The 57,671-nt window shown below is 66.7% G+C and carries 49 protein-coding genes and 1 pseudogene (1 of these 50 running past the window's edge); 33 read left to right on the top strand and 17 right to left on the bottom strand.

Annotation, left to right across the window (positions count from 1 at the left end; translation table 11 throughout):
• Positions 1 to 287 precede the first annotated feature (287 nt).
• A complete protein-coding gene (locus LSI54_RS07245) occupies positions 288 to 782 on the bottom strand; it encodes a hypothetical protein (protein WP_241471078.1) in 495 nt (164 codons plus the stop codon).
• A gap of 471 nt (positions 783 to 1,253) precedes the next feature.
• On the opposite strand from LSI54_RS07245, the gene LSI54_RS07250 reads away from it, so the two are divergent.
• From LSI54_RS07250 to LSI54_RS07285, 9 genes are all read left to right on the top strand, one after another.
• Positions 1,254 to 1,592 (top strand): hypothetical protein, encoded by a 339-nt coding sequence (locus LSI54_RS07250; RefSeq protein ID WP_241478050.1) that lies wholly within the window; start codon positions 1,254 to 1,256, stop codon positions 1,590 to 1,592.
• Positions 1,593 to 1,724: 132 nt separating this feature from the next.
• On the top strand, positions 1,725 to 1,928 hold the full coding sequence (locus LSI54_RS07255) for a hypothetical protein (protein ID WP_241478051.1): 204 nt from the start codon (positions 1,725 to 1,727) through the stop codon (positions 1,926 to 1,928).
• A gap of 168 nt (positions 1,929 to 2,096) precedes the next feature.
• The gene (locus LSI54_RS13265; protein ID WP_446740423.1) at positions 2,097 to 2,219 is read left to right on the top strand and encodes a hypothetical protein; all 123 of its coding nucleotides are present in this window, start codon (positions 2,097 to 2,099) and stop codon (positions 2,217 to 2,219) included.
• A 91-nt stretch (positions 2,220 to 2,310) separates the two neighbouring features.
• Positions 2,311 to 2,619 carry a hypothetical protein gene (locus LSI54_RS13175; RefSeq protein ID WP_342357806.1) on the top strand — a complete coding sequence of 103 codons (309 nt, stop codon included), beginning with the start codon at positions 2,311 to 2,313 and terminating at the stop codon, positions 2,617 to 2,619.
• A 201-nt stretch (positions 2,620 to 2,820) separates the two neighbouring features.
• On the top strand, positions 2,821 to 3,531 hold the full coding sequence (locus LSI54_RS07265; RefSeq protein ID WP_241471074.1) for a Crp/Fnr family transcriptional regulator: 711 nt from the start codon (positions 2,821 to 2,823) through the stop codon (positions 3,529 to 3,531).
• A 60-nt stretch (positions 3,532 to 3,591) separates the two neighbouring features.
• Entirely contained in the window at positions 3,592 to 4,134 is a 543-nt protein-coding gene (locus tag LSI54_RS07270; protein WP_241471073.1) for a carboxymuconolactone decarboxylase family protein, read from the top strand.
• An 865-nt stretch (positions 4,135 to 4,999) separates the two neighbouring features.
• On the top strand, positions 5,000 to 5,278 hold the full coding sequence (locus tag LSI54_RS07275; protein WP_241478052.1) for a hypothetical protein: 279 nt from the start codon (positions 5,000 to 5,002) through the stop codon (positions 5,276 to 5,278).
• A gap of 425 nt (positions 5,279 to 5,703) precedes the next feature.
• Positions 5,704 to 6,426, top strand: coding sequence for a response regulator transcription factor (locus tag LSI54_RS07280; protein WP_241464770.1), 723 nt, complete (start codon positions 5,704 to 5,706; stop codon positions 6,424 to 6,426).
• Entirely contained in the window at positions 6,423 to 7,559 is a 1,137-nt protein-coding gene (locus tag LSI54_RS07285) for a sensor histidine kinase (RefSeq protein WP_241478053.1), read from the top strand. The genes LSI54_RS07280 and LSI54_RS07285 overlap by 4 nt, the downstream gene beginning before the upstream one ends.
• A gap of 92 nt (positions 7,560 to 7,651) precedes the next feature.
• On the opposite strand, the gene LSI54_RS07290 is transcribed toward LSI54_RS07285, so the two are convergent.
• Entirely contained in the window at positions 7,652 to 8,890 is a 1,239-nt protein-coding gene (locus LSI54_RS07290) for a heparan-alpha-glucosaminide N-acetyltransferase domain-containing protein (protein WP_274617564.1), read from the bottom strand.
• Between the two features lie 326 nt (positions 8,891 to 9,216).
• Here LSI54_RS07290 and LSI54_RS13270 point away from each other — a divergent pair.
• The 5 genes and pseudogenes from LSI54_RS13270 to LSI54_RS07310 all read left to right on the top strand — a co-directional run.
• Positions 9,217 to 9,333: pseudogene (locus tag LSI54_RS13270) on the top strand (putative RNA methyltransferase); the annotation flags it as partial.
• A gap of 51 nt (positions 9,334 to 9,384) precedes the next feature.
• Complete coding sequence (locus tag LSI54_RS07295; RefSeq protein ID WP_241478055.1) at positions 9,385 to 10,059, top strand: methyltransferase domain-containing protein; 675 nt, start codon at positions 9,385 to 9,387, stop codon at positions 10,057 to 10,059.
• Positions 10,060 to 10,097: 38 nt separating this feature from the next.
• Positions 10,098 to 10,613, top strand: a complete 516-nt coding sequence (locus LSI54_RS07300; RefSeq protein WP_241471068.1) for an NfeD family protein — start codon at positions 10,098 to 10,100, stop codon at positions 10,611 to 10,613.
• Between the two features lie 38 nt (positions 10,614 to 10,651).
• Entirely contained in the window at positions 10,652 to 11,884 is a 1,233-nt protein-coding gene (locus LSI54_RS07305; protein WP_241464775.1) for an SPFH domain-containing protein, read from the top strand.
• Positions 11,885 to 11,961: 77 nt separating this feature from the next.
• Positions 11,962 to 12,303: an RNA polymerase-binding protein RbpA gene (locus LSI54_RS07310; RefSeq protein WP_058889192.1), complete on the top strand. Its 342-nt coding sequence runs from the start codon at positions 11,962 to 11,964 to the stop codon at positions 12,301 to 12,303.
• Positions 12,304 to 12,411: 108 nt separating this feature from the next.
• On the opposite strand, the gene LSI54_RS07315 is transcribed toward LSI54_RS07310, so the two are convergent.
• The 3 genes from LSI54_RS07315 to LSI54_RS07325 all read right to left on the bottom strand — a co-directional run bounded on the left by LSI54_RS07315 (position 12,412) and on the right by LSI54_RS07325 (position 17,551).
• A complete protein-coding gene (locus tag LSI54_RS07315) occupies positions 12,412 to 13,146 on the bottom strand; it encodes a polyprenol monophosphomannose synthase (RefSeq protein ID WP_241464776.1) in 735 nt (244 codons plus the stop codon).
• A 78-nt stretch (positions 13,147 to 13,224) separates the two neighbouring features.
• Positions 13,225 to 14,508 carry a hypothetical protein gene (locus LSI54_RS07320; protein WP_241478056.1) on the bottom strand — a complete coding sequence of 428 codons (1,284 nt, stop codon included), beginning with the start codon at positions 14,506 to 14,508 and terminating at the stop codon, positions 13,225 to 13,227.
• Positions 14,501 to 17,551 carry a DEAD/DEAH box helicase gene (locus tag LSI54_RS07325; protein WP_241475840.1) on the bottom strand — a complete coding sequence of 1,017 codons (3,051 nt, stop codon included), beginning with the start codon at positions 17,549 to 17,551 and terminating at the stop codon, positions 14,501 to 14,503. The genes LSI54_RS07320 and LSI54_RS07325 overlap by 8 nt, the downstream gene beginning before the upstream one ends.
• A gap of 96 nt (positions 17,552 to 17,647) precedes the next feature.
• Here LSI54_RS07325 and LSI54_RS07330 point away from each other — a divergent pair, with 96 nt between their 5' ends.
• Positions 17,648 to 18,862, top strand: coding sequence for an MFS transporter (locus tag LSI54_RS07330; RefSeq protein ID WP_241471065.1), 1,215 nt, complete (start codon positions 17,648 to 17,650; stop codon positions 18,860 to 18,862).
• A 73-nt stretch (positions 18,863 to 18,935) separates the two neighbouring features.
• Here LSI54_RS07330 and LSI54_RS07335 read toward each other — a convergent pair whose 3' ends face one another.
• Both LSI54_RS07335 and LSI54_RS07340 read right to left on the bottom strand, forming a co-directional pair.
• On the bottom strand, positions 18,936 to 19,982 hold the full coding sequence (locus LSI54_RS07335) for a LacI family DNA-binding transcriptional regulator (RefSeq protein ID WP_241464780.1): 1,047 nt from the start codon (positions 19,980 to 19,982) through the stop codon (positions 18,936 to 18,938).
• Positions 19,958 to 21,685 (bottom strand): glycoside hydrolase family 13 protein, encoded by a 1,728-nt coding sequence (locus LSI54_RS07340; RefSeq protein WP_241464781.1) that lies wholly within the window; start codon positions 21,683 to 21,685, stop codon positions 19,958 to 19,960. Before LSI54_RS07340 ends, LSI54_RS07335 begins: the two co-directional genes overlap by 25 nt.
• A 284-nt stretch (positions 21,686 to 21,969) precedes the next feature.
• On the opposite strand from LSI54_RS07340, the gene LSI54_RS07345 reads away from it, so the two are divergent.
• From LSI54_RS07345 to gdhA, 4 genes are all read left to right on the top strand, one after another.
• Complete coding sequence (locus tag LSI54_RS07345) at positions 21,970 to 23,268, top strand: sugar ABC transporter substrate-binding protein (protein ID WP_241478057.1); 1,299 nt, start codon at positions 21,970 to 21,972, stop codon at positions 23,266 to 23,268.
• A 3-nt stretch (positions 23,269 to 23,271) separates the two neighbouring features.
• Positions 23,272 to 24,879, top strand: coding sequence for an ABC transporter permease subunit (locus LSI54_RS07350; protein WP_241475845.1), 1,608 nt, complete (start codon positions 23,272 to 23,274; stop codon positions 24,877 to 24,879).
• A gap of 1 nt (position 24,880) precedes the next feature.
• Positions 24,881 to 25,828: a sugar ABC transporter permease gene (locus tag LSI54_RS07355; protein ID WP_241464784.1), complete on the top strand. Its 948-nt coding sequence runs from the start codon at positions 24,881 to 24,883 to the stop codon at positions 25,826 to 25,828.
• A 69-nt stretch (positions 25,829 to 25,897) separates the two neighbouring features.
• Positions 25,898 to 27,256 (top strand): NADP-specific glutamate dehydrogenase, encoded by a 1,359-nt coding sequence (gdhA, locus tag LSI54_RS07360; protein ID WP_241464785.1) that lies wholly within the window; start codon positions 25,898 to 25,900, stop codon positions 27,254 to 27,256.
• Positions 27,257 to 27,278: 22 nt separating this feature from the next.
• On the opposite strand, the gene LSI54_RS07365 is transcribed toward gdhA, so the two are convergent.
• The gene (locus LSI54_RS07365; RefSeq protein ID WP_241464786.1) at positions 27,279 to 27,668 is read right to left on the bottom strand and encodes a DUF779 domain-containing protein; all 390 of its coding nucleotides are present in this window, start codon (positions 27,666 to 27,668) and stop codon (positions 27,279 to 27,281) included.
• A gap of 36 nt (positions 27,669 to 27,704) precedes the next feature.
• Positions 27,705 to 29,228 (bottom strand): aldehyde dehydrogenase, encoded by a 1,524-nt coding sequence (adh, locus tag LSI54_RS07370; RefSeq protein ID WP_241464787.1) that lies wholly within the window; start codon positions 29,226 to 29,228, stop codon positions 27,705 to 27,707.
• Between the two features lie 215 nt (positions 29,229 to 29,443).
• Here adh and LSI54_RS07375 point away from each other — a divergent pair, with 215 nt between their 5' ends.
• The gene (locus LSI54_RS07375) at positions 29,444 to 30,634 is read left to right on the top strand and encodes a transcriptional regulator (RefSeq protein WP_241464788.1); all 1,191 of its coding nucleotides are present in this window, start codon (positions 29,444 to 29,446) and stop codon (positions 30,632 to 30,634) included.
• A 51-nt stretch (positions 30,635 to 30,685) separates the two neighbouring features.
• On the top strand, positions 30,686 to 31,423 hold the full coding sequence (locus LSI54_RS07380; protein WP_241464789.1) for an IMPACT family protein: 738 nt from the start codon (positions 30,686 to 30,688) through the stop codon (positions 31,421 to 31,423).
• Between the two features lie 71 nt (positions 31,424 to 31,494).
• On the opposite strand, the gene LSI54_RS07385 is transcribed toward LSI54_RS07380, so the two are convergent.
• Positions 31,495 to 32,298 (bottom strand): GAF and ANTAR domain-containing protein, encoded by an 804-nt coding sequence (locus tag LSI54_RS07385; RefSeq protein ID WP_241464790.1) that lies wholly within the window; start codon positions 32,296 to 32,298, stop codon positions 31,495 to 31,497.
• A gap of 299 nt (positions 32,299 to 32,597) precedes the next feature.
• On the opposite strand from LSI54_RS07385, the gene LSI54_RS07390 reads away from it, so the two are divergent.
• Positions 32,598 to 33,017: a hypothetical protein gene (locus tag LSI54_RS07390; protein WP_241464791.1), complete on the top strand. Its 420-nt coding sequence runs from the start codon at positions 32,598 to 32,600 to the stop codon at positions 33,015 to 33,017.
• On the opposite strand, the gene LSI54_RS07395 is transcribed toward LSI54_RS07390, so the two are convergent.
• Together LSI54_RS07395 and LSI54_RS07400 are read right to left on the bottom strand one after the other, a co-directional pair.
• Positions 32,992 to 33,975, bottom strand: a complete 984-nt coding sequence (locus tag LSI54_RS07395; protein WP_241464792.1) for a heme o synthase — start codon at positions 33,973 to 33,975, stop codon at positions 32,992 to 32,994. The genes LSI54_RS07390 and LSI54_RS07395 overlap by 26 nt on opposite strands.
• Before the next feature lie 173 nt (positions 33,976 to 34,148).
• Complete coding sequence (locus LSI54_RS07400; RefSeq protein ID WP_241471057.1) at positions 34,149 to 36,230, bottom strand: DNA gyrase/topoisomerase IV subunit B; 2,082 nt, start codon at positions 36,228 to 36,230, stop codon at positions 34,149 to 34,151.
• Between the two features lie 230 nt (positions 36,231 to 36,460).
• On the opposite strand from LSI54_RS07400, the gene LSI54_RS07405 reads away from it, so the two are divergent.
• Positions 36,461 to 36,676, top strand: coding sequence for a DUF7455 domain-containing protein (locus LSI54_RS07405; RefSeq protein ID WP_241464794.1), 216 nt, complete (start codon positions 36,461 to 36,463; stop codon positions 36,674 to 36,676).
• Positions 36,677 to 36,751: 75 nt separating this feature from the next.
• On the opposite strand, the gene LSI54_RS07410 is transcribed toward LSI54_RS07405, so the two are convergent.
• The 3 genes from LSI54_RS07410 to LSI54_RS07420 form a co-directional block, all read right to left on the bottom strand.
• On the bottom strand, positions 36,752 to 38,248 hold the full coding sequence (locus LSI54_RS07410) for an RNA polymerase sigma factor (protein ID WP_370644413.1): 1,497 nt from the start codon (positions 38,246 to 38,248) through the stop codon (positions 36,752 to 36,754).
• A gap of 180 nt (positions 38,249 to 38,428) precedes the next feature.
• On the bottom strand, positions 38,429 to 39,727 hold the full coding sequence (locus tag LSI54_RS07415; RefSeq protein ID WP_241478058.1) for a DUF4192 family protein: 1,299 nt from the start codon (positions 39,725 to 39,727) through the stop codon (positions 38,429 to 38,431).
• Between the two features lie 135 nt (positions 39,728 to 39,862).
• Positions 39,863 to 41,074 carry a PAC2 family protein gene (locus tag LSI54_RS07420; RefSeq protein WP_241464797.1) on the bottom strand — a complete coding sequence of 404 codons (1,212 nt, stop codon included), beginning with the start codon at positions 41,072 to 41,074 and terminating at the stop codon, positions 39,863 to 39,865.
• 199 nt (positions 41,075 to 41,273) lie between these two features.
• On the opposite strand from LSI54_RS07420, the gene LSI54_RS07425 reads away from it, so the two are divergent.
• From LSI54_RS07425 to sucB, 3 genes are all read left to right on the top strand, one after another.
• Positions 41,274 to 42,863 carry a leucyl aminopeptidase gene (locus LSI54_RS07425; RefSeq protein WP_241464798.1) on the top strand — a complete coding sequence of 530 codons (1,590 nt, stop codon included), beginning with the start codon at positions 41,274 to 41,276 and terminating at the stop codon, positions 42,861 to 42,863.
• Between the two features lie 143 nt (positions 42,864 to 43,006).
• Positions 43,007 to 44,386, top strand: a complete 1,380-nt coding sequence (lpdA, locus tag LSI54_RS07430; protein WP_255727545.1) for a dihydrolipoyl dehydrogenase — start codon at positions 43,007 to 43,009, stop codon at positions 44,384 to 44,386.
• A 103-nt stretch (positions 44,387 to 44,489) separates the two neighbouring features.
• Positions 44,490 to 46,373 carry a 2-oxoglutarate dehydrogenase, E2 component, dihydrolipoamide succinyltransferase gene (gene sucB, locus LSI54_RS07435; protein ID WP_241478059.1) on the top strand — a complete coding sequence of 628 codons (1,884 nt, stop codon included), beginning with the start codon at positions 44,490 to 44,492 and terminating at the stop codon, positions 46,371 to 46,373.
• A gap of 167 nt (positions 46,374 to 46,540) precedes the next feature.
• Here sucB and LSI54_RS07440 read toward each other — a convergent pair whose 3' ends face one another.
• Entirely contained in the window at positions 46,541 to 48,184 is a 1,644-nt protein-coding gene (locus tag LSI54_RS07440) for a protein kinase domain-containing protein (RefSeq protein WP_241478060.1), read from the bottom strand.
• A 102-nt stretch (positions 48,185 to 48,286) separates the two neighbouring features.
• Here LSI54_RS07440 and lipB point away from each other — a divergent pair, with 102 nt between their 5' ends.
• The 7 genes from lipB to LSI54_RS07475 all read left to right on the top strand — a co-directional run bounded on the left by lipB (position 48,287) and on the right by LSI54_RS07475 (position 56,046).
• Positions 48,287 to 49,030, top strand: a complete 744-nt coding sequence (gene lipB / locus LSI54_RS07445; RefSeq protein WP_241475856.1) for a lipoyl(octanoyl) transferase LipB — start codon at positions 48,287 to 48,289, stop codon at positions 49,028 to 49,030.
• Positions 49,027 to 50,034: a lipoyl synthase gene (lipA, locus tag LSI54_RS07450; RefSeq protein ID WP_241478061.1), complete on the top strand. Its 1,008-nt coding sequence runs from the start codon at positions 49,027 to 49,029 to the stop codon at positions 50,032 to 50,034. The genes lipB and lipA overlap by 4 nt, the downstream gene beginning before the upstream one ends.
• A gap of 23 nt (positions 50,035 to 50,057) precedes the next feature.
• Positions 50,058 to 50,858: a DUF4191 domain-containing protein gene (locus tag LSI54_RS07455; protein WP_241464804.1), complete on the top strand. Its 801-nt coding sequence runs from the start codon at positions 50,058 to 50,060 to the stop codon at positions 50,856 to 50,858.
• A gap of 302 nt (positions 50,859 to 51,160) precedes the next feature.
• Positions 51,161 to 51,793, top strand: a complete 633-nt coding sequence (rpsD, locus tag LSI54_RS07460) for a 30S ribosomal protein S4 (RefSeq protein WP_133726351.1) — start codon at positions 51,161 to 51,163, stop codon at positions 51,791 to 51,793.
• A 185-nt stretch (positions 51,794 to 51,978) separates the two neighbouring features.
• On the top strand, positions 51,979 to 54,678 hold the full coding sequence (gene alaS, locus LSI54_RS07465; RefSeq protein WP_241478062.1) for an alanine--tRNA ligase: 2,700 nt from the start codon (positions 51,979 to 51,981) through the stop codon (positions 54,676 to 54,678).
• Entirely contained in the window at positions 54,671 to 55,198 is a 528-nt protein-coding gene (gene ruvX / locus LSI54_RS07470; protein ID WP_241464806.1) for a Holliday junction resolvase RuvX, read from the top strand. The genes alaS and ruvX overlap by 8 nt, the downstream gene beginning before the upstream one ends.
• Positions 55,199 to 55,320: 122 nt before the next feature.
• Positions 55,321 to 56,046, top strand: a complete 726-nt coding sequence (locus tag LSI54_RS07475) for a hypothetical protein (RefSeq protein WP_241478063.1) — start codon at positions 55,321 to 55,323, stop codon at positions 56,044 to 56,046.
• Positions 56,047 to 56,079: 33 nt separating this feature from the next.
• On the opposite strand, the gene LSI54_RS07480 is transcribed toward LSI54_RS07475, so the two are convergent.
• Positions 56,080 to 57,671 carry the 3' portion of a RelA/SpoT family protein gene (locus LSI54_RS07480; protein ID WP_241465095.1) on the bottom strand. It continues 700 nt past the right edge of the window, so 1,592 of the gene's 2,292 nt are visible here — the last part of the coding sequence; its start codon lies off the right edge, out of view; it ends in the stop codon at positions 56,080 to 56,082.

Genomic DNA, 57,671 nt, shown 5'->3' on the forward strand with positions numbered 1-57,671 from the left:
GAGGGCATGCCGAGCCTCGAGGAGCTCGACGCGCCGGACATCGATCTCAACCGTCTCGATGACCTGGAGACCTCTGTGGAGATGATCGTCGAATCGGGTCTGGTGGGCTGACCCATCACCGCCCCGGAGGATAGGGGCGTGGCATGGTGAACAACCTTCCATGGAGGCCATCGGCTAGCGAGGTGTCGGGGAAACCAGCCTGTAGGTCAGGTCAAACTGTCATCTATTGGTGCGGCAGATCCGTCTTGGGCGACGGTCCTGACCGCGGAAGAGCGGGATGCGGCTAGCTAACAAGCCTCGGCGGGCGTGGGGGATGTGGGACGGGCCCAGGGTGGTGTGCTGAGGAGTAAGAGTACTGCGGCGATCATCACGCCAGCGATGAAGATCGTGGCAAGGTGAATTGAAAGAGTGCTGCCGTCATACATAGTCACGCCCACAGCCAGCAGCGAGGCGGCCAGAAGCACGAGTCCAATCCAGTGCTGGCGGCGCAGGCCTATCATCACCAGCAGCGCAGGAACGGCGTACCAGACCATGCTCGCAACACCCATCGAGTTGATCTGGTTGATCACCCCGCCGGTGCCGGGCACTGCCGCGACCCATGATCGGAAGAACATCGCAGCACAGTGCAGGATCAGGCCCAGGACTCCAAGGACTATAAGCAAGAGGTCCAGCACCGTCAGGCGTCTGGTCACCCGCTCAAGGGGTAAGCCTGGGGCCACCCATCGGAAGACCAGCAAGGCAAGAACGACCGCGATGAGCATCACGACAAAAGATGTGGACATGAAACTTACCCTACGGCCAGGCAACCCCATCACTTTGTCCCGGGGGCACAGGTAACTGCCACCTCAGTAGTTCAGGTCAAGCTCTCACCTATCCGTGCGACGGAACCGTCTGTAAGTCTCTCGGTGGGAAGGCGAATAGCGTAGCTCTTTGGGCCATGAGTAGACATGGCGCCTCCCTCGTAAATCTCCAGACGCCTTCAGTCGTCGTGCCAGCACGACCTGGAGCCGCGTTCAGCGTCCTGCAACCGCTGGAGATCATCTCTCGTTGTGTGTCCTGGGTCGCAGAACCAGTGTGACGGTCGCCCTAGATTTAAGTCACAGGTTCTCACCTCCAGAAAGGACAGTCCGATGTCTGTTCCTACCACAGCACACGGAACACCACGAACCACCGCGCCCACCACAACGATGAGGCACAAGATCTCCGCTGGGGCCATAGGAGGAATAATCGGCGGACTCGTCTTCGGAGCGCTCATGGCGATGATGGACATGCTGCCGATGATCGCCATGATGGTCGGAAGTACCTCTGCTGGTGTCGGCCTCGTTGTACACCTCGTCATCTCCATCCTCATTGGCCTGGGTCTGACAAGTCTGCTGAGCGGCGCGCTCTCGAGCTACGGTCGAGGCGCGATCCTCGGCCTGCTCTACGGTGGTCTCTGGTGGGTCTTGGGCCCTTTGCTGATCATGCCCCTGATGATGGGGATGCCCGTGTTCGTTGTAGACGCGGCGGGACTGTGGAGCTTGATGGGGCACCTCATCTACGGCCTGGTCCTCGGTTTGACCGCCGTCGCGGTCCTGAACCGACGCAGGTAGAGACCTGATCCCCGGCCACACTCAATTCGACGTGCTCACGCCTCGGTCTCCCACGGTCCCCGAAGGTCAGGTACACACCGTATTCAACGTCAGCGCCATAAGCTCCGCGGCTCAGGACACTGCGGAGGACATATGCATTTCGACCCCACAGACACCGCCCTGGTCGTCACCGGCGCACAGATCGATTTCCCGAGCTCCTCCGGTGTCGCCTGGGAACTGGTGGGGCGCAACGTCGAGGAGAACAACACCGTCGAGCACCTCCTCGCAGGAGCCAAACCTGCCAACTGCCAGGTCTTCGTCTCCCCGCACTATTACCACCCTCACGATCACCAATAGGATTTCGGCGGCACTCTTGAGCAGTAGATGCAAGAGATCGGCATGTTCGACCGACTCGGACCCCTGAACATGGAGGGACTCCAAGGACCCGGGGCCGACTGGATGCCTCAGTACAGGCCCTACGGCCCCCAGACCAATGACCTAATCCTTTAACCGCGCAAACGTGAGATCAACAAGATCCTGCTGGCTGGAATGTCCGCGAACCTCTGCGTGGAAAGCCACCTCCGGAAACTCCTCGAACAGGGCTTGGAGGTGCCTGCGGGAGATCCCACGCTGGCCCTCCAGCAGTGAAGAATTCCGATGCCATTGGCCCAGCAGTTGCCGAGGCCAGATGAACGAGGACTATATGAGCACCGCAGCGTCAATGATTTCAGCTCACCGTGTGAACCCATCGATCCCGGACGTTCTGGCCGGGTGCATCCAAGCTTGCACAGACGCGGCTCTGGCCTGCACCTCCTGCGCCGATGCCTGCCTGGCCGAAGATGCGGTCGCTGAGCTGCGCACCACCATCCGCCTCGCCCAGGACACCGCAGAGATGTGCACGACCACGGCACCCATGGAACTTGAATCCGACCCGGGCCAACAACCAACCAATGCGGCCGTGGAAGTCACGGGAACCCCCGCCGTAGGCCGAAGGTACATCACCGGGGTCACTATGCACGGCATCACCGGATGGGCGACTCCGCTCTAAACGCTCGGCAGTTCTTCGAGTGTGTGCTGGATTGCAGACCCGCCCCCGGTGCACCCATACGGTGGACAGAGCCGTCGAAGTTGGAGAGGAGGCAATGAGATGTCCATCATGGAGACACACAGAGCGTGTGCACACAGCCTCGCCCATGCTTCAACGTGCGGGAATCAACCATGGTCTCCGCAGAGACGGGAGAAAGACCCATTGAACTCCACAACCGAGGGCTTCACCTGCCTTGACGAAGTGGACCTCTTCGCTGACCTCAGCCCCGCTGAGGTAGAGGCCATGCACCTGATGGTCCCTGAGCGCCGGTTCGGCCCCGGCGAACTGGTGTTCTCACAGTCTGAACCCGTCAGTGCCCTTTTCGTGCTGAGATCAGGCCGAGTGCGGGTCTTCAGAGTCGCCGAGGATGGAAAGACACTGACACTTGCCATCCTGGAACCTGGGGCAGTCTTCGGCGAAATGCTGCTCGTGGGTCAGCGCATGTATGAGAACTACGCCGAGGCCATCGAAGATTCAGTGATCTGCCAGCTCACCGTCGAGGACGTCGAGCGACACCTGATCGGGGACCCGCGGATCGCACTGCGCATCGCGAAGCTCCTCGGTGACCAGGTGGCTCATCTGGAAGAACGACTCACCGACCTCGCTCTGCGCCCCCTGGCTGCCCGCACAGCCAAGACCCTGCTCACCCTGGCCCAATCTGCCCCCACCAACGCCCTCAGCGCTCGACTGGGACACGGCGGCGCGATCCGGATCACTCACGAACAGCTCGCTGGGCTGCTCGGAGCCACCCGGGAGGCAACCAGCAAGATCTTGTCTGATTTTGCCACCAAAGGGTACATCCGGCAGACCCGCGGACGCATCACGGTCAAAGATCCTGAGCGCCTGCAATCCACAGCCAGGACCACATCCTGAATTCTTCCGCCTCTCACACCTATCGGAGTGGCGGAGCCGATACAAACGAAAGGCACCACATTGAGCAGAATCACCGTAGAAACCGTCGAGTCCGCACCAGAGAACGCGCAGGCTGAGCTGAAGGACCTGGAGCAGAAGTTCGGCAAGGTCCTGAACATCCACGGGGCGATGGCATCATCGCCCGTGGTCCTCCAGGCCTACATCGCCATCCAGCAGGTCATCGAGGACTACGGGACCTTCGACGCCCAGACGCGGGAAGCCATCGCTTTGGCCGTCGGGAACGTCGACGAGTGCACCTACTGCCAGTCCGCCCACACCCAGGGCGCCAAGGCTGCCGGCCTCAGCGAGGATCAGACCGTGGCGATCCGCCGCGGCGATGTCGACTTCGACCCGAAGCTGGCTGCTCTGCTGCAGGTGGCCCGCGAGGCGACTGCCGAGAAGGGAAACGTCAAGGACGCCACCTGGCAGGCAGGACTCGACGCCGGATGGAGTACGAAGGAACTGACTGAGCTCACCACCCATGTGGCGTTGAACCTCTACACCAACTACTTCAACCACATGGTCGAGACCGAGCTCGACGTGCCTGCGGCACCCGCCCTCTAGGCTTCTCCACGGAACTCCGGGAAACCCGGTGGCGCGCTGGCCGAAGTCCGTGATGGCTGCACCACGCAGGCATCGCGGGCCTCGGGGCGAATGTAGTCGGCCGTACTTCCAGAACGCTGCGCCCACCGCTCCCGAGCCTCCCTCTCTCCTGGACCGTGATACGGAGACCCGCATGACTCCCCGCCTTCGGTGGTGCTCTTCGACGTTAACGAGACCCTGTCTGGCATGCGCCCTCTCGCGGCAGCATTGGTCACCGCCGGCACTCCGGCGAGTTGATGTTGGTCATCGTGCACCCCTGAGATATCCACCGGGACTCCGCTGCCTGACTGGGATCAACGGAGCTCAGGTCTGCTGAGAGTTCTGACCAATGGATCCAGGGACACGTCCGCCACAACTTATGTCTTGCAACCCTTGCCTTTAGAGGCGGCTGGAGTAATTCGCGGTGGATGGGCCTCGTGGGCGCGATTCGCACCGGTGAGTGGCCGCGCTATCGCGGCGCCAATCGTCACCCCGGTGCCCAGAGAGAGACGGTCCGGCGATCTCTCGCTGACGCCCCAAGCGACGTACGAACTTCCACTGTGCATCGCAGCGGAAACCCTACGGAGTTTCGTGGCGCCTCTGCGGCCTTTTGGGTGGTTGAAGGAGCTGCCAGCTGCGCCGCCCAATTCGTCCGAGCCGTTTCCGCAACGGGGTGCCAGTCGTTGAAGCTTCTCCCCCTCCTCGTCGCGGCAGAGCTGCCAAGGGAGAGTCCGATGGGATCGATGGCTGTGATGTCGCCACTGCCCCGCCGACTCCCAGCACAGAATGGCTCAGGCATCGGCACACCGGGTGGCACCAGATATTGAACGCGCCCCTTCTAGAGGCGATGGACGGGCTGCGCTTGCGCCTCACCGAGGAGGATGTGCTCCTGGTCCTCGACGATGAACCTTACGCTGCGACCAAGGGTGCGCTCGAAGAACTCGGTTGGGAGCAGCAGGTCTGCCCCGACGGATGGGACAACTTCGGCTCGGTCCAGGTGCTGGAAGTCGACTGCGAGACCGGTAAGGGCACCGGCGCTGAAGATGACCGACGTGCGGGCAGCCACGCCGTGATCGACTATGCGATCCTAGGTGCCAAGACTCGGGGAAAGGCACGCGCGCTTTGAGAATGCTCCGTCGTCGGGCTCACTGCCCGGGCTAAGCAGCTCGCCCATCTGATCAGACACTCAGAACGACGCATCTGCCTCCGAGCGAAAGACCAGCGGCCCCGATGACGGTGTGGTTCGAGAGGTTGAACATCACAGACGCTGCGTGGCGGGTCGGTTCATCAGCGGCGGTGCGAGCAAGCAGGGTCAAGGGATTGCACTGACGCTGGGACATGTCGCTTAACGCGGGTGAACCAGGATAGATTCGTCGCAAAATCCATCCTTAAGCAAGTTCACGAGCCTCTTGACTTGTGACAACCACACGTTCAATTGGGAAGGGCCATTAAACCCGTCGCGAGATGCTGATGGGACGTGTGAGAAATGCCGATTATGTGACGCCCGAGTCCCTACCGAACGCGTGGCCCCGCCTCGATCAAGGAGCGCAGATGCACACAGCACAGACCGGCCGAATCCTCGTGGTCGACGACGAGGTCGATCTGGCCCGGCTGATCGAGGGGTACCTGCGCAAAGCCGGGCTGGAAGTCGCCGTGCGCCATGACGGAACTGAAGCCGTGGCCGCGGTGCGCGACTTCGACCCGGACGTGCTGGTACTGGATCTGGGACTGCCCGGCATCGACGGGATCGAGGTGTGTCGGCAGGTGCGGACCCTCTCCGACTGCCACGTGCTGATGCTCACCGCCCGGGACGACGAGATCGACAAGATCATTGGCCTGTCGGTGGGAGCTGATGACTATGTGACCAAACCTTTCAGCCCCCGCGAGCTCGTCGCCCGAGTCCAGGCCATGCTGCGCCGAGCCCGCACCAGCAACAGCGAGACTTCCGGAGGGCCAGACTCCCCCGGGCCGGCGCTGGTGATCGAAGACCTGGTGGTGGACGAGGCTGCCCGGAAAGTGCAACTGGGAAGAGAGCCAGTGGCCTTGACCCGGATCGAGTTCGATCTGCTGGCGTGTCTGGCCACTCACCCGCAACAGGTGTTGTCCAGGACACAGTTGGTGGAGTTGGTCTGGGACACACGCTGGACCGGGGATGATCATCTGGTGGATGTGCACATCGGGCGCATCCGTAAGAAGCTCAATGATGATGCCTCCAGTCCGAGGTTCATCCACACCATCCGCGGGATCGGGTACCGGATGGGAACTGGACGATGAGCTCCACCGCGACCGACCGCCGGTGGTCCTGGAGCCCCTTGACGGTGCGGTTGATGCTGGCCCAGACCGCGGTGCTGGTGGTGGGGCTGATCATCGTGGTGGTCACCGCGGTGCTGGTGGGACCCTCCATGTTTTACCAAGAGCTCATCGAGTCCGGTCACGCCTATGCAGCCTTCGGGTTGGTCCACTTGGAAGATGCCTTCCGATCGGTGATCCTGACCGCTCTGGTCATCGGCGGATTGCCGGCCCTCTTCATCGCCGGGATGCTCAGCTTCTACCTCTACCGCACCATCGGCCGTTCCCTGGCATCGTTCAGCACTGCGGCCGGGCAGGTGGCCGCTGGCAACTACGACGTGCACGTGACCTCCACGAAGCTGGGTCCGGAATTCGACTTGCTGGCCGACTCCTTCAACGACATGGCCGAGAAGCTGGCCGCGGTGGACACCACCCGACGCCAGCTGCTGGCGGATCTGGCCCACGAGATGCGCACGCCACTGGCCAGCCTCAAGGGCCATCTGGAGGGCATCGAGGACGGCGTCGTGGAGTGGGATGAGCGGACCATCGGAATCTTCGACGCTCAGATCGCCCGGATGGAACGCCTGGCCCGCGACATCCGCCAGCTCACCGCGGCCGAGGAGGCCACCGCCAGGTTGCAGCTCACCCTCCAGGACCCCGGTGTGTTGGCCTGCCAGGCGGCTGCGGCCATCGAGCCCGCCGCCGCGGTCAAGAACATCACGGTGACAACCAGCAGCGGCGGCCCGATGGCGACACCGGTGTTGCTGGATCAGGAACGGATGGGTCAGGTGCTGGGCAACCTGCTGGAGAACGCCTTGGGCCACACACCGCCCGGGGGTGCCATCACCGTCCACACCGATAACGCACCTGAAGCGGTCACCGTCACCGTCACCGACACCGGGGAAGGCATCAGTCCCGAGCACCTGGAACACGTCTTCGCGCGCTTCTACCGCGTCCACACCGGCCGTGAAGCTCACCGCGCAGGCTCAGGCCTGGGGCTGGCGATCAGCAGGTCTCTGGTCGAAGCCCAGGGCGGGACCCTGGAAGCTGCCAGCGACGGACTCGGTCACGGAGCCACTTTCCGGATTCGCCTGCCCCGCAACAGAGACCCGGAGTAACCCGCGCGCATCTCACGGACCACCCCGAGAACCTCCCGAAACGAGACGCACCTCCCCCAGGATCAGACGCCCCGTGCTGCGGACTCGGCCTCTCACTTGTTGCTCTTCTCGCTATCGGAGCCCCTTTCCGACAGATCTCCGAGCACCAGCCGACGGGTGCGCTTGACACTGGTGCTGACCAGCTTCTCCAGCGGCCCCTGCCCCAGAGCCCGCTGCCACACCACCGCGAACACGGCTGCCACCACCACGTGGACCACGAACCACACGTAGGGCAGCCCGTAGTGCGCCTCGACCGACAGGGTCACCAGGTGGACGGTGTACAGGGTAAAGGTCATCGCGCCCATCGCCGAGAGCGGCAGCAACCACTTGCCGATCTTCGGAGCGATCAGCAGAAACACACCCAACACTGTCAGGCTCACCCCGAGGCTGGCCGCGATCGCGAGCGGAGTGTTGGTGTGCGGGGTCGCGATCGCCAGCCACCATCCGGTGGAAGCCGGCAACGAGTCCGGACCAAAGATCAGGACCTGATCCAGCTCGTACCTACTCATCCAAGAGGTGTCCAGGAGTCGTTGGTAGCCGCCGAGCGCGTAGAGCAGGATGTACGAGGTTGTGTGGGCGAAGATCGTCAGCCCCACTCCCACGACCACCACTCGGATCTGAACGGCGGTCTTGCGCAGATTCAGTCGCCCCAGCCCCAGGCCGACCAGCAGATAGGCCATGTACGGCAGAGCCGGGTAGGTACCGGTCAGCAACAGCTGAGACGCGGTGGCCCCCGGCTCGCTCAACACGTCAGCGAACGTGGGGTTGTAGGAGCTCCACGCGGGCAGTTGGCTGAGCAGATTCTGCATGAGCATCGGGGACACGATCCCGAAGACCGCCGCAGAGATGAAGAGCGCCTTGGGGCCCAAGTGCAGGAATGGGATCGCCAGCAGGAAGAAGACTCCGTAGTAGAGCAGGATGCCGTAGGCCGGAGGGTCCTCCGGCATCAGGGTCCCGATCCACAGACCTACGACTGCGATCAACACCGCCCGCACTCCCAGTCCCAGCCTGTCAGCGGTCATCCTCCTGCCAGTGTGCGGGTTCCGCCCGCCGGAGGTCAGCGCCAGTCCCACCCCGGCCAGCAGGGCGAACAGCGCTGCTGAGTCCCCGGAGAAGATCCGCCACGACCAGCTGGCCTCCCCGGTCTCCTCGTTCCAAGCCGGAAGCAGGTGAATGGCCATCAGTCCAACCAGAGCCAGTCCTCGTGCCGCATCGATCCCCACCAACCGGCGCGTGGACCGCACCAGACCATTCTCGATGCCCCCCGCTTCGGTTTCTGATGTTCCACTCATGTTCTTCCCTTTCCTGCCCGTCCCGTGAGGGGCGGTGAAGCCTGCGGCCAATGGCCGTCGCTGTGGTCCCGGAGCGCCCGGGAACGTATTAGTTCCAGGGTGTCCGCTGCACTTAGAGCCCAGGTCGCGGGATCCTCAAGATTCCATGAAGACTCCACGAGTCATCGACTCAAGGGGAGCCCGTTAGCCTTGAGGGCGTGACCTCACCCTGGCCCCTGACGTGCCCCGCATGCGATGCACCATTGAAACTGACACCCACGCCGGATTCCCCAGCTGCATCGACCGGTGCCGAGACCGCCGCAAGGACCGAGGCGATCGCAGGTCCCGTGGCGCCACGGGACACTGAGCCACAGCAGCCGGCGTTGAAGTCGGCGCAGCCGCTCAAGGCGCTGAGCTGCCCTTCCGGCCACCGCTTCGATGCGGCACGTCAGGGTTATGTCAACTTGCTCTCCGGTCGCGGTACCCGTTTCACCCCGGATTCGGCGCAGATGATCATGGCCCGCGAACGTGTCCAGGACGCCGGAGTCTTCGCCGCACTCAGCACGGAGCTGGTCAGGATCCTCGCGGAGCAGATTCCGGTGCACAGACCGGTCCACCCTGGCGAGCCTGGGCTGCTGCTGGACTGCGGCGCCGGCACCGGGCACTACCTGCACCAGCTCCTCGACGCTGCCCCGCAGGCCCGGGGAATCGCTCTGGACCTGTCCATCTCCGGGCTCAAGCGCGCCGCCAGGCACCCGCGAACCCTCGCGCTGGCCTGGGACCTGTGGCAGCCACTCCCCCTGACCTCAGATTCGGTGGACCTGCTGCTTGATGTCTTCGCTCCCCGCAACGTGAGTGAATACGCCCGAGTGCTCCGCCCGGGTGGACTGGCGGTGGTTGTGACCCCCGGTGACGTGCACCTGACCGAGCTGCGCGAGGCAGGCATGCTCGGAATCCACGACCAGAAGCTGCGGCAGCTCAAGGACCAGATGACACCCACCTTCGGTGCCGCCGAACTCAACGCCCAGGTCAGCGGCAGGGTCCCAGTCGACGCCGGTCTCGCCGCTGACCTGGTGTTCATGGGTCCGGCCGGGCATCATCGGGATCATGATGCGCTGCGCGAGAGTCTGCAGGCCCGTGACGTGGCCGCCGTCACGGTCGACCTCGACGTGAGCCTGTGGCGCGGATAGGCTGAAGTCACGCGTATATGGGTTGATGAGGAGCTGAGATGATCGAATGGTTCGGCGACAACCTCTGGGCACCCTGGCTCGCAATTGCCCTGGGACTCCTCGTGCTGGAGGCCATCACGCTCGATCTGCTCTTCCTGATGCTCGCCGTCGGAGCCGCCGCCGCCACCACCGTGGCCCTCGCCGGTGGAGAGCCCTGGCTGCAGGTGTTGGTCGGCTGTGCCACCGCCCTGCTGATGCTTGGCGCCGTCCGGCCCATCGCCCTCAAACATCTCAAGAAGGGCCCGGCGAACCAGCTGACCAACATCGACCGGATGGCCGGCATGGAAGCCCATGCGCTGGAAGCCATCACCGGCGACGCCGGCCTCGCCGAGGTCGACGGCGACACCTGGACCGCCCGCACCATCGGTGACGTCCGGATCGAACCCGGGATGGACGCCGTCGTCGAATCTGTGGACGGCGCCATCGTCTACCTGCGACCTGCGCGACAGATCAAATGGGATGAGGCGGGCCCCGACACCATCGGGCCCAACACTCCCCGACCGGAAGGCGCCTGAGAGATCTTCAGGCGCGCCACTGAAAAGAACGGAACGTCATGGAAGTCACTGCACTTGTAGTTCTCCTGGTCCTCGTCGCCCTGGTGGTGATCATCATCGCCCGCAGCGTGCGCATCGTGCCGCAGGCTCGCGCCGGACTGATCGAGCGCCTGGGCAAGTACCAGCGCACCCAGGGGCCGGGACTCACCCTGCTCGTCCCCTTCATCGATCGACTGCTGCCGATGCTGGACATGCGCGAGCAGGTCGTCTCCTTCCCGCCCCAGCCCGTGATCACCGAAGACAACCTGGTGGTCTCCATCGACACGGTGGTGTACTTCCAGATCACCGATCCGAAGGCCGCAACCTACGAGATCCAGAACTACATCATCGCGGTGGAGCAGCTCACCACGACCACACTGCGCAACGTGGTCGGCGGACTGAACCTCGAAGAGGCCCTGACCTCACGTGATCGCATCAACGGTCAGCTCCGCGGGGAGCTGGACAAGGTCACCGGACGCTGGGGCATCCGCGTCGCCCGAGTCGAGCTCAAGGCCATCGAGCCGCCGCACTCTATCCAGGACTCGATGGAGAAGCAGATGCGCGCCGAGCGCGAACGCCGCGCCGCGATCCTCACCGCCGAAGGCACCAAGCAGGCCGCGATCCTCACCGCTGAAGGTGAGCGACAGGCCTCGATCCTCGCCGCAGAAGGCGACGCACAGGCCCGGATCCTTGGCGCCAACGCTGAGGCGCAGGCCATCGAGACCGTGTTCAACGCGGTCCACGACTCGGAGCCCGGCCCTGAGCTGCTCTCCTACCAGTACCTGCAGATCCTCCCGGAGATCGCCAAGTCAGAGTCCAACACCATGTGGATGATCCCCGGCGAGTTCAGCGACGCGTTGAAGAACCTCTCCGGAGCCTTCGGCGGACCCGAGTCGGCCCAGCAGTCAGGCATCAGCCTCGAGGACCGAGAGGCCGAACGAGCAGCTCGCACGGAGCGGCTGAAGCAGCGTCGGCTGGAGAAGGCCCAGGAGAGTGCACAGAACAAGGGCAAGCCCGCCATCTCCTCGGCCATCGCGGATATGGCAGAGTCAGCCCGCAGCACCTCGGTCACCGATGAGAACCCGCACTACACCAGCCGTCAAGAGGTCGAGCAGGAGGCCCGCAAGGCCCAGGTCGGCAATGCGGCAGTCGCCGAGTCTCGCACTGAGGCTCCCGCCGAGGAAGGCACCGAGCTCACCGAGCAGCCGGTCTTCCAGCAGCAGCCCGAGCCCATGGAGGACCCGCAGCGCTGATCGAGATGGGAATAACTCCGCGGTGCTCTAGAGTTATAGCTAGGAATGACTCTGCCCATCACACTGGAGGATAATCGATGAGTGATCGCAGTCTGCGCGGAATGCGCCTTGGTGCGCAGTCCATGGAAACCGAGCAGGGCGTCGAGCCGGCGCCGCGTCAGGAGATCGAGTATCTCACTGAGGATGGCGAGCGGATGCGGGTGATGTTCTCGGCTGAGGCCGATGTCCCCGCAACCTGGGTCTCCCCCACCGGCAAGGAAGGCCTGCGCGTTGACGTCGACAGGCCCGAAGCCGAGCCGGAGAAGCCGGTCAGGACCCACTGGGACATGCTGCTGGAACGACGTTCCACAGAGGACCTCGAGGTGATCCTGCAGGATCGTCTCAAGCTGCTCAAGGAGCGTCGCGGCGAGGCCGCCTGACTCCCGCAGCTGATGCGATGCTGAGCACAGAAGCCTGCTCACAGACGGCGACGGCGTCCCTCCCGAGAGATCGGGACGGACGCCGTCGCCGTCTGTGTGTGCTGATCGTCAGCGCTGGCGCAGCTTCTGCCCCAATGTCCGGGCCCGCGCGCGAAGTCCCCAGCGCGTGACGTTGACCATCGCCTCTACAACGATGTCGGAGCTCATCTTGGACTCACCCAGCGTGCGCTCGACGAAGGTGATGGGCACCTCGACGATGGTCTTGCCCATGCCCGCCACCCGGAAGGTCATGTCGACCTGGAAGCCGTAGCCCACCGATTCGATGCTGCCCAGATCGATCTCTTCGAGCACCGAGCGCCGGAACACCCGGAATCCGGCGGTGATGTCGCGGACCTTCAGACCCAGCAGCGTCCGGGAGTAGAGGCTGCCGGCGCGAGAGATCGCGATCCGGTGCAGCGGCCAATTGACCACCGAACCTCCCGGCACCCAGCGTGATCCGATGACCAGGTCAGCCTCATCGATCTTGGCCAGCAGCTTCGGCAGCTGCTCGGGCTGGTGCGACCCGTCCGCGTCGAGCTCGACCAGGACGTCGTAGCCGCGTTCGAGTCCCCAGCGGAATCCTGCGATGTAGGCGCCGCCGAGCCCGTTCTTGGCCGTGCGGTGCAGCACGTTGATCTGCGCGTCCTGGGAGGCGAGCTCGTCGGCGAAGTCTCCGGTGCCGTCGGGGCTGTTGTCATCGACGATGAGCACATCTGAGGTTGGAACTGCCGCACGAAGACGTGCCACGGTGCCCGGCAGGGCATCGATCTCGTCATAGGTCGGGATGATCGTCAGGATCTTCACGAGTCGCTTCGCGTCCTTCTGGGGGTTGTGGAGATGAGGGTGGAGGGTCGAGGACAGTCTACGGTCACGTGCTGGCGCTCAGGCCTGGGCTCCAGCGCCGGATCGAGCGACAGGATGAGTCACCTCGACGCCGTCGATCACAGTGGAGATCAGCGTGGGCAGGGTCGCGCCGTCGAGATAGGGCAGCAGCGGGGTCCGGGCCCGCACATCGGTGCTCCACGCCGCGGTCCGCGAATCAGGGGTCTGCACCGCCAACGAGTCCACCTCCCAGATGGCGTAGGTGGCCCGGGCCCCAGGGTCCAGCTGCGCCGAGGTGGCGGGTGTGCCGCTGGACTCGGGCAGCGACCGGTAGGCGCCGCGAGTCTGCGCGTTGAACCCCGCCCGCACCGAGACCGGATCGCTCTCGTGGTGGACGTGTGCGCTCACCGCTGCCCAGGGGCTCTGTCCTGCCTCGGCGACGGCGCTGACCGGAACGCCGACGCTCAGTGCGGTGGCCAGGTGGCCGCGACCGCGCAGCACCACCTGCACGCCGGTGTTCAGCAGCGACTCCCATTCCTCCCGGGACGCGGAGTCGAAGCCGTGGAGCACCGTGGGCAGCCCACCTGGTGGACTCTGCCGCTTGGCGCGCATCTCGCCGGTGGAATCCACCAGGGCCGCCACCATGGTGGCCGGGGTGATGTTCTGACTCATGCGCAGGATGAGCTGACGCTGGGCCAGCGCGGCTGCGAGTCTGATGCTCAGCAGCTGTTCCAGCACGTCCTCAGCGGGGAGCTGCAGCGCCGCAGGGCGGCCGAGTATCGCATCCACGGTGCGGAGCAGCTCCGCGGCGGCCCGCACGGCGTCCAGCCGGTCAGCCACGCCGGATTCGGCGAGCCCGGTGAGCGTGAGCACCGGGTAGGCGCGAACCCGGTGCTCCGCGGCGGCCCTGAATGCGGTGTTCAACAACTCCTGGGCCACCTCGGCCTCGCTCAGCGCGGGCACCGGCAGTTCGATGTTCAGCCGCACGGCGCCGCAGCCCAGGGCTGCCGCCGCGTCCAGCGCCGCAGCGATCCGGGTGCCCCAGGAGCCGACGCCGGCGGTGCCGGGCGCCGCGTCAGCTGCAGCATCTCCGGCGGCATGTTCGGCGGCATGTTCGGCGGCATCGAGGTCCACCCAGCCCACGAAGGCGGGCGCCACCAGGGCCCGGTCCAGGTCCTGGATGACCAGGTCGGCGTCCTTGCGCTCTGCGGCGGTCTCGTCAGAGCCGACCCAGGCGATCAGTCCGTCCTCGACCAGCATCGCGTCTGCGTAGGGCTCAGAAGGGGAATGGATCGTGCCGTTGGTCAGCAGTCGCGGCGGGTGCGCGGCACCGGTGCTAGTCATCAGTTGGCTCCTCCAGGTTCTGATAGGCCACCGAGGAGTATGCCACCACTCCCCGGCCGATCAGCTGCACTGCCTCATGACAGCGCGCCGAGAGCTTGGCCGGGGTATGTGGGATCTTGCTCAGCTGATCCAGGGTGTCGATGCATTGTTTGGTCCAGCGCACGAAGTCTCCTGCGGCCAGCGGCGAGTCGTCCAGCGCGCTGCGCAGACTCTGGCCGTCCGCCCAGGCGTACATGGGCAGCACCAGGCCAAGCTCCGGGGCGGCGGTGGGTTCCAGGTGATGACGCTTCTCCAGAGCTTCAAGTTCAGCGTGAACCTCAATCCCGGTCCGCGCAGCCTGGGCCAGGCGCTTCGTCGGCATCACCGGCATGGCCCCCTCATCTTCGCGTTTGGCCTGGTAGACCAGCACCGTGACGAAGGCGGCCAGTTCCTGCGCGGTGAGCCCGGAGAGGACTCCGCGCTCCATGAGCAGCCCGGTGAACAGGTCTCGCTCGCCGTAGATGCGGCGCAGCTGCTGTCCGCGATCGGTCACCGCGAATTCCGTGGCGAACCACTCCTCCGCGGTGAATCCCGGACGCTGAAGCGCCGGCTCGACGGAGATCAGCTGTCCCGGGTCTGCCGGCGGGACGTGTGGCATCAGCTCCGGGTCCACCGCCTCCATGTGTCCGAGCTCATGCAGGACCCCGCAGACCCGGTCGAAGGTCTTGGCGATGGAGCCGGTGCGGCGGTCGATCTTCAGCTTGAGCTGATCGATCTCGCGCTGCAGCTTCCATGCGCGCTCGGCCCAGCGGGCGTGGTCCTCACGCTCGCTGCAGCCATGACAGGGGTGGCGCTGCAGAGCGCTCTGCAGCTGCTCCAGCGACTCCGCCTCGGTCTCCTCCTCGCGGAAGCCGAAACCGGGGGTGGGCGCGTTGGACCGCGGCGGCACCCGCTCGTGCATCGCAGCACGCATCGAGGAGGCGAGGTCCCGGCGCACCTTTGGCACCTTGACCTGGGGCTTGCGCGGGAGCCGGACGCTGGAGATGACCTCGGGCGGCTGGGCGAAGTCCTCGGCGGTGACATTGCGGAACTTGCCGTCGGCGGTGATCACTCCGGGCCGGGGGTCATGTTCGGGCGCACTGTGGACCACCAGGGACTCTCCGAAGCCGCGCTTGCCGCCGACCTCGATGACGTCGCCCGGCTGAAGCGCCGCGAGGACCCGGATGATCTCGCGTCGACGCTGCCGCTGGCGCGCCTTGGCCTGGTCCTTCTCCGCCTCACCGAGTCTGCGGCGCAGTGCGGCATATTCGCGGAAGTCCCCCAGATGGCAGGCCATCGCCTCCTCATAGCCGGCCATGGAGGATTCCCGCTTCGCCACATCCCGGGCGACGCCGACCACCGAGCGGTCGGCCTGGAATTGGGCGAAGGAGGATTCCAGAATGGTGCGCGCGCGTCGTCGTCCGAACTGGGCGGTGAGATTCACCGCCATGTTGTAGGAGGGCTTGAAGCTGGAGTTCAGCGGGTAGGTCCGCTTGGAGGCGAGTCCCGCGACCTGCCGCGGATCCATGCCCGGCTGCCAGACGACGACGGCGTGGCCTTCCACGTCGATTCCGCGCCGTCCGGCACGGCCGGTGAGCTGTGTGTACTCCCCCGGCGTGACATCGACGTGGGATTCGCCGTTGAACTTGTCCAGCTTCTCCAGGACCACGGTCCGGGCGGGCATGTTGATCCCCAGCGCCAGGGTCTCGGTGGCGAAGACCACCTTGAGCAGCCCCTCGGCGTAGAGCGCCTCGACGAGCTCTTTGAAGGGTGGGAGCATGCCGGCGTGGTGCGCGGCGACCCCGTTGATGAGCGCCTCACGGAAGCTCTCGAAGCCCAGGATGGCGAGGTCCTCGGCCGGGAGGTCCCAGCCCATCTGCTCGACCCGGGAAGTGATCTCGGCGGCCTCTTCCCGGGTGGTCAGCACGATGCCGGCGTTCAGGCACTGCTCCACAGCGGCCTCACAGCCCACTCGGGAGAAGATGAACCCGATGCAGGGGAGCAGACCGTCGCGGTCGAGAGCCCGGATCATCTTGGGCCGGTTCAGCCGCGGGCGCCCGGCGCCGGATCCGGAGATCCCGGAGGCGCCCGAGGTCCCCGCGCCGCCGCGGCTGCCGGCCCCGCCTCGGCTGGAGGAGGCGCTGCTGCGCAGCTCCTGGCGGGGGCCGCCGCCCGGTCCGCCCTTGCCAGAGCCGCGAACCGCGCCGCGACCCGGACCTCGACCGGGTCCCCGGCCGTTTCCGCGAGACCGGTTTCCGCCGCTGCGCCGGGAACTGGGCCCTTCGCTCTGATGCGCGAGGCGCTGCAGCTCGGGGTTGACCAGCGTCGGCGCGTCGTCGTCCTCCTCGTAGATGAAGAGATCGTGCAGCTCGTTGTCCACGAACATGTGCTGCCACAGCGGCACGGGACGGTGCTCGGAGACCACCACCGAGGTCTCCCCGCGCACCGTGTCCAACCAGGCGCCGAACTCTTCAGCGTTGGAGACCGTGGCCGAGAGAGCGACGACCTGGACGTGCTCAGGGAGGTGGATGATGACTTCCTCCCAGACGGCGCCGCGGAAACGGTCGGCCAGGTAGTGGACCTCGTCCATCACGACGTAGCCCAGATCCCGCAGCGTCGCGGAGTCCTGGTAGAGCATGTTGCGCAGCACCTCGGTGGTCATCACCACGATCTGCGCCTCGGAGTTGATCGAGGTGTCCCCGGTGAGCAGACCCACCTTGTCGGTGCCGTGGACCTCCACCAGCTCCTGATACTTCTGGTTCGAGAGCGCCTTGATCGGCGTCGTGTAGAACGTCTTGGTGTTGTGGGCCAGGCCGAGGTGGACGGCGAACTCGCCGACGATGGTCTTGCCCGCCCCGGTCGGGGCCGCGACCAGCACGGCCCGTCCTGCTTCCAGGTGCTGACAGGCCTGGACCTGGAAGTCATCGAGGTCGAAGGCCTGAGCCTGGCGGAAGACCCCGAGCTCAGTCTTGGCCTCCGCTGCTCGTCGACGTGACTGTGCGTAGCGCTCGGCCGGTGAACTCATGCTTCCAGCCTATGACATCGCGCCGGCTCGACTTCACGTGGCATCTCCGCCTCCGTCAGCTCATCCCGGGCCCCGCGAGCTGGCTAGACTGCAGCGATGACCACGGCTCCCTCTCCCCGGCGACAGATCCTGCTGGGGGCGCTGCTGCCGGCGTTCATCTTCAGCGTCGGCGCCGGTGCCATGATCCCGATCCTGGCTCCCTTCGCCGTGGAACGGGGCGCCACCCTCGCGGTGGCGGGCATCATCGCCGCGATGCTCCCGCTGGGTCAGATCCTCGCGGATCTGCCCGCCGGTGCGCTGGCGGCCCGAGTCGGCGATCGTCGTGCGATGCTGCTGGCCGCCGGTGCGGCCGCGCTCGGCTTCCTGGCCGCAGGGCTGGCCCCGTCCCTGCTCACCCTGGGCGCCGCCGTCGCTCTGGTCGGTGCCGCGAATGCGGTCTTCCACCTGGCGCGGCACTCCTATCTGACCGAGGTGACCCCGGTGCATCAGCGCGCCCGCGTGCTCTCCACCCTGGGCGGGGTGCATCGGATAGGGCAGTTCATCGGACCTTTCCTCGGCGCCGGGGTGATCGTCCTGGGAGACCTGCGCGCGGTGTTCGCGCTGGCGCTGCTGACTGCAGTCGCCGCGGGGGTCACGGTGCTGCTGGCACCGGAGATCGACACCCGGCCCGCCCGCGCGCCCGGCGTCGCCCGGGCCGGGTTCGCCCAGGTGATCGCGACCCACCGCGACCTGCTGCTGACCTTGGGGATGGCGTCGATGCTGGTCGGCGCCATCCGCGGGGCGCGTCAGCAGGTGCTTCCGCTCTGGGGTGAGCACATCGGGCTGGACCCCACCACGATCTCGCTGCTGTTCGGCCTCGCCGGTGGCATCGACATGCTGCTGTTCTACCCCGCGGGCAAGATCATGGACCGATTCGGCCGGCTCTGGATCGGAGTGCCCTCGATGATCTGCCTCGGGCTGGCCATGGCCCTGGTGCCGCTGGCGCATTCGGTGCCGGTGCTCGCCGGGGTGGCGGTGCTGCTGGGCATCAGCAACGGGCTGGGTTCCGGGGTGATGATGACGATCGCCTCGGACATCGCACCCTCCGACGCACGCCCGCAGTTCCTCGGCGCCTGGCGGCTGATGCAGGATCTCGGGATCGCCGCCGGTCCGCTGACCCTCGCCGCCGGGGCGGCGCTGGGCTCCCTGGCGGCCGGGATCTGGGTGGCCTCCGCCATGGGTCCGCTGGCAAGCGCAGGGCTGCTGCGCTGGCTGCCGCGCTATTCGGTCCACGCCAGTCGTCGGACCCGGAGGGCCGCAGGGCTCGAGTGACCCGGAGGGCCGCAGGGCTCGAGTGACCCGGAGGGCCGCTGGGCTGGAGCAGCGACCGCGCAGCGACACGCGGTCAGACGGGCAGCGCCCCCGGAGCCTTGGCGGTGCTGCGCCGGACCAGCAGATCGAAGCTCAGATCCATATTCTCCGGGTGTGTGCCGCCTGACTCGACCGTGGCGAGGATGAGCTTCGCCGCCGTCGATCCCTGACTCTGGGCGTGCTGGTCCACCGTGGTCAGCTCGAAGAGCCCACCGAGCTCGTGCCCGTCGATCCCGACGACCGAGAGGTCCTCGGGAACTCTGATCCCCAGCTCGCGCGCCGCGAGGACCGCCCCGATCGCCATCTCATCAGAGGCCGCCACGAGTCCAGTCATCCCGGTGCCAGGCATGCCCAGAAGCTGGCGGGCCGCATGGAAGCCACCGGGGATGGTGAAGTCTGCTTCACCGATGAGGGCGGGGTCGGTCTGCAGGCCCCGGCGCCGGAGTGCCTGGTCGAAGCCCTCCCGACGCTGGCTCGGGACCTTGTAGTCGGCGTCGAACCGTTCGGCACCGCCGATGAAGCCCAGCACCTCATGGCCCAGATCGAGCAGATGCGCTGCGGCAAGCTCGGTGATGGCCAGGTCATCGATCGCGACGCCGGGCAGCGTGCCGGAGGTGCCGCCGATGATGACCACGGGGATGCCGAGTCGCTTCAGCTCCAGCTCCTCCCATTCGCTGAGCTCCAGGGCCACGACGACGACGGCGTCGACCCGGCGTCGTCGGAGGAAGGCGCTGAAGATCTCTCGACGCACCTCGGGGTCTCCGGTGACGTTGTACAGGGTCACGTCGTAGCCCGCGCTGGTCGCCTCGTCGGAGATGCCGGTGAGCACGGTGTTGAAGAACCACCGGTGCAGCTCCGGCATGATCACCCCGAGATTGCGCATCCGGCCTGAGGCCAGGCTGGACGCCGCGGAGGAGGCCACGTAGTCAAGTTCCGCGGCGACCTTCAGGATCTTGGCCCGCGTGCTAGTCGAGACGTTGCCCCGTCCGCTCAGCGCACGGGAGACCGTCGCGGCGGACACCCCCGCGGCCTTGGCGACATCATCCAGGCTCGTCATCAGCCGGCGTGCCGGCGCAGCCACACGGTGCAGTCGGCCGGAACCTCAGCCCCCTTCAGCGCAGCGGTGGCGAGCAGCACGTCGTGCTCGGCGGGCAGCGCCACCGGCTGCGTTCCGGTGTTTGCGAGCACCGTCACGTCCTGGTTGGCGAACATCAGCACGGAACCCTCGTTCCCGGGCAGCCAGCGCAGCTGCCCGAGGCCCAGATCGTGTTCCGCACGCAGTGCAAGCATCCGCCGGTAGAGGTTCAGCGTGGAGTCAGGGTCGGCGCGCTGGACGTCCCGGGCTAGGCTCTTCCAGCGCTCCGGCTGGGGAAGCCACGGCGTGCCGCCTGCGGTGAACCCGAAGGTGTCAGCGTCGGCGACCCAGGGCAGCGGGACCCGGCATCCGTCACGGCCGAAGCGTTCTCCCGCGGTGCGGAACCAGGTCGGGTCCTGGCGGGCCGCATCGGGCAGGTCGTGGACCTCGTCGAGGCCGAGCTCTTCACCCTGGTAGATGTAGGAGGAGCCCGGCAGCGCCAGCATCAGGGCGGTGGCGGCGCGTGCACGGGCAAGACCGGTCTGCCGATCAGGCAGGCCCGGATGGTCTGGCCCGATGCCGCTTCCCTGCGGGTTCTCCCCGGTCAGCGAGAGCCGGGTGGCGTGGCGCACCACATCGTGGTTCGACAGCACCCAGGTGCTCGGGGCACCCACGGAGTTGAAGGCGTGCAGGGAGTCATCGATGACCCCACGCAGCTGTCCCGCATCCCACGGGGTCTCCAGGTACTGGAAGTTGAACGTCTGGTGCATCTCATCCGGTCGCACCCATAGGGCCGCCTTCTCCACGGAGGACACCCACGCCTCACCGCAGAGCGCCCGGTCGCCCTCGTACTCCTCAAGGACCAGGCGCCAGTCGCGGTAGACCTCATGCACCTCGGTCTGCTCGAAGTAGGGCGCCGGGGTCTCCTCGCCGCCCATCGATGCGGCGTCGACATCCGGGGTGTAGTCCGGGAAGTCCTGATCCTTCACCAGTCCATGGGCCACATCGACGCGGAAGCCGTCGACTCCGCGGTCCAGCCAGAAGCGCAGGATCCGCCGGAACTCCTCCTTGACCTCGTCTTTGGACCAGTCGAAGTCCGGCTGGCTGGAGTCGAAGAGATGCAGATACCACTGACCCGGCGTGCCGTCGGGCTCGGTGATGCGCGTCCAGGCGGGTCCGCCGAAGATCGACTGCCAGTTGTTCGGGGGCTCCTCCCCCTGGGCTCCTGAGCCGTCGCGGAAGATGTAGCGGGCGCGCTCCGGGCTCCCGGGTGCCGCGGCCAGGGCCTGTCGGAACCATTCGTGCTGATCCGATGAATGGTTGGGCACCAGGTCCACGATCACGCGGATGCCGAACTCGTGGGCGCGCGCCAGCAGGGTGTCGAAGTCGGCCAGCGTGCCGAAGATGGGGTCCACGTCGCAGTAGTCAGCGACGTCATAGCCGGCATCCTTCTGCGGTGAGGTCATGAAGGGGCTCAGCCAGATCGCATCCACACCGAGACCATGCAGCTCTCCGAGCCGGGCCGTGATTCCGGGAAGGTCCCCGATGCCGTCGCCGGTGGAGTCGCTGAATGAGCGCGGATAGATCTGGTAGATCACTGCGCTGCGCCACCATTCGGCGGCAGTCCCATGCTCCTCGGTCGTCGCAGCTCCTCGAGGGGCGACGTCGGCGGTGAAGGTGGAGGTGCGCAGGTCCTGGTGAACAGTCATGTCTCCAGCATATATGTAAGCGCTTCCACCTGGACAGCCTCGGCACACAACCGCTTGCACCGCCCTGAAAAAGTGGCTGCCACACCAGAAACATCGCATCATGAACCATAAGCGCTGGCCACAGGGCCTTTCCTCCCCTCACTGCCGACTGCCCGCTCAGGGTTGCGTGGATCACATTCTGTCCCCATACTGGAAGCGCTTGCACTCAGGACGGCGGGGTCATCGACTCCGCTTCTTCACAGAGAGGGACACCGATGACGGTGAACACCGGAAGATTCACGACGATGACCGCGCTCCTGGGGCTGGGGGCACTGGCACTGACCTCCTGCGGCTCGGGAGGCGACTCCCCCGACGCTGACGCAGCCGATCCCGCTGAGACCGAGACGACAGAGGCCGAGACGACGGAGTCCGAGGCTGGAGAGACCGAGGACGGCGATTCTGAGGGCGGCGAAGCAGCCGCCTCCGGCAGCCTGACCATCTGGGCCGATGCCAACCGGGCAGAGGTCCTGGCCGACGTGGCGGAGGACTTCGAGTCCGACACCGGCATCTCGGTGGAGATCGTGCAGCAGGACTTCGAGGAGATCCGAGACCAGTTCGTCTCCCAGGTCCCCACCGGTGAAGGCCCCGACATCGCCGTCGGCGCCCACGACTGGCTCGGGGTCCTGGTGAACAACGGCGTGGTCGCCCCGGTCGAGCTCGGTGACACAGCAGGTGACTTTGAAGAGATCGCCGTGGACGCCTGGACCTATGAAGGGCAGACCTACGGCCTCCCCTACTCGATCGAGAACATCGCGCTGCTGCGCAACACCGAGCTGGCTCCCGAGGCCCCGGCCGATTTCGACGCGATGATCCAGATGGGCGAGGAGGCCGGCACCGAATATCCGTTCCTGGTCGGCCTGACCCCCAACGAGAGCGACCCCTACCACCTCTACCCCTTCCAGACCTCCTTCGGGGCCCCGGTCTTCGGCACTGACGAGGACGGGAGCTACGACTCCTCGCAGCTGACCATGGCCGACGCCGGCGGAGAAGAGTTCGCCGGCTGGCTGGCGGAACAGGGCGAGGCCGGTGTGCTGAACCTCAACATCGACGGAGACCTGGCGCAGGAGAGCTTCAACGGCGGCAATTCGCCGTTCTTCCTGACCGGTCCCTGGAACGTGACCGGCGCGCAGGAGGCCGGCATCGACGTCGCGGTGGATCCGATCCCGGCCGCCGGAGACCAGGACGCGCAGCCCTTCGCCGGAGTACAGGGATTCTTCCTGTCCTCGCAGAGCGAGAACGTCGTGGCCGCGAGCAACTTCCTGATCAACTACGTCGGCACCGCGGAGGTCCAGACGGCGCTCTACGAGACCGGTGGACGCGCGCCCGCACTCACCGAGTCCTTCGACCAGGCCCTGAGCGAGGATGAGATCGTCGCCGGATTCGGCGAGGTCGGTGCAGAGGCTGTGCCGATGCCGGCGATCCCCGAGATGGGCGCGGTCTGGGACGACTGGGGATCCAGCCAGGCCGCGATCATCAAGGGCGACGGCGACCCGGTGGAACTCTGGCAGAAGATGTCCCAGGACATCACCTCTGCGATCGACTGATCGATGAGCACACTGACCACCACCAGAACCGATGACCGCTCCGCCGACGGGCGCCGCGCCCGGCGCACCGCCGAGGCCGCAGGCGTCGGGTGGAAGCTGCTGCTGCTGAAGATCACCGTGCTGGGGCTGCTCAACGCCGCCTCGGTGTATGCCGCCATGGTGCTCTTCTTCAACGAGAGGTGGCTCATCGGCACTCTGGTGGTGGTCAGCGGTGCCTTCCTGACCTGGATCTACTTTCAGCGCGGAGCGCTTCCCGCGAAGTATCTCGCCCCAGGAGTGGTGTTCCTCCTGATCTTCCAGGTCTTCGTCATCCTCTACTCCGGCTACGTCGCCTTCACCAACTATGGGACCGGCCACAACAGCACCAAGGACCACGCGATCCACGCGATCATGCTCCAGACCCAGGACCGGGTGCCGGATTCGCCGACGTATCAGCTCACCGTTGTGGAACGCTCCGGGGAGCTCGGATTCGCGGTCACCACGGAGGCCGGCGAGGTCCTTCTCGGGTCCGCTGAGACCCCTCTGGATGATGTTCGGGGCGCCGTCGTCGAAGACGATCGCGTGGTTCAGGTGCCCGACCATGAGGTGCTGAGCTTCGCCGAGCTCGTAGATCGGCAGCAGGAGCTGACCACACTCGCTGTTCCACTCTCAGACGACCCCAACGCCGGAGCGCTGCGCACCCAGGACGGGCAGCGGGCGTATGTCTACACCTCACGCTTCGTCTATGACGAGGCCGCGGACACCCTGACCAACACGCAGAGCGGAGAGACGTATACCGACGGCGGGGAAGGTGCGTTCGTCACCGCGGCCGGGGATCAGCTGATGCCCGGCTGGCGGGTCAACGTGGGTCTGGACAACTTCGTCCGCGCCATCACCGAGGAGTCCATCCGTGGACCGCTGCTCTACGTCACGGCCTGGACCTTCGCGTTCGCGTTCCTCTCGGTGGCGACCACGTTCATCCTGGGCCTGTTCCTGGCGATCGTCTTCAACGACCCCCGGATGAAGTCCCGCAAGTATTACCGCCTGATCATGATCCTGCCCTACGCCTTCCCGGGATTCCTCTCCGCGCTGGTCTGGGCCGGGATGATGAACCAGGAGTTCGGGTTCATCAACAACGTGCTCTTCGGCGGGGCATCGATCCCCTGGCTCAGCGATCCATGGCTGGCCAAGCTGAGCATCCTGATCGTGAACCTGTGGCTGGGCTTCCCCTACATGTTCTTGGTCTGCACCGGTGCGCTGCAGTCGATCCCCGAGGAGCTCACCGAAGCCGCCCAGATGGACGGGGCCAGACCGTTCCAGGCGTTCCGGCAGATCAAGTTCCCGCTGCTGCTGGTCTCGATCGCTCCGCTGCTGATCTCCTCCTTCGCCTTCAACTTCAACAACTTCAACCTGGTGTACATGCTCACCGGTGGTGGGCCCCGGGACATCGAGGCCGGGATCAATGTGGGCTCCACGGACATCTTGATCTCCATGGTCTACAAGGTGGCGTTCGTCGGATCCCAGAGCGACTACGGGCTGGCCAGCGCCTTCTCCATCCTGATCTTCTTCATCGTCGGCACCATCTCCGTGATCGCCTTCCGGCGCACCCGAGCACTTGAGGAGTTGAACTGAGATGGCCCTGTCACAGCGCACGCTCACCCCCCGCCAGCCCACTTCCGACCCAGTCACCCGCGGCACGCCCACGCCCCGCGCACCCACCCGCCTGCGCTCCTTCCGACGCTGGTTCTCCCAGACCGGATGGCGCCACCTGGTCGGCGTCGCCGTCGTCATCTTCGCCGCCTTCCCGCTGGTCTACGTGTTCTCCGCCTCGCTGAACCCCGGCGGCACGCTGATCACGGCCAACACGTTGTTCGGGAACCTGAGCCTGCAGAGCTATGTGGACCTGTTCAATCGTCCGCAGCAGCCCTTCGCCGCCTGGTACGTCAACACCCTGTTCATCGGGTTCAGCGCCTCCGCCGGCAGCGTGATGCTCGGCGCCCTGGCCGCCTACGCGTTCTCCCGGATGCGCTTCACCGGGCGCCGGTTCGGTCTGATCACCATCCTGCTGGTGCAGATGTTCCCGCAGCTCCTGGCCATGGTGGCCATCTTCCTGCTGATGCTCTCGATCGGTGAGATCTTCCCGGCCATCGGGCTGAACAGCCAGATCGGCCTCATCATGGTCTACCTCGGGGGCGCCCTGGGTGTGAACACCTATCTGATGTACGGCTTCTTCAACACGATCCCAGTCTCCATCGACGAGGCAGCCAGGATCGACGGGGCCGGCCACGCGCGGATCTTCTTCACCATCATCCTTCCGCTGGTCTCCCCGATCCTCGCGGTGGTCGCCCTGCTGTCCCTGGTCGCCACGCTCAGCGAGTTCGTCATCGCCTCGGTGCTGCTGCGGGATCCGGAGAAGCAGACCCTGGCGGTCGGCCTCTACCAGTTCATCTCGCAGGAGACCTCACAGAACTGGTCCGTCTTCGCCGCCGGAGCGGTCCTGGCGGCGATCATCCCGGTGGCCCTGTTTCTGGCGCTGCAGCGATACATCGTCTCGGGTCTGGTCGCAGGCAGCGTTAAGTGACGCCGGCCGGCGTCTACTAGGGTGGGTTTCGCCGTCCGGAGTGGGCGCGTGATCGTCGAGGAGACAACCATGAGCCCCAGCAGCCAGCGCATCGCCACAGTGTATGACCAGGTCATCGCGCGAAATCCTGGGGAGCTTGAGTTTCATCAGGCCGTCAAGGAGGTCTTCGACTCGCTGGGCCGGGTGCTCACGAAGTTCCCCGAATATGTTGAGGAATCGATCCTGGAACGGATCTGCGAGCCGGAGCGGCAGATCATCTTCCGCATCCCGTGGATCGATGACACCGGCCGGGTCCACATCAACCGCGGCTTCCGGGTGCAGTTCAACTCGGCTCTGGGTCCCTATAAGGGCGGGCTGCGCTTCGACCCCTCGGTCATGCTCGGCACGGTGAAGTTCCTCGGGTTCGAGCAGATCTTCAAGAACGCGCTGACCGGGCTGCCCATCGGGGGCGGCAAGGGCGGCAGCGACTTCAATCCCAAGGGCCGCAGCGACGGCGAGATCATGCGCTTCTGCCAGTCCTTCATGACCGAGGCCTACCGCCACATCGGCTCCTCAACCGATGTCCCGGCCGGCGACATCGGCGTCGGGCGCCGGGAGATCGGCTATCTCTTCGGCCAGTACAAGCGCATCGTGAACAGCTATGAGGCCGGGGTCATCACCGGAAAGGGAACCTCCTGGGGCGGATCCCTGGTGCGCACCGAGGCCACCGGCTACGGGACCGTGTTCTTCACCGAACACATGCTCGGCGCCACCGACCGAAGCCTGGACGGCTCGCGGGTGCTGGTCTCCGGATCCGGCAATGTCGCGTTCTACGCCATCGAGAAGATCCACGCCCTGGGCGGCCTCGTGGTGGGTGCCTCCGATTCCTCCGGTGCCGTCCATGACCCGAAGGGCATCGACCTGGAGCTGCTGCGCGAGATCAAGCAGGTCCAGCGCGGACGCATCAGTGACTACGCCGCCCACCGCGACACCGCCGAGTTCATCGCGGACAGGCCGGTATGGGCCGTCGCCGAGAAGCACGACGTCGATGTCGCGCTGCCCTGCGCGACGCAGAACGAGCTCGACGACGACGACGCGCAGCTCCTGCTCAAGGCCGGCGTCAAAGCGGTGGTCGAGGGCGCGAACATGCCCACCACGCCGGCAGCCATCGCTCGGCTCCGCGAGGCGGGGGCGCTCTTCGGACCAGGCAAGGCCGCCAACGCCGGTGGCGTGGCGACCTCGGCCCTGGAGATGCAGCAGAACTCGATCCGGGACTCCTGGACCTTCGAGTACACCGAGGCCCGGCTCGCGGAGATCATGGAGAACATCCACGCCCGCTGCGCCGGCACCGCCGATGAGTACGGGGTCCCCGGGGACTACGTCGCCGGCGCGAACATCGCGGGGTTCACCCAGGTGGCCGACGCGATGATCGCCCAGGGCGTCATCTGAGTCGTCCCCGAGTCCACTGGGCTCAGCCGGTGGTCACCGGCTCCAGCGCCTCGGTCTCGGCATCGGTGAACAGCCGGGAACGGATGAGGAACCGCTGGCCGGTAGGTCCTTCGATGCTGAATCCAGCGCCTCGGCCCGGTGCCACATCGATGGTGATGTGCGTGTGGGACCAGTACTGGAACTGGGCCTGGGAGATCCAGACCGGCACCGGCTCCGGGGTCCCAGGGTCCAGCCGGCCCAGCAGCACATCCGCTGGGCCGGTGAGGAAGGTCCCCTGGGTGAAGCACATCGGAGCCGATCCGTCACAGCAGCCTCCTGACTGATGAAACATCAGCGGCTGCCCGTGGCTGTCTCGCAGCCGGACCAGCAGCGCCGCGGCCGCATCGGTGACGGCGATCCGTGAAGTGCTCATCGCGTGATCATGCTCCTCTCCCCCTGCTCATTCCGCCTAGAAGAATCCCAGCTTGTCCTCGCTGTAGCTGACCAGCATGTTCTTGGTCTGCTGGTAGTGCGAGAGCATCATCAGGTGATTCTCTCGGCCGATCCCGGAGTTCTTATAGCCTCCGAAGGCGGCGTGGGCCGGGTACTGGTGGTAGCAGTTTGTCCAGACGCGTCCGGCCTGGATGTCCCGGCCGGCCCGGTAGGCGATGTTCGCCTCGCGGGACCAGACCCCGGCGCCCAGACCGTAGAGCGTGTCGTTGGCGATCTGGATGCCTTCGGCGTAGTCCTTGAACTCGGTGACCGAGACGACCGGACCGAAGATCTCCTCCTGAAAGACCCGCATGGAGTTCTGGCCCTTGAAGATGGTCGGCTCCACGTAGTAGCCCTCTGAGAGGTCCCCACCCAGGTCCACCCGGTTTCCACCGGTGAGGACCTCCGCGCCCTCCTGCTGACCGATGTCGATGTAGCTGAGGATCTTCTCCAGCTGGTCGTTGCTGGCCTGGGCGCCGACCTGGGTGTCGGTGTCCAGCGGGTTTCCCTGCTTGACCAGCTTGGTCCGCGCCACGGCCTTCTCGAGGAACTCGTCGTAGATGCTGGACTGGATCAGCGCACGCGAGGGGCAGGTGCAGACCTCGCCCTGGTTCAGCGCGAACATGGTGAAGCCCTCGAGCGCCTTGTCATAGAAGGCGTCATCGACTCGGGCGACGTCTTCGAAGAAGAGGTTCGGGCTCTTGCCGCCGAGCTCCAGGGTCATCGGGATGAGGTTCTGTGAGGCGTACTGCATGATCAGTCGCCCGGTGGTGGTCTCACCGGTGAAGGCGATCTTGCGGATCCGTGGGCTGGAGGCCAGCGGGGCGCCGGCCTCGGCGCCGAAGCCGTTGACCACATTGAGCACCCCGGCCGGCAGCAGGTCTCCGATGACCTCCATCAGCACCAGGATCGAGGCGGGGGTCTGCTCTGCGGGCTTGAGCACCACGGCGTTGCCTGCCGAGAGCGCCGGCGCCAGCTTCCACACCGCCATCAGGATCGGGAAGTTCCACGGAATGATCTGCCCCACCACGCCGAGCGGCTCGTTGAAGTGGTAGGCCACCGTGTCGGTGTCGATCTCGCTGATCCCGCTCTCCTGGGCCCGGATCGCACCGGCGAAGTAGCGGAAGTGATCCACGGCCAGCGGCAGGTCCGCCGCGAGAGTCTCTCGCACCGGCTTGCCGTTCTCCCAGGTCTCGGCGACCGCCAGCATCTCGAGGTTCTCCTCGATCCGGTCTGCGATCTTGTTCAGCACCACGGCCCGCTCGGCCACCGAGGTCTTGCCCCAGGCGGGCGCGGCGCGGTGGGCGGCGTCGAGGGCCAGGTCGATGTCTTCGGCCTTGGAGCGGGGAATCTCGGTGAAGCTCTTGCCTGTGAGCGGAGAGGGATTCTCGAAATACTCGCCACCCACCGGCGGGACCCACTCTCCGCCGATGTAGTTCTCGTAGCGGGACTTGTAGCTCATCAGTGCCCCGTCGGAGCCGGGCTGTGCATAGATGGTCATGTCGGGTTCCTTCCCATGTCGCTGCGCCTTGCGATCCGCTCCGAGTTCCGAAGATTCACGGCCGACGCTGTGATGTGCCTCACATGCACCCAGCGTAGAACTATCCAGGTTGCAGGACAGTTGCATGGTTAGACTGTGGGCCAGCACACATTCACCTATGGTGCGCCGTGCTGCCCCGCAGCCCCCGCGCACGCCAGGAGCGTCGAAGGAGTGCCATGGAGGCTCTGCCCACCGAACCGAAGACCTGGACCGCACTGCCGCACGCGCTGCGCGAGTCCTGGCTGCGTTCCGCCGGGGGCGTGCGAGACCCGATCAGCGCACTGCCTCCCATCGAGCTCGACGATGTCCAGCTGCGCGAGTATCGGCAGCACCACCCGCTGCGGCTGGTGCTGCCGGTGCTGAAGCGCCTGCTGATCGAACCCGCGACCGAGGCCGGGCTCATCGTGGCGATCGGAGACGCGGCAGGACGACTCCTCTGGGTGGAAGGGGCACGCGAGACGCTGCGCCAGGCGGAGCGCTCCGCCTTCCAGCCAGGTGCGAACTGGTCCGAGACGGCCATCGGCACCTCGGCTCCGGGCCTCGCACTGGCCACCGGCCGCGGCGCCCAGGTGCATCGGGAGCAGCATTTCTCCTACACCGCACACCGGTTCTCCTGTTCAGCGGTGCCGGTGCGCGACCCGGCCACCGGACTAATGCTGGGCGTGGTGGACCTGACCGGGGACGCGCAGGCCGTCGCGGTACATTCGCTGCCGCTGCTGCTCGCCGCGGTCTCCGCGGCTGAGGCGGAGCTGAAGCTTCGACCAGCCGCCACCACCCAGGCCACACTGACCACACTCGGAGCAGGCCCGGCCGTGTTGGGCACCTCCGATGCGCAGCAGCAGCTGGGTCTGCGTCACGCGGAGATCCTCTTCCTGCTGGGATGGCAGGCGGATCGCGGTGCCGAGCGCGGACTCACCGCTGAGGAGCTCGCCGAGCTGCTCTACGGTGAGGCCCACCACGAGGTCGCGGTCCGCGCCGAACTGGTCCGACTTCGCCGGCTTCTCGCTCAGCACCGCTCCCCCAGCATCGACCTGCTCTCCCGCCCCTACCGGCTCAGCGCCCCCGTGCAGCTGGACGCCCGCGACGCCTGCGCGGCCCTGACCGCCGGTGACCGACAGAGGGCTCTGGACCTCTACCGGGGCGAGCTGCTGCCGGGAAGCGAAGCTCCGGGAGTCCTGCGGATCCGCCGGGAGCTCTCGGCGCTGCTGCGTGAGGCGGTGCTCTCCGACGGCTCCGCTGAGGATCTGTGGCGTTATCTGCAGCTCCCCGAGGCGGCCGAGGACTCGGACGCGATCCGGACCGCACTGCGCATGATGCCTCCAGAGTCCCCTCGCCGCGCCGCCCTGGTGGCACGGAGCACACTCTAGAAGCACGCCCTTGCCGCGGGCGTCGCACCCGGCGTCGTAGACTCCTCAGACATGTCCGCATTCGCCGTGGGTCCCGCCGGAGCAGACCTCCCCCAGCATCTCCGGCCCTATACCGTGCTGCGCCCGACCGCAGAGATCACTCATGAGATCGAGCGTCGACGCTCACTGTTCCGCACACACCTGCGCCGAGCCGACAGTGCAGAGGCGGCACAGTCCTGGGTCGAGCAGCTGCGCAAGGCCCACCCCGGCGCACGGCACCACTGCAGCGCCTGGGTCATCGGCGCCGACCGGCTGATTCAGCGCGCACTCGACGACGGCGAGCCCTCCGGCACCGCAGGGGCCCCGATCCTGGCGGCGCTGCTGAAGTCTGAGATGCCCGGTGGAGACGCCGACCTCAGTGATGTCGTGGCCGTGGTGCTGCGCTGGTTCGGCGGAACCCTGCTCGGACCCGGCGGACTGGTCAGCGCCTACTCCGACTCGGTGACCGGCGCCCTGACCAGCGCTCGCGAGCAGGGTCAGCTCCGGCGCAGGGAACACATGCGCCTCTTCGACGTGCAGGCGCCCATCACAGAGGCGGGCCGCTGGGAGAATGAGCTGCGCGCCGCCGGCACGCTGGTGACGGCGACTGACTACAGCGCAGACGGCGCCCAGGCACGGATCAGGCTCTCGGTGCCCGACACCGACGCGCAGATCGCCGATCTGCACCGGAGGGTCGCCTCGCTCAGTGCCGGAGCGGCGACCCCGGAGGCGGCCGGTCAGCGGTGGGTCGACCAGGCGGGTCCGCGCTGAGGTCCACGTCCGCGCAGGGATCCAACCGCGCGCGGCCTGTCACGTGGGAGCTGAGCATGCAGCCCAGCGGCTCAGGTGTCGAAGACCGTGGAGGCTGACTGGCGTCCGACCGTGGCCACCAGCTCCTCAGCGAGAACTCGGAGCTTCATATTGCGGTGGCTCGAGGCCTTGCGAAGGATCTCGAAGGCCTGATCCTGGTTGCAGCGGTTCTGCGCCATGACCACACCGATGGCGATGTCGATCGCGGTGCGCGACTCCATGGCGGCCTGGAGATGCTCGACGTTCTCCGAGTACGCCGCGAGGCGCAGAGCGATCACGCCGACCTTGGAGGCGAGCCCGGCGTAGCGCCGGGCGGCCTCGATCTCGGCCGGACCGAATGCCTCGGGCGTGCTGGTGTAGAGGTTCATCGCTGCGGCGGACTCTGACTGCAGGGTCAGCGGCAGGGCGAGCACGCTGCGCATGCCGAACTCCCGCACAGCTGCCATGTAGCCGGGCCAGCGTCGCTCGGAGTGCACATCGGCGACACTGATCACGGTATCGGTCCGTTGGGCCTCCAGGCAGGGTCCCTCGTCGAAGCCGGCCTGGACCTCATCCAGGCGTGCCGCCTCCGGGCTGCTGGCCGCGACCACGACGTTGCGTTTGGACCGGTCAAGAATGATGCTGCACAGCACCGGCTGCGTCCCGCTGAACCGCTCGGCGGACACCTGGGCAAGTCCCTGCAGAAAGCTTGAGATGTCGCTGTCCTGCTGGATCAACATCTGCAGATCGGCCGAGACGTCACGATCCGCGGCGTCGGTGTCGATCGCATCAAGGACGGCGTCGTCGGCAGTGTCGGTGTCCAGGAACTGTTCGCTCAGCTTGGACTCTGTGCTCATCGTGATCTCCGCTCCGAACGTGGGCGCCGCCCTCAGCGACGGCACAAGTTTACTTGAATGTTTGAGCGTCGTCTGCTCTGTCCAGAGCTGATTATCGGCGGGTTCCCGGGAGTGTGGTCTGTGGTTACACTGGAATTGAGTTCAGCAGGGGGCTCATCACATCACTCTTAGGAGCAGACATGATCCGCCCACTGCTAGGCGCGCCGCACGGCTTCGCGGTTTCCGCATTGAACGCCCGCCACACACCGGTTGCTTCGGGGTCAGAGACGGAACGCGACTACCCCCAGAGGAGCGTGGCGATGACCGACATCGGAGACATCATGGCACCCCTAGGTGCCACCATATTGGGCACACGGTCACTGGCCGATGCCGCTCAGGTTCTCGAGGAATCCGACCCGGCAGTGGTGTTGAACCTCTCGTACCGGGCCATCGGACTCATCACCTGCGCGGATCTCAATGCCGTGCGGCAGCAAGACCCGCAGGGCTGGTCGAAGCGGCGCTGTGCCGGTCTGGTCCGGACATCCGATCAGCCCGTCCAGCGCAGAACTCCGATCCGTGAGCTGCTGGTCAGTGCCGCCCTCGACACCACGAGACCGCTGCTGGTGATGGATCAGGACCAGCCGGCCGGGATCCTGATGCCCGAGAGCATCGACGCCTGGCGGCGAGACAGCCAGTCCATCAGGGCCGGGAGGATCAGCCCATCAACGGAGACCCGATGAAGGGGTCGATCCAGAGCCCGATGAACAGCAGGGTGAGGTAGAGGATCGAGAGGTGGAAGACCTTCATGGCCTTCTTGTCCGTGAGGGTGCCGTTCTCGGCCTGCCGGTGCAGCACATGCGCCTCGTAGATGAACCAGGCCCCCGAGGCCAGCGCGAAGGCGGTGTAGGTGATGCCGGCCCAGCCCATCGGGATCAGCAGCAGCGAACACATCACGGTCGCCCAGGCGTAGAGCACCACCTGCACTGAGACGGTCTTTGCGGTGGCGACGGCGCCGAGCATGGGCACATGCGCGGTCTGGTAGTCGGTCCGGTACTTCATCGACAACGGCCAGTAGTGCGGCGGGGTCCAGAGGAAGATGATCACGAACAGCACCACCGCGGGCCATTCGAGCGTCTCGCGAACGGCGGCCCAGGCGATGACCACAGGGAAGCACCCCGCGATGCCGCCCCAGATGATGTTCTGCTCGGTGCGGCGCTTGAGGATGATCGTGTAGACCACGACGTAGAAGAAGATCGCCGCTGCGCCGAGTCCTGCGGCCAGCGGATTGGTGCCGAACCAGAGGACCGCGATCGCGGCGGCACCCAGCACCGAGGCGAAGATGAGCGCCTCGCGGGGGCTGAGCTCGCCGGTGACCAGCGGACGCTTCTTGGTCCGGTTCATCAGCTTGTCCATATCGCGATCGATATAGCAGTTGAACGCTCCGGCGGATCCGGCAGCCATGGCGCCGCCGACCAGCGTGGCCAGCGCCAGCCAGAAATCGGGGACGCCCTGCTGCGCGAAGAACATGGTGGGCAGGGTGGTGACCAGCAGCAGCTCGATGACGCGCGGCTTGGTCAGGGACCAATAGGCGGCCACCTTGCGTCGCCATTGAGGCTGCGAAGCCTCCGCGCCTGGGGCAGCAGAAGCTGCTCGGGCTGCGGAATCGCCGGTTGGGGCGACAGAAGTCTGTTGGGTCACGTCTCAGCTCACATGGGGTCGAGGTGCACTCGTCGTCGTCGTTCAGTGTACCGGTCGCGAAAGAGGTCAGGAGGGTCGACCGGCCTGTTCGACGAATTATTTCTACATGCGGTAGAAGTAGCGGCGGCGTGGCGCGGCCCGGCGGTGCGAGTCCTCGCCGTGCGGCCTCGGACTCAGGCGTCGATGCGGCCTCGGTCCAGCGCCTGGGACCCTTCGATGATGAAGTCCTTGCGGGGCGCGACCACCGAACCCATGAGCAGATCGAACACCCGTTCGGCTGCTTCGGCGTCCTGGACCCGGATTCGACGCAGCGCACGGTGCTGTGGGTCCATGGTCGTCTCGGAGAGCTGGTCGGCGTCCATCTCGCCGAGACCCTTGTACCGCTGGATCGGCTCCTTGTAGTTCAGCCCGTCCTGTTCCAGCTGGGCAAGGAGCCGATTCAGCTCCGCCTCGGAGTAGGTGTACCTGACCTCGTTCGCCCTGCGGCCCTGGTGGATGATCTCCACCCGGTGCAGCGGGGGCACCGCGGCGAAGACCCGACCGTCCTCGATCAGGGGGCGCATGTAGCGGAAGAACAGGGTCAGCAGCAGGGTGCGGATATGGGCGCCGTCGACGTCGGCATCGGTCATCAGCACGACCTTGCCGTAGCGGGCGGCGTCGAGGTCGAAGGACCGCCCGGAGCCTGCTCCGATGACCTGCAGCAGGGCGGCGCACTCGGTGTTCGAGAGCATGTCCGCCACCGAGGCCTTCTGGACGTTGAGGATCTTGCCTCGGATCGGCAGCAGCGCCTGGAAGTCGGAGGAGCGGGCCAGTTTCGCGGTGCCCAGGGCGGAGTCGCCCTCGACGATGAACAGCTCGGTCTCCGCCACGCCCTTGGAGCGGCACTCCACGAGTTTGGCCGGCATCGAGGAGGTCTCCAGCGCGTTCTTCCGACGCTGGGTCTCTTTGTGCATCCTTGCGGAGATGCGGGACTTCATCTCTGCGACGACCTTCTCCAGGACCGCGGTCGCCTGCTGCTTGTCACCCCGCTTGGTGGAGCTGAGCCGGGCCTCGAGCTCCTTGCTGACCACTTTGGAGACGATCTGGCGGGCCGCGGGTGTGCCGAGGATCTCCTTGGTCTGCCCCTCGAACTGGGGCTCTGCGATGCGCACGGTCACCACCGCGGTGAGTCCGGCCAGCACGTCGTCCTTCTCGAGCTTGTCGCTGCCAGCCTTGAGCTTGCGCGCATTCGACTCCACCGTCTTGCGCAGGGACTTCAGCAGCGCCTGTTCGAAACCGGTCAGGTGGGTGCCGCCCTTGGGAGTGGCGATGATGTTCACGAAGCTGCGCACGGTGGTGTCATACCCGATCCCCCAGCGCAGCGCGATGTCGACCTCGCAGTCGCGCTCCACGTCCTCCATGTGGCTGCGTCCGTCGGCGGCGAGCACCGGAATCCGTTCGGTGAACTTCCCATGCCCCTGGATGCGCCAGATGTCGGTGACCGAGGCATCGGCAGAGAGGTGATCGGCGAACTCGCTGATGCCGCCGTCGTACTGGAAGACCTCTTCCAGGGGCTCCGGGCCACGCTCGTCACGCACGGTGATGCGCAGTCCCGGCACCAGGAATGCCGTCTGCCGGGCGCGATTGGCGATCTCGATGTCGTTGAAGCCGGCGTCGGAGGTGAAGATCTGGCGATCGGACCAGTACCGGATGGTCGTTCCGGTGACCCCGCGCTTGGCCTTGCCGATGATGTCCAGCGGCGAGCCGTCCAGGGCGGGGGTGAACTCCGCGTCGGGGTCGGGGCGGGAACCGGAGAAGACTCCGGGCTCGCCGCGCCGGAAGGACAGCTGGTGGACCTTCCCGCCGCGGGTCACCTGGGCGTCCAGGCGAGCCGAGAGCGCGTTGACCACCGACGCCCCGACACCGTGGAGACCACCCACGGCGTTGTACGAGCCGCCGCCGAACTTGCCGCCGGCGTGGAGCTTGGTGAAGACCACTTCCAGGCCGGAGAGCCCGGTACGCGGTTCGATGTCCACCGGGATGCCGCGACCGTCGTCGCTGACCTCGACCGAATCGTCCGGGTACAGGGTGATGTTGATGGTGGAGGCGTGGCCGGCCAGAGCCTCGTCCACGGAGTTGTCGATGATCTCCCAGAGGCAGTGCATGAGTCCGCGCGAGTCGGTCGAGCCGATGTACATCCCGGGACGCTTGCGAACAGCTTCGAGACCTTCGAGCACCGACAGATGCCGGGCGTCATACTCCGAGCGCTTGGCCACGCAGTGTCCTCCTGTGGTGGGGGTGAATCAGTGTCATCGTAAGCGCGCGCGGCTCCGTGGCCGCGCAGAAGCGCCGCAGTCGGTACGCGCACAGCGAAAGCACGGCGGTTTCGGGGTGCTGCTGTGAATGAAACAGCCCGGTTCGTGGTTCTATTGAACACCAAGAGATCCCGGGTCGGGCCTTCCCGGCTGCGGGACCTCTGGAGAATAGACCTGAGGAGGCGAAGAGCATGACCGGCACAACTGGCACCGTGGAAAACCAGCCCACTACCTTGACTGCCCTTGACCGTTGCGACCGCTGCGGAGCACAGGCTTACGTGCGAGCGGCGCTCACATCCGGTGTTCTGCTCTTCTGCAATCACCACGGCCGGCAGGTCGAAGATTCGCTGCGACCAAAGACCGTCGAGTGGATCGATGAATCAGATCGGCTCGTGACTGCCAAGTAGCACGCAGCACCAGACGAAGAAGGGTGCGGCCCGGAGAAATCCGGGCCGCACCCTTCTTCTATGTCTGGCTCAGACTCAGTCGAGGTAGTCGCGCAGGACCTGCGAGCGGCTCGGGTGGCGAAGCTTCGACATGGTCTTGGACTCGATCTGACGGATGCGCTCGCGCGTCACGCCGTAGACCTTGCCGATCTCGTCGAGGGTCTTCGGCTGACCGTCGGTGAGACCGAATCGCATGGCCACCACGCCGGCTTCGCGCTCGGCGAGCGTGTCCAGCACCGAGTGCAGCTGCTCCTGGAGCAGGGTGAAGCTCACCGCGTCCGAGGGCACGACGGCTTCCGAGTCTTCGATGAGGTCACCGAACTCGGAGTCGCCGTCCTCGCCGAGCGGGGTGTGCAGCGAGATCGGCTCGCGGCCGTACTTCTGCACCTCGACGACCTTCTCCGGGGTCATGTCGAGTTCCTGCGCCAGCTCCTCCGGGGTGGGCTCACGGCCCAGGTCCTGGAGCATCTGGCGCTGCACGCGGGCAAGCTTGTTGATGACCTCCACCATGTGCACGGGGATGCGAATGGTGCGCGCCTGGTCCGCCATGGCGCGGGTGATCGCCTGGCGGATCCACCAGGTGGCGTAGGTCGAGAACTTGAAGCCCTTGGTGTAGTCGAACTTCTCCACTGCACGGATGAGTCCGAGGTTGCCCTCCTGGATCAGGTCCAGGAAGAGCATTCCGCGCCCGGTATACCGCTTGGCCAGGGAGACGACCAGACGAAGGTTGGCTTCCAGCAGGTGGTTCTTGGCGCGCTTGCCGTCGGCGACCACGAGCTCCAGGTCGCGGCGCAGCCGGCGGTCGGTGATCTTCTGCTTGGCCAGCTTGTGCTCGGCGAAGAGTCCGGCCTCGATGCGCAGCGCGAGGTCGACCTCCTGTTCGGCGTTCAGCAGTGCGACCTTGCCGATCTGCTTCAGGTAGTCCTTGACCGGGTCTGCGGTCGCGCCGGCGGAGACCACCTGGATCGCGGGGGCGTCGTCCTCATCGGCGTTGGAGATGACGAAGCCGCGACCCTTGGACTCCTCCTCCTCGCCCTCCTTGGCCTTCACGGAGGCCTCGGTGATGGCCTCAGGGTCTTCCCCATCGGCCACGGCCTTCGCGACGGCCTTCTCCAGGGCCGCGGTGGGGGCGGCCTTCTCCTCGGCATCCGCCTCGGCGAGGACCTCGTCGACCGGATCGGCGGCCTTCTTGCGGCCTCCGGTCTTCTTCGCGGGCGCTTTGGTGGTCGCGGCAGCGGCGCTCTTCTTCTCAGCCGCCGTCTTGGCCGCAGTGGACTTCGCGACGGTCGTCTTGGCTGCGGTCGTCTTAGCGGCCGGCGCCTTCTTCGCGGGAGCCTTGGCGGCTGAAGAGACGGGGCTCTTCTTCGCCGCGGTGGACTTCGCCGCGGTCGACTTGGCGGCGGTGCTGCGAGCTGCAGTGCTCTTCTTGGCGGGCGTCTTCTTCTCAGCCTCTGCAGCGGCCGTGTTCTCTTCGGTGGACTTGGACGCAGTAGTGGGCACGGTGACCTTCCGACTTAGACATATGGTGCAGATGCGATGAACTTGTCGGTCAACACACCTATGACCCTGTCAAGGCCATTGTAAAAATCATACTTGTCTGAGGAGCTGTCAACAGCCCCTCGGTGGGTATGATCCTACGATGGTTGCAGGGTCTCAATGCATCACAACATAGCTTGTTCCGCCCGCATTCCCAATCTGAGCGTCTTTTCCGGGTCAGTCGGCGCTCGGAACGGCGCTCCTTGCCCAGGACCAGCTGTGCTGCTTGACGCGGGCCCATAGACACACGCCCTTGAGCTGCATCAGTCGCTCGATGAGCCGGCTGAACTCGTTCTCGGGGAATTCCTGCAGGCACCGATCGATGAAGGATCCGGCTGCGCTGCCTCGGCCTCTGGCCCATTCGATCCACGCCATGAGGCACAGCAGGTTCTCCCGCTCGGCGGCTCGGGCATAGGGCACCAGGTCGCCGAGGACTGCTTCGAGCGCGTCGACGCGTTCCCAGTCGGGGCGAGAATGGGTCTCACCGAGGAAGGACGCGGCATAGCGCCGCAGCATGTGTTGTTCCGCGCTGTCCATGGGAGCCTCTTCGACGCCCTGCCGATGGCGCAGCCCGATGATGGCGTGATCGAGTCCCAGCGTGGCCAGCGGAATGAGCAGGTCCCGGTCGAACCCGGTGTGCAGCTGCCCGAGGAGCTCTCTGAGGCGCTCAGCGTCCGCTCTGAGCTCTTGGGGCGTGCGTGCCCGAGTGCCCTCCCGCGGCGCGGGGGCAGTGCGGGACGCGTGCTCACCTGCGTCCAGCTGCTGACACAGCGCGAGGTCCCAGGCTTCCAGCCGACGACGCAGCCTCCCTTCGTGACTCTGCGGCTCGTGCTGCCGCCGGGCTTCTCCGAGGAGGACTTCCAGCGCCGGGTCAGCGGCCGGCGCGCGCTCGAGAAACGAGACGGCCGCCTGGTCCATGGGCTGGGACTCCCGGCGGGAGGTGTGGCCGGGGAGACCTCCCAGCGTGGGAACCCGGAGATCCTCGATGCGGCGGCCCGGAAGGGCGTCGCCGCGTGGGTCTGCACCGAGCGGGTCGCGGACGTGGCCCGCGCAGACGAACCAGGCCTGGACGATCCGGACGCAGTACTCGGAGTCGAGCATGATCCGCAGCGCTTTCAGGCAGGAGCGCCACGCCTCGTCCTGGGTCGCAGAAGCAGGGCCGTCGCCGATCAGCACGACCAGGGCCGCCTCGGGTACCGGAGAGGATCCTTCCCCCGCCAGACAGTCGGCGATGAGCCGGGCGGAGCTGAAGGGTTCGCGCAGGGCCGGCGTCAGATCGATCCGCATGTGGCCACCGGTGTAGCCGTTGAGCAGCCCGATGACGACGAGGGACTCGCGCGGTAGCCTTCCGAAGGTGTGCCGCACCAGGGCCAGGCAGTCCCCCGGCTTCTGGATGTCGAGCGGACCCTGAGGAGGCGCTGGCCTGCCCTGAATCGAGCCGTCGAGCGGATGCTGTGCGTGGGTGTGTGCGTCCATGAAGCCAGCGTGATCGCATCACCCGGCAACCGAGCCGTGCAGCGGCTGGCTGTGGACGTCACCGCTGTCGGGGTCCAGCTGGCCGTCACTGGGGAAAACCCGGCACCCCGCCGGAGCCTCCGTCGGGCGCAGCCGCTATTCGCGGCGGTCGTGATCTTCCGGCTCGGTCTCGGGGCTCTCCGGGTGGTCCTCCGGGTGGTCCTCCGGGGCAGAGTCGACCGGATCGGAGTCCTGGGCGGCAGCCGGATCAGACTCCCCTGCGGGCTCAGACTCCCCTGCCGGACCCGTCGGGGACTCCCCGAGCAGACCCTCGATCGAGCCGGCGCGAGCGGCTTCGGCGTCGGCAGCTGGATCGTGATGGCGCAGATACGCCTCCACGGCGGCACCGAGCTCCTCAGCGTCGGGCACCGCGTCGTCGTCCTTGACCAGCAGCGACCGCTGCTGCGGGGTGGCGTACTCGTCGAAGTTGCGCTCGAGCCGGTCCACCATGCCTTGGATCTCAGAGTTCTGCTCCACCTGCCGGGAGATGTCCTGCTCCACCATCCGCGAGGACTCGCGCAGCTCGTCGGTGGGCAGCATCAGTTCCAGCGCCGCACCTGCGTATTCCAGAGCGGCCACCGCAGCATGCGGGAACCGTCCTCCGGCGAGGTAGTGCGGGACGTGCAGCGTATAGCCCACCACGTCGCGATCCGCCTCGGCGACGCGCAGCTCCAGGAACTGGCTCAGTCCAGCCTCGATCTGCGCACTGGGACCCCAGGTGGAGATGCCCTCGATGAGGTCCGTTCGGTTGCCATGGGCCGTCACTCCGATCGGACGGGTGTGCGGGGTCGGCAGCCCGAGCGCGTCCACCAGCACCACGAGCTTCACATCGAGGCGGTCCACGAGCTGCAGCACCGCAGAGGACACCCGTTCCCACTGGTAGTCGGGCTCGTCACCGGTCAGGAAGAGGAACGGTCGGCCCAGGGCGTCGCGCACCTCGTAGAGCTCCAACGAGGGCGCCTCGAAATTGCTGAACCGGTTGTCCGTGAAGGTGATCTGCGGGCGCCGGGACCGGTAGTCGAAGAGCTCATCGACGTCGAAGCTGGCAAGCCGCCGATGCGGCAGCGTGCCGAGCAGGGATTCGGAGACCTGCTCGCTGAGGCTGCCCGCATCGGTGTGGCCGGACCAGGACACCAGCAGGCTCAGCCGCTCTGCGGGCGGCTGGTCCGTGCGGAGCACCAGAGCGCCGCCTTCGGCGCTCACGCTGGACTCATGCCCGTCCTGGGCGCCGAGGTTGATGGAGGAGTTCGACTCATCATCTCCATCGGCTGCGGGATGGACATGCAGCAGATCCAGGGGGTCCTTCACCTGAGGGGTCCTCTTTCCGATATGGGGTGCGAGCCTCGTCGGTCACGCTGGTCGCAGCCGGGTCAGCTCAGTGAGTCGTATGTACAACAGGATGCCACCTGCGGGCATTCCCGCATGGAAGTTGGTTAGGATCGATGATCAAGAAGAACCAAGACGACCTATCCCGATTCCACCATCCCAGGAATCAGACAGGACCACTGTGATCCACGATTTCCAGCCCAGCCTCTCCGCCGTCTCCACCTCCGTCGAGAAGACCGACACCGACGCCCTCGTGCTCGGCGTCGCCAAGGGACCCCAGGGGCCGATCCTGCTCCCCAATCCGCTCGCCGACGATGCCGCCAAGGGCGTGGCGGACTCGCTCAAGGCGCTGGGCGCCACGGGCGCGGCGGATCAGCTGCTGCGCCTGCCGGGCATGGACGGCTTCGCGTCGGAGACGCTGGTGCTCATCGGGGTGGGGCCGCTGACCGGTGAGTCCACCGGCGGAATCACCCTTGAGGCGCTTCGCCGCGCCGCCGGCTCCGCAGTCCGCCAGCTCGGCAGCATCGGTTCCGTCGCCCTGGCGCTGCCCGCGGCCTCGGTGGAGCAGGTCGGAGCCATCGCCGAAGGTGCCGCGATAGGCGCGTACTCCTTCAACCACTTCCGCACCTCCGAGGAGTCCCGCTCGGCCACCCCGGTCAGCGACATCCAGGTGCTGACCGAGCTCAAGGACAAGCAGACCCGGCCCGCCATCGACCGGGCCGTCGTCGTCGGCTCCGCGGTGCGTGCCGCCCGCGACCTGGTCAACACTCCCCCGAGCCACCTCTACCCGGAGAGCTTCGCCGACGTCGTCTCCGAGCTCGGTGACCGGACCAAGGCCCCGGCTCAGCAGGGCGGCACCGCACGGGCCGCGAAGCTCAAGATCAAGGTCTGGGGTGAGAAGGAGCTCGCCCGCGACGGCTTCGGCGGCATCCTCGGCGTCGGCGCCGGGTCCTCCCGCAAGCCCCGCCTGGTCCGCATGGAACACTCCCCCGCCAAGCCGGTGGCGCACATCGCGCTGGTCGGCAAGGGCATCACCTTCGACTCGGGCGGGCTCTCGCTGAAGCCTGCCGCCGCGATGACCACGATGAAGCTGGACATGGGTGGTGCGGCCACGGTGGCCGCCGTCGTCCGGGCGGCCGCTGACCTCAACCTGCCGGTCAAGGTCACCGGCTGGCTGTGCCTGGCCGAGAACATGCCCTCCTCCACCGCCCAGCGCCCCGAGGACGTCATCACCATCCATGGCGGCAAGACCGTGGAGGTGCTCAACACCGACGCCGAGGGTCGCCTGGTCCTGGCCGATGGTCTCGTCGCGGCCTCCGCGGAGCAGCCCGACGCGATCATCGACGTGGCCACGCTCACCGGAGCGCAGATGATCGCCCTGGGCGTGCGCACCACCGGCGTGATGGGCAACGAGGAGCTCCGTGAAGCCCTTCTGATGGCCTCGAAGCAGGCCGGCGAGAGCCTCTGGCCGATGCCGATCCCCGAGGAGGCGCGCTCCGGATTCGACTCCGAGGTGGCCGATCTCACCAACCTCGGCGACCGCTTCGGCGGCATGATGAATGCGGCCGCCTTCCTGCGCGAGTTCGTCGGTGACCGCGCCGGCGCCGCCACCGACCCGCTGGACCCCGAGACCACGCGCATCCCGTGGGCCCACCTGGACATCGCAGGTCCGGCGTTCAATGAGAAGGGCGCCTACGGGTACACCCCGAAATCGGGCACCGGCGTGATGGTCCGCACACTGATCAGCTACCTCGAAGGCCTGAGCCGCTGATCCAGTGGCTGATGCCTGCGCACAAGCGATAGGCTGAACGCAGTGAACACCTGGGAGAGGCTCCTGGGCGGGCCTGATCGCCCGCCGAGGGCCTCTCTCAGACCGAACAATGATCTTCACGTCTCACTCAATGCAAGGGAGCAATGACCGTGGCCGACCAGCCTCAGGAATTCGACGTACTCGTCCTCGGAGGGGGCAGCGCAGGCTATGCCGCTGCGCTTCGCTCAGTCCAGCACGGACTCACCGTGGGCCTCATCGAGAAGGACAAGCTCGGCGGCACCTGCCTGCACTGGGGCTGCATCCCGACCAAGGCGTACCTGCACTCCGCCGAGCTCGCCGATGAGGCGCGGACCTCGGAGAAGTACGGCGTGAAGATGAACTTCGAAGGCGTGGACATGGCCAAGGTCCGCGAGTACAAGGACGGCATCGTCGCCGGCAAGTACAAGGGTCTGACCGGACTGCTGAAGATGCGCAAGGTCACTGTCATCTCCGGTGAGGGCAAGCTGGTCTCGGAGAACGAGATCGAGGTCGACGGCACCCGCTACACCGGCAAGAACATCGTGCTGGCCACCGGCTCGACCTCGAAGACCTTCGGTCTGCCGCTGAGCAAGAAGATCATCACCTCCACCGAGGCCCTCGAGCTGGACTACACCCCGAAGTCGGCGATCGTGCTCGGCGGCGGCGTGATCGGCTGCGAGTTCGCCTCCGCCTGGACCTCCTTCGGCACCGAGGTCACCATCATCGAGGGTCTGCCCTCGCTGGTGCCCAATGAGGACCCGGCGATCGTCAAGCAGCTCGAGCGGACCTTCAAGAAGCGCGGCATCACGTTCAACACCGGCACCTTCTTCAACGAGGTCAAAGAGACCGACGACGGCGTCAAGGTCACCCTGGAAGGCGGCAAGACCTTCGAGGCCGAGATCTGCCTGGTCGCCGTGGGTCGCGGACCCGTCACCGAGGGCTTCGGCTTCGAGGACGCCGGCATCACCCTGGACCGCGGCTTCGTCATCACCGACGAGCGGCTGCACACCGGAGTCGGCAACATCTACGCGATCGGCGACATCGTCCCGGGTCTTCAGCTGGCGCACCGCGGCTACCAGCAGGGCATCTTCGTCGCCGAGGAGATCGCCGGCAACAACCCCGTGATCGTCGAGGACATCAACATCCCCAAGGTGACCTACTGCGAGCCGGAGATCATGTCCGTGGGCTACACCCAGCCCGCCGCCGAGGAGAAGTACGGCAAGGACCAGATCGAGATCACCGAGTACAACCTCGCGGGCAACGGCAAGTCCTCCATCCTGGGCACCGGCGGCCTGATCAAGATGGTCGGCGTCAAGGGCGGCCCGATCGTCGGAGTCCACGGCATCGGCACCCGGATCGGCGAGCAGGTGGGCGAGGCCCAGCTGATCGTGAACTGGGAGGCCTACCCGGAGGACGTCGCTACCCTGCTCCACGCACACCCCACGCAGAACGAAGCCATGGGCGAGGCTGCGATGGCGCTGTTCGGCCACCCGCTGCACGGCTGACCCGCGTCTCCCGGACGCCCGGGAGCCCTTCCAGAACTGCCCGTAGAGATAAATGTTCCAGCCGTGAGGCTGTGTCGAATTTTGAGAGTAGGAGTCGGACACCATGTCTGAAACCGTTAACCTTCCAGCCCTGGGTGAGTCAGTCACCGAGGGCACCGTGACCCGCTGGCTCGTCGAGGTCGGTGACACCGTCGAGGTCGACCAGCCGCTGCTGGAGGTCTCCACCGACAAGGTCGACACCGAGGTCCCCTCCCCGGCCGCCGGCACCATCGAGGAGCTCCTCGTCGCCGAGGACGAGACCATCGAAGTGGGTGCCCCGCTGGTCAGGATCGGTGACGGGTCCGGCTCCGGCGACTCCGGCTCCTCGGACGACTCCGCCGAGGAGTCCGCCGAGCCTGAGCAGTCCGAGCCTGAGCCCTCGGGCGACGGAGGGTCCGGGTCCGAAGCCGAAGAGGCAGAGGATGCCGCGACAGAGGCCGCGCAGCCCGAGGCCACCGAGCAGGCCGCGCAGGAGAACACCTCCGAGGAGAGCTCTTCGGACTCCTCTTCAGAGTCCTCCGACGGCGGCGAGACCCAGGAGATCACTCTTCCGGCTCTCGGCGAGTCCGTCACCGAGGGCACCGTGACCCGCTGGCTCGTCGAGGTCGGCGACACCGTCGAGGTCGATCAGCCGCTGCTGGAGGTCTCGACCGACAAGGTCGACACCGAGGTCCCCTCCCCCGTGGCAGGCACCATCCAGGAGATCAAGGTCTCCGAGGACGAGACCATCGAGGTCGGCGCCGTGCTCGCCCTCATCGGCTCAGGCTCAGGCTCAGGCTCAGGCTCAGGCGGATCATCCGCCGACGCCGAGCAGGAGCAGGACGCTGAGGCGGAGGAGAAGGCAGCCGAGCCGGCCACCGAGGAATCGACGCCGAAGCAGGCTGAACCCGAGCAGTCCGAGCCGGAGCAGGAGCCCGCTCCCGAGGAGCGCACCGCGAAGGACGCGCCGGCTGAGAGCGAGCCGAAGACCGAGTCGAAGTCTGAGCCGAAGGCAGAGTCCTCGGACTCCTCCGCCGAGGGTTACGTGACCCCGCTGGTGCGCCGCCTGGCCAAGAACGAGGGCGTGGACCTGGCCGATGTCAAGGGCACCGGGGTCGGTGGGCGCATCCGCAAGCAGGACGTGGTCGACGCCGCCGAGGCGAGCAAGTCCCAGGCTCAGTCTGAAGCCCCTGCCGAGGCTCCCGCGACCGCGAAGACTGCACCCAAGGTCGAGGTGGACACCAGCAAGCGCGGCTCCTCCGAGAAGGCACCGCGGATCCGCCAGGTGATCGCCCAGCGGATGAACGAGTCGCTGGACATCTCCGCGCAGCTGACCCAGGTCCACGAGGTCGACATGACCCGCATCGTGAACCTGCGCGCCAAGGCGAAGGCCTCCTTCAAGGCGCAGAACGGTGTGAACCTCACCTACCTGCCCTTCATCGGCACCGCAGTCACCGAGGCGCTCAAGCAGCACCCGAAGCTCAACGCCGAATACGACGAGGCCAACCAGCAGATCACCTACCACGACAGCGAGCACCTGGCCCTGGCGGTCGACACCGATAAGGGCCTCCTGGTGCCGGTGATCAACGACGCCGGAGATCTCAGCATCGCCGGACTGTCCAAGAAGATCGCCGATGTGGCCGAGCGGACCCGTCAGTCCAAGATCGGCCCGGGTGAACTCTCCGGAGGCACCTTCACGATCACGAACTTCGGTTCCGTCGGGGCCCTGTTCGACACGCCGATCATCAACCAGCCGCAGGTCGCCATCCTGGGCACCGGAACGATCGTGAAGCGCCCGATGGTCGTCACCGACGCCGACGGCAACGAGTCCATCGGCATCCGGCACATGATGTACCTCTCGCTGACCTACGATCACCGCCTGGTCGACGGAGCAGACGCCGGTCGCTTCATGCAGACGCTGAAGGCTCGCCTGGAAGAAGGCAACTTCGAAGCCCAGCTGGGACTCTAGAGACCGGCAGACGCTCAGGCGAGGACTCTCAGGAGTCGGAGCCTGAGCCGGGCGGCTCGGCCGCCTCGAACCTCGCTACGCAGAACAGGGCTCGTCCATCCGGGCGAGCCCTGTTCTGCGTCTGGCCCGGCTCCGCCACCGATGCCACATCGTCCTCGGTGGCAGCGTCATCCTCCGGCGGAGCTGAGCTCACGAACGGCGTGCAGCAGCCACTTCCCGTCCTGCCGGTGCAGCACCAGCACCACCTCCTGGGATTCCGGAGCGCCGGTCTCCAGCCCAGTGGCCGTCACCGAGGCGCGCAGCTCGGCGACCCGCTGTGTCTGCCGGTCGAGGCCCTGGACCTGCCGATCGGATCCGCTTGGGTCCCGCTCCTCCCTGACGCTGATCTCCAGCGGCGCGCCCTGGTAGGTCAGCCCGCGCTCGGTGAAACCCTCGATGAGTGCCAGCTCAGCCGTTCGGGCCGGGCTCCCTGCTGCGGTGTAGCGCTGCACCTGCTCCCGCGAGACCTCGCGCAGCGCCTGGGTCCGCAGGGCCGCGAGGCCCTCCGCAGCCTGCACCGGGTCCCGGTGGTGCAGCAGCTGCCAGGGGCGCGGGTCCTCCGGAAGGGAGTCCTCGGACCCGCTCTCGTCGCTCTGCTCCTGAGCGGGCTGCGCGGTCAGCGAGGCCGGGGCGGGCGTCGTCGTCGGGGTGGGGGTCAAGATGCCCGCCGAGAGCCAGAGCCCGGCGAACACCAGGGCCGCCAGAGCGACCGCTCCGAACCTGGGCGCCCAGCGCCGGCGGCCGGTGTCGGAGCCGTGCAGGGTGGGCAGCTCGGGCACCACCTCTTCGTGCACATGCGGTGACAGGTCCAGGGCGGCAGGTGCTGCGCAGCGAAAGAGCTCGACCGCGAAGTCCTCCGCACTCGGGCGCAGCCGCGGATCGCCGTGGAGTGCCGACTCCAGCAGCAGCGTGATGGACTCAGGCAGCTCCGGGCGCAGACTCCGCAGCGGTGCCCGCCGACGGCCCCGAGCGGGCACCGACCCGGTCAGCGCGAACCATGCGACGGCAGCAAGGGAATACACGTCGGCCTCCGGGGCCAGCCCAGCGCGGGCTTCTCGCCGCGTAGCCGAATCCGCGCCCTGAGGCAGTCGACCCTCCAACTCTCGTTCTGGGGCGGCGAACCCCGGAGTCCCGGTGTCGGAGCGCGGCGTCCCGAGGATCACGGCGTCTGCGAGATCACCCAGCGCAGGCTTGCCGTCGGCGGCCAGCAGAATGTTCCCCGGTGAGACGTCCCCATGGGCGACTCCGCCCTGATGCAGCGCCCCCAGGGCGGTCGCGATGGGAGTCAGCACGGTGACGACCTCTCCGAGGCTGACACTGCCGACGCTGCCCAGCAGCCCGGCGAGTGATCCGGCGCTGTAGGGCTCGAGCATCAGCCCTAGCCCCTGGGAGGTCTCCAGGGCTCCATAGGCGCGGACCAGATGACCATGACGCAGCATGTCCAGCGCCTGAAGCTCGGCCGCGACAGTGTGCAGGGGCGGACGCCCGGCTGAATGCGCGCGGGGGACCTTCAGGGCGAAGGCCGCCGGCGGGAAGCCGTCGACGAGCTGCCAGTCGGGTTCCGCGGGAGAATCCCACCACACCAGCCAGACCAGGGCGCTGCTGCCCACCCCGAGCAGCCGTTCCACCGTGATGCCTCGGGCCGCCGGAGGGTCCCAGCCTCCGGTCCCCGAAGCGTCGAAGCCGCGCGCGAACCGCTCCAGCGGCTCGGCCCGATCAGGGGCGGGCCCCGTGATGCCCCCGGTGGTGCCCCGGGTGATGTCACCGTCCATGACACCCATTCTGACCGCCCGCAGACCCCGCCCATGGGTTATCCACAGGTCATCTGCGGCCGCAGTTCCCGCAGCGCGGCCCGATCGGTTTAGGCTGGTGTCATGGAGCTCTCATTCACGAAGCTGGGGTTCGACCCGCAGCTCCTCGACTACTCCGAGACGCTCAGTCTCCAGCGGCGGCTGCACACCGCGGTGCAGCAGGGCTCGGCGCCCTCCACCGTGTTGCTGCTCGAGCACGCCGACGTCTACACCGCCGGCCGTCGCACCGAACCTGCGGACCTCCCTGAAGACGGCACCCCGGTGGTGGATGTGGATCGCGGCGGCAAGATCACCTGGCACGGGCGCGGCCAGCTCGTCGGCTACCCGATCCTGCACCTGCGCGATCGATCCCTGGTCAAGGACTATGTCTGCGTGCTGGAGAAGACGCTGATCCGGATCCTCGCAACGGACTTCGGCATCACCGGCACCCAGGTGCCCGGACGATCCGGGGTCTGGATCACCTCAGACGGCCCCGACCGGAAGATCGCCGCCATCGGTCTGCGCGTGCACCGCTCGGTGACCATGCACGGGTTCGCCCTGAACTGCTCAAACGACCTCGCGCCCTTCGAGAACATCATCGCCTGCGGGATCACCGACGCGAAGACCACCAGCATCAGCGCCGAGCTGGGCTACGAGGTCACCCCCGAACAGGTGGCCGACCGGGTCACCGAGGAGCTGCGCCGCGCGCTGCCTCCGCTGCTGCACCGCCACGACGACGACGCGCCCGCCCTTGCCGGAACCACCGGCCACGGCGCAGACCAGGGCACCTGTGAGATGTCCCGAACTACAGAAGGAGCACCACAGTGACTGTGGCACCTGAAGGCCGACGCATGCTGCGCGTCGAAGCACGCAACGCCTCGATCCCCGTGGAGCGCAAGCCCGAGTGGATGCGCACCAAGGTCAAGATCGGCACCGAGTTCACCGAGATGAAGAAGCGGGTCGGAGAGAAGGGCCTGAACACCGTCTGCGAGGAAGCAGGATGTCCCAACATCTTCGAATGCTGGGAGGACCGCGAGGCCACCTTCCTCATCGGCGGCTCCGCCTGCACCCGACGCTGCGACTTCTGCGAGATCGACACCGGCCGCCCCGGCGCCGTGGACGAGTCCGAGCCGCTGCAGGTGGCCCAGTCGGTGAATGAGATGCAGCTGCGCTACGCGACCGTCACCGGCGTCGCCCGCGATGACCTCCCCGACGAGGGCGTCTGGCTCTACGCCGAGACCATCCGGAAGATCCACGAGCTCAACCCCGGCACCGGAGTGGAGATCCTGATCCCCGACTTCTCCGGACGCGAGGAGAACATCGCCGGAATCTGCGAGGCCGCCCCGGAGGTGTTCGCGCACAACGTCGAGACGGTTCCGCGGATCTTCCGCCGGATCCGCCCGGCGTTCCGCTACGAACGTTCCCTGGACGTGCTCACCCAGGGACGCAGCCACGGCATGATCACCAAGTCCAACCTGATCCTGGGCATGGGCGAGACCCGTGAGGAGGTCTCCGAAGCTCTGCGCGACCTCCACGACGCCGGCTGTGACCTGCTCACCATCACCCAGTACCTGCGGCCCACCCCTCGGCACCTCCCGGTGGATCGCTGGGTCAAGCCCCAGGAGTTCCTGGACATCTCCCAGGAGGCCGAAGAGATCGGATTCCTGGGTGTGATGTCGGGGCCGCTGGTGCGCTCCTCCTACCGCGCCGGGTCCCTCTGGGCCAAGGCGATGCAGAAGAAGGGCTTGGAGATTCCCGCCGCACTGGCACACATCGAACCTTCCGGGGCGACCAAGCAGGAGGCCGCCACGCTGGTCGCCGCAGGCTACTGAGCCTGCGGTAGACTGAGATCACTATGGCACCAGCAGACTCCACACCTCCCAAGGCTTCCTCCAAGGCAGAGGCAAAGGCCGCGCTCAAGAACCTCAAGGCCGAGCAGAAGGCTGAACAGCGGGACCGCAAGGCCCGCAAGAAGGCCAATAAGCAGGAAGGCTTCTTCGCGCGGATCAAGCAGGTCTTCACCATGACCCGCTCCTATGACCCGAACATCGGGTGGTGGATGGCATTGGCCTTCTTCGCCACCCTCGGCGTGTTCTTCCTCCTCTTCACCCTGCTGATGAACTGGGTCACCGGTCTGCTGATCGGTCTGCCCTTCGGCCTGCTGGCCGCGATGATCGTGATGAACCGACGAGCCGAGAAGGCAGCCTTCTCCCGCATCGAGGGCCGTCCGGGTGCCGCCGCCGCCGCGCTGAGCACGCTCAAGCGCGGCTGGATCGTCACCGAGGAGCCGGTCGCGATGGACCCGAAGACGCAGGACGCGATCTTCCGGGTGCTCGGCAAGCCAGGCCTGGTGCTCGTCACCGAGGGACCCGCCGGCCGGGTGAACAAGCTGGTCGAGAAGACCCGCAAGCGGTTCAGCCCGATCCTTCGGGACACCGGCGTGCCGATCCACATCATCCAGTCCGGACGCGGGGACCAGCAGGTCCCGCTGCAGAAGCTGGCCAAGACGATCAAGAAGCTCGACAAGAAGCTCACCAAGCACGAGGTCAACGCGGTGGACCGCCGGCTCACCGCACTGCCGATCTCCCGGCCGCCGATCCCCAAGGGCGTCGACCCCTACCGCACCCGCCCCGACCGCAAGGCGCTGCGCGGCTAGCTCCGGCGACGGCTGATACACCCTCCCAGAACCCCGATCATCCCCGTGATGATTGGGGTTCTGTCATCCCCGGTGCTAGGCTGTTGTGCTGTCTGGCAGGCTTCGCACCTCTGAAGAAGATCCCTGCACACAGGCTCCCCGCAGAACTCTGATGGGGTCCGCGTGTGCCGGTGCGATGTCGCAGTGCAGTGAGCCTTCGGCGGCTCACACTCTCCGAACCACGGATCGCGGAGGCCAGGTACCTGATCGTTTGTCGCGGTCAGGAATAAACATCATTCGCCGACAAGACAGGAAGGCAGTCAATGCCCACATCACCATTGCGCAGTCGTCGTACTGTGAAAGCATCGCGTGCCCTCGGCATCGCGCTGACCCCCAAGGCCCAGAAGTACCTGGATCGCCGCCCCTACGGCCCCGGCCAGCACGGCCGGACCCGGCGTCGCACCGATTCCGACTACGCGGTGCGTCTGAAGGAGAAGCAGCGTCTCCGCGCCCAGTACGGCATCCGCGAAGCTCAGATGCTGCGCTACTACGAAGAGGCCAAGCGCATGCACGAGGGCCTGACCGGTGAGAACCTGGTCGAGCTGCTCGAGTCCCGGCTTGACGCCCTGGTTCTGCGTTCGGGCTTCGCCCGCACCATCGCCCAGGCTCGCCAGTTCGTGGTGCACCGCCACATCATGGTCAACGGCAAGCGCGTGGACCGCCCGTCCTTCCGCGTGAAGCCCGGCCAGATGATCCACGTGCACGAGCGCTCCGAGGTCTTCGAGCCCTTCCAGGTGGCCGCCGCAGGCACCCACCAGGATGCGCTGCCCACAGTTCCCGGCTACCTCACCGTCGAGATCGAGAAGCTTCAGGCGACTCTGTCCCGCAAGCCCAAGCGCGAAGAGGTTCCGGTCACCTGCGAAGAGCAGCTCGTGGTCGAGTTCTACGCACGCTGATCTGAAGACGATCACTCAGAACACCGTTCTGAAACCCACAGAGCCCGTTGCCCTCCCCCACCGGAGGCCGCAGCGGGCTCTGTGTTTCCACTAAGCTGGTCCCGGCGCAGATCCGGCGAAGTCACAGACATGAGACTTCGACGGCCGACTCGCAGCGACCATCAGCAGGAGGACCCGAGAAACTCATGAAGACCGAGGACATCGCCCGGACGTGGTACGACTACTTCGCCGCCAAGGGGCATGAGCGCGTCCCCTCAGCATCACTGATCTCCCCGGATCCCTCGGTGCTGTTCACCATCGCCGGGATGGTGCCTTTCATCCCGTACTTCATGGGCACCGAGAAGCCCCCTTACGCACGTGCCGTCTCCGTGCAGAAGTGCATCCGCACCGCCGACATCGAAGAGGTCGGCAAGACCGCCCGCCATGGCACCTTCTTCCAGATGTGCGGCAACTTCTCCTTCGGCGACTACTTCAAAGAGACCGCCATCCCGATGGCCTGGGAGCTGCTGACCCACCCCCGGGAGGTCGACCCGGTGACGGGCGTGCGCGGCTACGGGCTCGATCCCGAGCGGCTCTGGGTCACCGTCTACCAGGACGACGACGAGGCCTACGCCATCTGGCGCGACCAGGTCGGAGTCCCCGAGGCCCGGATCCAGCGCTTCGGCCCCGAGGACAACTACTGGAACACCGGCCAGCCCGGCCCCGGCGGCCCCTGTTCTGAGATCTACTACGACCGCGGCCCCGCCTACGGCGTCGAGGGCGGCCCAGCGGCCGATGAGACCCGCTACGTGGAGATCTGGAACCTGGTCTTCATGCAGTACCGGCTCTCCGCCGTGCACTCGAAGACCGAGTTCGAGGTGGCCGGCCCGCTGCAGAACAAGAGCATCGATACCGGCCTGGGCCTCGAGCGCCTCGCGATGGTGCTCCAGGGCGTGGAGAACATGTACGAGACCGACCAGGTCCGCCCGGTGCTCGACCGCGCCGCGGAGCTCGCCGACATCGAGTACACCTCCACCGAGGATCCCGCCGACCCGCACCACGCCAACGATGTGCGGCTGCGAATGATCGCCGACCATGTGCGCAGCTCGCTCATGCTCATCTCCGACGGGGTCCGCCCCTCCAATGAAGGCGGCGGCTTCGTGCTGCGCCGCCTGATCCGCCGGGTGATCCTCGCGATGCGGCTCATGGGAGTGGAGCAGCCGGTCTTCGGTGAACTGGTCGGCGTCTCCAAGGACGCGATGAAGGGCGTCTACCCCGAGGTCGAGACCGGCTTCGAGAAGATCCACCAGACCGCGGTCAAGGAGGAGCAGGCCTTCCTGCGCACCATCTCCGCCGGCACCGCCAAGCTGCACTCCGCCGTGAGCACCGCGCAGACCGCCGGCGCAGCCGTCACCGGCGCCGACGCCTTCGCGCTGCACGACACCTACGGCTTCCCCATCGACCTGACCCTGGAGATGGCCGCCGAGGCCGGGGTCGGGGTCGACGAGACCCGCTTCCGCGAACTCATGACCGAGCAGCGCGAGCGCGCCCGGGCCGACGCCAAGGGCAAGAAGTCCGGGCACGCCGACACCCAGGTCTACCAGGAGCTGCGCGCCGACTCCCCCACCCACTTCACCGGATACACAGAACACACCACGGAGTCCCGGATCCGCGGACTGCTGGTGGGCGGTGAGGCGCGGAAGAGCGCCTCCGCGGGAGAGGACATCGAGCTGGTCCTCGACGCCACCCCCTTCTACGCCGAGGCCGGCGGTCAGGCCCCCGACACGGGGCGGATCACCGGTGACGGCTTCGAGCTCGAGGTCATCGACGTGCAGTCCCCGATCAGAGGCCTCTCGGTGCACCGCGCCAGGGTCCTCTCCGGGGAGGTGCCCGCCGGCGCCGAGGCGCTGGGCGCCATCGATGTGCGCCGCCGGCTGGACGCGGAGAAGGCACACACCGGCACCCACCTGATCCACGCCGCGCTGCACGACGTGCTGGGGCCCGAGGCAGTGCAGGCCGGCTCCTTCAACAAGGAAGGCTACCTGCGCTTCGACTTCACCTCCGAGGCCGCGATGAGCGGCGCCGCCCGACAGGAGCTCGAGGCCGCCGCCAACCTCGCCATCCGGGACAACTACGAGGTCCTGACCCGCGTCACCTCCCTGGAGGAGGCGCAGGCCCTGGGCGCGATGATGCTCTTCGGCGAGAAGTACGGCAATGAGGTCCGCATGGTCGAGATCAATGGGGCGTGGTCCCGTGAGCTCTGCGGCGGCACCCACGTCGACGCCACCGCCGAGATCGGCACCCTCGCATTGATGTCCGAGGCCTCCGTGGGCGCGGGCAACCGACGCGTCGAGGCGCTGGTCGGGCTCGACGCGTTCCACCACTTCGCCGCCGAGCGGACCCTGGTCAACCAGCTCACCGAGATGCTCAAGGTCCCGGCGGACCAGGTTCCCGACCGCATCGCCGCGACCCTGGCCAAGCTCAAGGACGTGGAGCGCGAGCTGGAGAAGCTGCGCAGCGCGCAGCTGCGGGCCAAGGCCGGCGAGCTGCTGTCCCAGGCCGTGGACGCCGGTGGTGTCGATGTGCTCGCGCACAACGCCGGCGCCGTGGCCGGCGCCGATGATCTGCGTGCCCTCGCGCTGGACCTGCGCGGACGCTTCGGCTCCCGCGCGGCCGCCGTTGCGGTGGCCGGTGAGGCCAAGGGCCGACCGGTGATCGTGGTGGCGACCACCGAGGCCGCCCGCGAACAGGGAGTCTCTGCCGGTGACCTGGTCAAGCGCGCCTGCGCGGTGCTCGGCGGCGGAGGCGGCGGCAAGGCCGACCTCGCCCAGGGCGGCGGCCAGGATGCCTCCAAGATCCCCACAGCACTGCAGGAAGTCACCTCGACGGTGGGCCAGCGTGACTGAGCAGCCAGAACGAGATTCTTCGGCCAGCGCCCCCCGCCCGACAGCAAGGGCCGGGGTGCGGCTGGGCATCGACGTCGGCGACGCCCGCGTCGGGCTGGCCTCCTCAGATCCCGACGCGCTGATCGCCACCCCGGTGATGACGCTGCGCCGTGACCCCAACCGGGCCTCGGATCTGACCATGCTGATCACCATCATCAAGGACCGACAGGCCCGTGCCGTCTACGTCGGGCTGCCGCTCTCGCTCTCCGGCGGCGAGACCCTCTCCACGCAGAAGGCACGCGACTACGCCGGTCAGCTCGCCGGGATGATCCAGGCCGCCGAGCTGCCGACCGAGGTCTATCTCATCGATGAGCGGCTCTCCACGGTCTCCGCCGCGACCAAGATGCGCGCCTCCGGTGTGGCCTCGAAGGATCAGCGGACTCGTATCGACCAGGCCGCGGCCGTGGAGATCCTCACCCACGCCCTGGACCTGCGTCAGTCCTGGGGACGGGAACCCGGAACACCGGTCTCCGCACCCTGACAGCGCCCTGCCAGCCGGCGACGCTCTCCACAGCCTGTGCCACCCCGGACCGAATCGCGGGGCTCCTCCACAACTGGGCATAGACCGGTGCGCCCGGCCGTGCCTTCGGGGAGGCTGTGAGCATGCGCACCGACACAGTCCAGAGTCTTCCCCAGGGCCTCTACCGCCCCGGATCAGGGTTCTCGGCCGCCGAACTCCACGCCATGGTCCTTGAAGGCGCCGTGCGTCCCCTGCTGGGCGACCTCTACGCCTGCACCGCACTGCCGGACGCTCCGAGGCTGAGAGCCCTGGCCTGCCGGGCGCTGCTCAGCGGTTCACTGCGCGCCCACGCGGTGCTCTGCGGGGAATCCGCCGCATGGGTGCATTTGGGCGCCGGGACGGCACCCTCACGGATCACCGTGATCACCGCCGGGGTGTATCGGCGCCGCACGGCGGGTCCGATCCCCTGGCAGGTCCACCAGGTGCCGCTCTCGCCCGATGACCAGCTCGAGCTGCAGGGGGTGCCGGTCACCACGCCGCTGCGCACCGCGGCCGACATCTTTCTGGGCATCGGCACCGTGCAGAGCCGCCGAGCCCTGGATGCGCCGCGCGCAGCGTCCAGACCTGCCGCGGCTTCCAACCCAGGCCCAGCTCCCACCAACGGCGCAGGCAGCAATGACGGGTGCGCGCAGCGGTGGGCGGCGATCCGGCGGCTCTGCGTCGCGAACCCGAAGCAGATTCAGCCGGCCGCTCTTCTCCAGCAGATCCAGGCTCAGCTCGGTGGGCACCATGACGGAAGAGATGATGGCTCACGCAGACGCCGGGACCGGATCGAAGGGCTGCTCGCCGCCCGGGTGTTCAGCGGGTGAACGACTCTCGACGAATGCCCGCCAGCCCCAGGGTCAGTGTTCCCGGCGCTTTCCCACGGTGCGGTAGACGTCATAGACGCCGTCGATGCGGCGCACGGAGTTCAACACGTGGTTCAGGTAGCGGGGGTCCCCCATCTCGAAGGAGAAACGGGAGATCGCCACCCTGTCCCGCGAGGTCTGCACGCTGGCGGAGAGGATGTTGACCTGGGACTCGGCCAGGATCCGGGTCACGTCCGAGAGCAGCGACTTGCGGTCCAGCGCCTCGACCTGGATCTCGACGAGGAACACCGAGGACTTCGTCGGCGCCCACTCGACCTCCACCAGACGTCCGGGCTGCTCGCGCAGCTGCTGGACGTTGCGGCAGTCTCCGCGGTGCACCGAGACCCCCTGGCCTCGAGTGACGAATCCTTCGATCTCATCCGGCGGCACCGGGGTGCAGCAGCGGGCCAGCTTGACCAGCACGTTCCCGGCACCCTTGACGATGACTCCCGCGTCGGAGTACTGGTTGGTCGGAGTGCCGGGGGAGGTGATCGGGGTGGTGTCGTGCTCCTCGGACTCCTCCTCCTCGGGTTCGAAGAGCGCCGTGAGGTGTTCGATGACGTTCTGGGTGGAGACGTGCTCCTCCCCCACCCCGGCGTAGAGCCCGGCGACCTCGGTGTAGTGCAGCTGCCTGGCGACGGTGTCGAGGACCTCGGGGTTCATCACCTTCTGCAGCGGAAGCTGGGACTTCCGGATGGCCTTGGTCAGGCTCTCCTTGCCCCGCTCGATCGACTCCTCGCGGCGCTCCTTGGAGAACCAGTGTCGGATCTTGTTCCGCGCCCGTGGGCTCTTGACGAACATCAGCCAGTCGTTGCTGGGACCCGCAGTCTCGGACTTGGAGGTGAAGATCTCCACCCAGTCTCCGTGCTGCAGCTCGGAGTTCAGCGGCACCAGCTTGCCGTTGACCCTCGCCCCGATCGTCTTGTGTCCGACGTCGGTATGGATCGCGTAGGCGAAGTCCACCGGGGTGGAGCCCGCCGGCAGGGCCATGACTTCACCCTTGGGGGTGTAGACGAAGACTTCCTTGGCGTTGATCTCGAAGCGCAGCGAATCGAGGAACTCGTCGGGATCCTTCGTCTCGGACTGCCAGTCCACCAGCGATCTCAGCCAGCCGATGTCCTCGGTGGCTTGGGACTGCTGGGTCGCGGTCCCGGCGAGGGATCCACCAGCGGGCTGGTTGACCGCCGAATGCGGCGCCGTGGCGGAGAAGTCCTGCTTGTACTTCCAGTGTGCGGCCACGCCGTACTCGGCGCGGCGATGCATCTCGTGGGTGCGGATCTGGATCTCCACCGGCTTGCCCGACGGGCCGAGCACAGTGGTATGCAGCGACTGGTACATGTTGTACTTCGGCATCGCGATGTAGTCCTTGAACCGCCCCGGAAGCGGGTTCCAGCGGGCGTGCAGAGCACCGAGGACCGCATAGCAGTCCCGGATGGTGTCCACGAGCACCCGCACACCCATCAGGTCATGGATGTCGTCGAACTCTTTGCCGCGCACGATCATCTTCTGATAGATCGAATAGTAGTGCTTGGGACGGCCCGTGATGGTCGCGGAGATGGACGCCTCGTTGAGGTCGTCGGCGATCG

The organism is Nesterenkonia sp. AY15 (genome assembly GCF_022565855.1).
In the GTDB taxonomy this organism is placed as follows: Bacteria; Actinomycetota; Actinomycetes; order Actinomycetales; family Micrococcaceae; genus Nesterenkonia.

Coding starts and splice junctions, on each gene's coding strand:
- LSI54_RS07275 (WP_241478052.1), top strand. CDS start 5,000: ATGGACGGGCTGCGCTTGCGCCTCACCGAGGAGGATGTGCTCCTGGTC.
- LSI54_RS07300 (WP_241471068.1), top strand. CDS start 10,098: ATGATCGAATGGTTCGGCGACAACCTCTGGGCACCCTGGCTCGCAATT.
- LSI54_RS07390 (WP_241464791.1), top strand. CDS start 32,598: ATGACCGACATCGGAGACATCATGGCACCCCTAGGTGCCACCATATTG.
- LSI54_RS07405 (WP_241464794.1), top strand. CDS start 36,461: ATGACCGGCACAACTGGCACCGTGGAAAACCAGCCCACTACCTTGACT.
- LSI54_RS07310 (WP_058889192.1), top strand. CDS start 11,962: ATGAGTGATCGCAGTCTGCGCGGAATGCGCCTTGGTGCGCAGTCCATG.
- LSI54_RS07455 (WP_241464804.1), top strand. CDS start 50,058: ATGGCACCAGCAGACTCCACACCTCCCAAGGCTTCCTCCAAGGCAGAG.
- adh (WP_241464787.1), bottom strand. CDS start 29,228: ATGACCATCTATGCACAGCCCGGCTCCGACGGGGCACTGATGAGCTAC.
- LSI54_RS07380 (WP_241464789.1), top strand. CDS start 30,686: ATGTCCGCATTCGCCGTGGGTCCCGCCGGAGCAGACCTCCCCCAGCAT.
- LSI54_RS07280 (WP_241464770.1), top strand. CDS start 5,704: ATGCACACAGCACAGACCGGCCGAATCCTCGTGGTCGACGACGAGGTC.
- lpdA (WP_255727545.1), top strand. CDS start 43,007: ATGACCGTGGCCGACCAGCCTCAGGAATTCGACGTACTCGTCCTCGGA.
- LSI54_RS07345 (WP_241478057.1), top strand. CDS start 21,970: ATGACCGCGCTCCTGGGGCTGGGGGCACTGGCACTGACCTCCTGCGGC.
- LSI54_RS07415 (WP_241478058.1), bottom strand. CDS start 39,727: ATGGACGCACACACCCACGCACAGCATCCGCTCGACGGCTCGATTCAG.
- LSI54_RS07255 (WP_241478051.1), top strand. CDS start 1,725: ATGCATTTCGACCCCACAGACACCGCCCTGGTCGTCACCGGCGCACAG.
- LSI54_RS07290 (WP_274617564.1), bottom strand. CDS start 8,890: ATGAGTGGAACATCAGAAACCGAAGCGGGGGGCATCGAGAATGGTCTG.
- LSI54_RS07295 (WP_241478055.1), top strand. CDS start 9,385: ATGGCCCGCGAACGTGTCCAGGACGCCGGAGTCTTCGCCGCACTCAGC.
- LSI54_RS07440 (WP_241478060.1), bottom strand. CDS start 48,184: ATGGACGGTGACATCACCCGGGGCACCACCGGGGGCATCACGGGGCCC.
- LSI54_RS07330 (WP_241471065.1), top strand. CDS start 17,648: ATGACCACGGCTCCCTCTCCCCGGCGACAGATCCTGCTGGGGGCGCTG.
- LSI54_RS07475 (WP_241478063.1), top strand. CDS start 55,321: ATGCGCACCGACACAGTCCAGAGTCTTCCCCAGGGCCTCTACCGCCCC.
- lipB (WP_241475856.1), top strand. CDS start 48,287: ATGGAGCTCTCATTCACGAAGCTGGGGTTCGACCCGCAGCTCCTCGAC.
- rpsD (WP_133726351.1), top strand. CDS start 51,161: ATGCCCACATCACCATTGCGCAGTCGTCGTACTGTGAAAGCATCGCGT.
- LSI54_RS07305 (WP_241464775.1), top strand. CDS start 10,652: ATGGAAGTCACTGCACTTGTAGTTCTCCTGGTCCTCGTCGCCCTGGTG.
- LSI54_RS07365 (WP_241464786.1), bottom strand. CDS start 27,668: ATGAGCACTTCACGGATCGCCGTCACCGATGCGGCCGCGGCGCTGCTG.
- LSI54_RS07325 (WP_241475840.1), bottom strand. CDS start 17,551: ATGAGTTCACCGGCCGAGCGCTACGCACAGTCACGTCGACGAGCAGCG.
- LSI54_RS07355 (WP_241464784.1), top strand. CDS start 24,881: ATGGCCCTGTCACAGCGCACGCTCACCCCCCGCCAGCCCACTTCCGAC.
- LSI54_RS07350 (WP_241475845.1), top strand. CDS start 23,272: ATGAGCACACTGACCACCACCAGAACCGATGACCGCTCCGCCGACGGG.
- LSI54_RS07340 (WP_241464781.1), bottom strand. CDS start 21,685: ATGACTGTTCACCAGGACCTGCGCACCTCCACCTTCACCGCCGACGTC.
- gdhA (WP_241464785.1), top strand. CDS start 25,898: ATGAGCCCCAGCAGCCAGCGCATCGCCACAGTGTATGACCAGGTCATC.
- sucB (WP_241478059.1), top strand. CDS start 44,490: ATGTCTGAAACCGTTAACCTTCCAGCCCTGGGTGAGTCAGTCACCGAG.
- LSI54_RS07285 (WP_241478053.1), top strand. CDS start 6,423: ATGAGCTCCACCGCGACCGACCGCCGGTGGTCCTGGAGCCCCTTGACG.
- alaS (WP_241478062.1), top strand. CDS start 51,979: ATGAAGACCGAGGACATCGCCCGGACGTGGTACGACTACTTCGCCGCC.
- LSI54_RS07320 (WP_241478056.1), bottom strand. CDS start 14,508: ATGACTAGCACCGGTGCCGCGCACCCGCCGCGACTGCTGACCAACGGC.
- LSI54_RS07245 (WP_241471078.1), bottom strand. CDS start 782: ATGTCCACATCTTTTGTCGTGATGCTCATCGCGGTCGTTCTTGCCTTG.
- LSI54_RS07375 (WP_241464788.1), top strand. CDS start 29,444: ATGGAGGCTCTGCCCACCGAACCGAAGACCTGGACCGCACTGCCGCAC.
- LSI54_RS07385 (WP_241464790.1), bottom strand. CDS start 32,298: ATGAGCACAGAGTCCAAGCTGAGCGAACAGTTCCTGGACACCGACACT.
- LSI54_RS07250 (WP_241478050.1), top strand. CDS start 1,254: ATGGCGATGATGGACATGCTGCCGATGATCGCCATGATGGTCGGAAGT.